The sequence below is a fragment of the Pectobacterium brasiliense genome, from assembly GCF_013449685.1.
Lineage (GTDB): Bacteria > Pseudomonadota > Gammaproteobacteria > Enterobacterales > Enterobacteriaceae > Pectobacterium > Pectobacterium brasiliense_A.
The window spans coordinates 1-56744 of the sequence record NZ_JACDSF010000009.1 but is presented as its reverse complement, the minus strand read 5'-3'; the positions used below and the strand labels follow the sequence as shown (position 1 = coordinate 56744).

Sequence of the window (56744 nt, the reverse complement as noted above, 5' to 3'; positions counted from 1 at the left end):
TCAGCAACTGCTCAATACGGATAGCCAGAAACACTTCCTTGATCTTACGAATCAGGGTGCGTTCCGGGCTCAGGAAGAAGTTCCTGGCGAGCTGCTGCGTAATGGTACTCGCCCCTTGAGAGGCGTGACCCGATGTGAGCGCGATAGACGCGGCGCGGATGATCCCGACGGGATCGACACCGTGGTGATCATAGAAGCGGCTGTCTTCGGTCGCGATAAAAGCGTGTACCAACTCAGGGGGAACCTGATCCAGCTTGAGTGGGATACGGCGTTTTTCACCAAACTGAGCGATCAGTTCGCCATCGGCGCTGTAAACCTGCATAGGCGTTTGCAGCCGAACGTCTTTCAGCGTGGCGACATCGGGCAGTTGGGGTTCGATATAACGGTACAAACCGTATATCGAGGCAGCTCCCAGCAGAATGCAAGAGACTGCAAGGATGAGTAGATACTTTACGAACTTCACCTGGGATTTTCCATTCAGTAGCGTTTGGACAGTTTATAAACAACCGGGCGCTAGTATAAAGGTAAGCCAGCACTGTGGATATGTTTATTGGATAAGGAAATCGGGTTGAACATGGGTTATCACATCTGGCGGGTTGGCGTTGATATACAAAACGGCTTCATGCGTGCGCTGGCGGTTCAGCGCCGCCGCGATGGCTGGCAGCTTCGTCACTGGTGGCAATATCCGCTACCAGACGACACCTTGCGCACGGGTAGTCTACACCATACTGAGGCACTTTGTGAGGCCTTGCGAACATGGCGTCGTTTACTGCCTGGACACATTTCGCTACGGGTAGGGTTCCCTGCTCAGTTGATTTTACAGCAGCATTTACCGATGCCCGACCCGCGTTTACAGGAGCCGGAGCGTAGCCTCTACATCGAAACTATGGCGGCGCGTAAGCTACCGATCAGCAGCGAATCGCTGGCGATAGACTATCGGGAAGATCCGCAGATGCGGGGTTCGCTGCTGGTGACGGCCGCGCGCCGACAGGAGGTCGATAACTGGCTGGCATGCCTGAATAGCGCGGGGCTACACCCCGATGTGCTTGAGGTTTCAACCTGTGCGCTTCGGGTGATGGCGCAGCGGGCCGGGCTTGAAACTCACCGTCTGTTGCTGCATCGCTTGTTGGATGGCTGGCTGTGGGTTTCCCCGTTGAACCGTGCTTTTCACTCGGGCGTGATACACCTTGATGAGCTGAATGACGAGGCCGATATCTTATCGGTTGTAAGCACTCGCTATCAGCATGATGTCGATGATATAGCCTATTACTCTAGCGTCTCGCCCGATTTACCCAGCCAGCAGACCGACGTATTGCAGCCGTGGTCGCCGTTAACGGTGTTTAACCATATGCAGCCGCCGCTGCCGAGTTTCCCCTCGGCTTTTGCGATTGCGGGTGGGTTAGCATTGCGTCCTGAGGATGCCTGACTATGTTGCTGATTAATCTTTTACCCTGGCGCAACACTCGGATGCGTCAGCGGGCACGCCGTTGGCTAGGGCTGCTGTGGCTACAGACGGGGTTGATGCTATGCCTTATTGCGGCGAGCTATCTGCTTTGGCAAAACAGGCAGCAACGCGCGCAGGATGACCTCAATGCGGTGCTGGCCCAACAGCAGCAACTGATGGTGCAGTATCAACAAACGCATCAGGCGCGAGAAGCGCTGCGTCGCTATCTGGAACAGGAACGCGGCGAGACGATAGTCCGGCACGACAATCGTCGTAACCTCCATCTGTTAGATCAGCTTGCTGGCATGGTGCCCGCGCGCCTGTGGCTGACGGAAATCGCTGACCGCGGATCGCATCTGCTGCTGTCCGGTGTAAGTGAAAACTATCACGATATCATTACGCTACAGCACGCGTTATCACGCCATGTTTCCGTCGAGCGTGTGCAGTTGCTGCATACGTCCCGAGAGCGTGGTGTGAATACCCCGCTGCACTTTTCCTTTCAGGCCAACTGGCGCGACACGGGTGTTTCCTTACCGGGGGAAGACCATGATTAATCAAGCGATCGTGACTGCCGTCGTACTGAACCGGCCTGGGCTAGTGAATAAACCGCTCTGGCAGCAGCTAGTGCTTCAATTGGCGTTCGTCGCCGCTGCTGGACTGTTAGCAGGCTGGTTCCTCATCGGTGAAGTACGGCAGGCGGTGATTGGCATAGAAGAGCAAACCGTTCAGGCGCGTCTGGATGTAGGGGAACTCCAGCAAAAACTAGGTTCGATGCCACTGCTCTCGGTGCTACGCACGCAATTAGCGGAGAAAACCGCGCAAGACGATCCCTTTCAGCCTGACAGACTGGCACAGCTTATCGTTGAACCTCTATCGCTGGCGGGGGCTTCGCTTCTATCCTGGCAGCCCGCTCCGCCTCATGCAGGGGCACCCCATCAGGAACGTTGGCAATTGGCATTTAGCGCGAATTACACGGGCGTATTGCAGGTGCTTCGTGCGCTGATGGCATTACCTTATGTGCTGCGAATAACGCAACTGACCGTAAAGCCTGATGCCGCTCCAGCGGCGGCGTCGGAAAAACCGCAGCTTCTGGTTGAGCTATCGCTAATCAGGCCGGAGGTATCGCCATGAGCCACATAACACGTTGTATCGCATTGATACTGCTCTTTGCGCCACATAGCGTACAGGCGGAAAAGCTCGCAGAACGTATCGACCCTTTTCAGCCTCTGGCTGCTTCACGCTGTCTGCCCCCAGCGACACTGCCAGCGTGGCAGCTAAAAGGCGTGATAGGTTCTGGCGACCGTTGGACTGGCTGGTTAGCGCAGCCGGAGGCTGGTTGGCTCAGGCTGACACGCGGCGAGACGATCCCTCCGGGGAATTGGGTGGTCAGTCAAATGGATAAATCAGGGGCCAAACTTGTCCCGACAGCGCATGAGGCAAGCTGTGACGGTCTGCCAGAGAATCTGCTGCTGATTTCTCCGTTTATCACTAAGCCAGCGAAATAGATGCAGTCTGCCTGACGCACGTATTTTGAACGCCGTCTTTGGACAACCGTTTTTTGAAAACAACGCTGGCAACAGCGTATCTCGATAACAAGGAAGGTTATGAATATGAGGATGTTATGTCGGGTGCTGGCGTGGAGTGGGTTACTTCTTCTCGCCGCGCCGTTTCAGGCCAGTGCGGAAAGTTCGGTATCGATGGCGTTTGAAGATTCACCGATACCTCGGGTGCTACAGGCGTTAGCCGATCACCAACAGCTCAATGTGGTGATCGCTCCGGGCGTGACGGGGAACCTTAGCCTGAGGCTGGCTGATATTCCCTGGCAGCAGGCATTGGATATTGTTTTACGCATGGGGAAGCTCAGCGTCGAGCGGAACGGCAATGTGCTGATGGTTTTCCCTGCCGGGCACCTTGAATCCTTACAGAAAGAACGAGACGAACAGGCGGCGGAGCAGGCGCAGAAATTGCCGCTGCATAATATCTCTGTTGCATTGCAATATGCTGATGCGACGGAAGTGGCGGCCAGCGTTCAGGCTCAGCGTGGAACGCTACTCTCTACGCGTGGCAGCGTAACCGTGGATAAGCGGACGAACACTTTATTGATTCGCGATACGGAAGAGGCTCTGGCACAGCTCGAACCGTGGGTGAAAGAGCTCGATCTGCCGCTAGCGCAGGTACAGCTGGCGGCACATATCGTCACCATCAGTAGCGAGCACCTGCAGGCGCTGGGCGTTAATTGGGGGCTGGGTGAAGGGGACGCGGCGAACAAGGCGCTCAGGCTGAATAATTTTAACGTTGGCCTGCCAGTCGATACGCCCGCGATCAATGCCGGATTCCATTTGGCGCGCTTGAATGGTCGTCTGCTGGACCTGGAATTAATGGCGCTGGAACAGGAAAGTCAGGTCGAGATTATCGCCAGCCCTCGCTTGTTTACCGCGCACCAGCAGACCGCCAGTATTAAACAAGGCACGGAAATTCCGTATCAGGTCTCCAGCGGTGCCAGCGGATCGACGTCTATCGAGTTCAAAGAGGCGGTGTTAGGGATGGAAGTTACACCCGACATTCTGCGTGCCGGACGGATTACGCTGAACCTGAAAATCAGCCAAAACATGCCGGGGCAGACGATTAAGCAGGGCGATAATGGCGAAGCGTTAGCGATCGATAAACAGGAAATCCAAACTCAGGTGACGGTTGCTGATGGAGAAACCATCGTTTTAGGCGGTATTTTCCAGCAGCAAAAAAAGAACAGCGACAGACAGGTACCCATATTGGGCGAGGTTCCCGTATTTGGTCATCTGTTCAGAAACCATACTCAGCAGCATACGCGACGAGAATTGGTCATTTTCATTACGCCGACGCTGATACCCGCATCATCGTGAGCAAACTCAGGCGGGCTCTGATGTCATACGGTGTTTTTCTTTCGGATTGGGCGCAATATTTTGTCACGTTCGTCGCTTATGAGTTTGACGCTGCGGCGGATTTAGCTTACAAGGGTTAGCGAATTGAGCACTGAAGTGTTGTTCCACCGAAAATGTCGATAAAACATACTACATTGACCCCCTGTGGTCGGTGTGACATTTTATTCGGTTGCCAAACTACCCTGAGTCTTGAGATAATTTTTTGTCTGATTCTCGCACTATCGCTCATGAGGTTTCAGTTTAGGTCCCGCCGCTGGGTTGATTGGCGGGGCGGGTTATCATTAACGAATTGTCTTAGTAATACCAAAAAACATGGCAGAGAAACGCAATATCTTTCTGGTTGGGCCTATGGGTGCCGGCAAAAGCACTATTGGCCGTCAGTTAGCTCAGCAACTCAATATGGAGTTTTTCGACTCCGATCAAGAAATTGAGCGACGCACTGGGGCTGATGTGGGCTGGGTATTCGATGTGGAAGGCGAAGAAGGCTTCCGCGATCGTGAAGAGAAAGTCATTAATGAATTGACGGAAAAGCAAGGCATCGTACTGGCGACAGGCGGTGGCTCAGTCAAATCACGTGAGACGCGCAATCGTCTTTCCGCGCGCGGCGTTGTCGTTTATTTGGAAACGACAATCGAGAAACAGCTTGCCCGCACGCAGCGTGACAAGAAGCGTCCGTTACTTCAGGTTGAAACCCCTCCACGTGAAGTATTGGAAGCGTTGGCGAAAGAGCGGAACCCGCTTTATGAAGAAATCGCTGACGTTACCATTCGGACTGACGAGCAAAGTGCCAAGGTTGTTGCTAACCAGATTATCAATATGCTGGAAAGTAACTAAGAGCATACCTTATCCGCATTGAGCGGATCCTGAACGGGTTGTTTAACGCGCATGGAAAGAATTACCGTAACACTAGGGGAACGTAGTTATCCCATTACGATAGCCGCTGGATTATTTGATGATTCGGCTTCTTTTATGCCGTTGAAAGCGGGGGAGCAGGCCATGCTGGTGACGAACCAGACGTTGGCTCCTCTGTACCTCGACCGCGTTCGTGGTGTGTTGGAAAACAGTGGCGTGCATGTCGATCAGGTTATCTTACCTGACGGCGAGCAGCACAAATCGCTGACCGTATTGGATCAGGTTTTTACCGCACTGTTGGCGAAACCACATGGTCGTGATACGACGATTGTTGCCTTGGGTGGCGGTGTCATCGGCGATTTAGCCGGTTTTGCCGCGGCCAGTTATCAGCGTGGCGTCCGATTTATTCAGGTGCCGACAACGCTGCTATCGCAGGTAGATTCTTCTGTCGGGGGTAAAACCGCCGTCAATCACCCGTTGGGTAAAAACATGATCGGGGCGTTCTACCAGCCCGTATCGGTTGTGATCGATCTGGACTGCCTGAAATCTTTACCGGCACGGGAATTGTCATCCGGGCTGGCGGAAGTCATCAAGTACGGCATTATTCTGGATCGTGATTTCTTTCTTTGGCTCGAAGAAAACATTGAAGCCGTGCGTGCGCTACAGCATGACGCGCTGGCTTACTGCATTCGACGCTGCTGTGAAATCAAAGCGGCGGTGGTGGCAGCAGATGAACGCGAAAGCGGTATGCGTGCGCTACTCAACTTGGGCCATACTTACGGGCATGCCATTGAAGCTGAAATGGGCTACGGTAACTGGCTTCACGGCGAAGCGGTTGCGGCAGGCATGGTGATGGCTGCACATACGGCACGTCGCCTTGGGCAGTTCTCCGTTGAGGATGTCGAGCGAGTCAAGTCTCTGCTGATTCGCGCTGGCTTACCTGTAAACGGCCCAACGCAAATGACACCTGAATCCTATCTTCCTCATATGATGCGCGACAAGAAAGTGCTGGCGGGCGAGTTACGTCTGGTGCTGCCAACGGCAATCGGTCAATCTGAAGTTCGTGGCGGCGTTGCGCATGACATGGTGTTGGCTTCGATAGCTGATTGTCTTGCCTGATGCGGTAACGCTATCGGGTGATGAAAGACTGGCGGTTATGAAAGATAAGTATTAACGACAGACACGCCCTGATGGGTTATGGTTAATAAAATACAATGCGTTACGATTCAATGATTCGCCTTGGCGACCACGTGGCGAATTCGAGCTTTATTAGTGGGGAGATGTTAAATGGATGAGTTCAAGCCGGAAGATGAGCTGAAGCCTGATACCAGTGACCGTCGACCTACTCGTCAGCAGAAAAGCAGCAACTTCGCGGTACCTAAAATCGCGCTTTCCAGACAGCACCTGATGATTGGCATCGGGATTGTGGTGCTGGTGTTGCTGATCGTGGGTATTGGATCGGCCTTGCAGGCACCTTCTCAGCCACAAACCTCACAGACGCAGAATCAAGCGAGTGGCGAGCGAAATATCGATCTCTCTTCCTCGTCCTCCATGACCCAGAGCACGCAGCCTTCCTCTCCGGGTGAAAGCCCTGCGGCCGTTTCTGGCGAGGCTAGTCATGGTCAAATGTCAGGGCAGGCGTCTTCTCAAACGCCGACGTCGCCTCAGATATTGAGTGCTCCTCCGATTTCCGGTACGCCGACGGATGCACAGATTCAACCGCCGGTGGCAGGCCAGCAGCGTATTGAGCTGCCGGGCAATATCACCGATGCGCTGTCGCAACAGCAAGGGCGCGTGAGCGAATTCTCTCAGGGTGCGGCAGGAAACTCGACGCTGCCAACGGCACCTGCGACGGTTGCTTCGGCGGGTAAAACGCCTGCGGCCTCATCCGCTAAAAATACGCACAACACGACGCCTGTACATGCTAGCAACGCTAAGCCTGCTGCGAACAGCGCGCCAAAAGTGCCAGTAGCAAGTAAACCCGCAGCTAACGCAAAAGCGGCTCCTGCAACGGCTGGGCAGAACGTTTCCGTACAGAATGCGCCCGCCAGCAGTTTTACGTTGCAACTGAGCAGCGCATCACGCTCGGATACGCTGAAAGCCTACGCAAAACAACATAATCTCGCCCATTCTTGGGTGTATGAAACGAAACGAGACGGAAAATCCTGGTATGTGTTAGTGACCGGAGTCTATGCTTCTTCTGCGGAAGCGAAACAGGCAATTGCCGCGTTGCCCGCAGAGGTACAAGCGAAAAAACCATGGGTTAAGCCGATCCGTCAGGTGAAGCAGGACTTGAATAAGTAACACCAATTTTAGCCCTGATGTGCTGTCTGACACAGAGTACAATCCGCGGCTCTGAAACGTATGAGTAACTAACGACGGCATGAAGAAGAACCGCGCTTTTTTAAAATGGGCTGGTGGTAAATATCCGCTGGTAGAAGAAATTCGTCGCTATTTACCCGCAGGAGACTGTCTCATTGAGCCCTTTGTTGGCGCGGGTTCCGTGTTTCTGAATACGGAATACGATCGCTACATACTGGCTGATATTAATAGCGACCTGATTAATCTCTACAATATCGTTAAATCGAATGCAGATGAGTTTGTTACCGACGCCCGTAAACTTTTTACGGATGAGGTCAACACGTCAGAGACGTTTTATCTGCTGCGTGACGAATTTAACCTTTGCAGCGATGCCTATCGGCGCGCGCTGCTGTTTCTCTATTTGAATCGCCACTGCTATAACGGCCTGTGCCGTTACAACATGCGCGGTGAATTCAATGTTCCTTTCGGGCGCTACAAGAAGCCCTATTTTCCTGAAGAAGAAATTCGCTGGTTCGCCTTCAAAGCGCAAAATGCCACTTTCGTCTGTGAGCATTATCAGGACACGCTGGAAAAAGCAGAGAAGGGATCGGTCATTTATTGCGATCCGCCTTATGCGCCGCTGTCTGCGACCGCGAATTTTACGGCCTATCACACCAATAATTTCAGTCGTGCCGACCAGCAGAGCTTGGCGCAATTGGCGCGCCGTTTATCAGCAGAAAGCCAGATTCCGGTACTGATTTCCAATCATGACACGTTACTGACTCGTGAGTGGTATCAGGAAGCGGTGCTTTATGTTGTTAAAGCACGCAGAACGATTAGCCGTAATATTTTAGGGCGTAGTAAAGTAAACGAGTTATTAGCCCTATATCGGTAATACCGTTTGGGGTAAACAGAGCGCGGTGAATCGGTTAATGCCGTCTGAGAGGCGTCATTAGCCGGGAATAGGTTACCCGCAGGCATTCAGACTTTACCGTTTGGAGAAATGAATGAAACCGTTTTTAATCGCGCCGTCCATTCTGTCGGCTGATTTTGCCCGTCTTGGTGAAGATACCGCTAACGTATTGGCTGCCGGGGCGGATGTGGTCCATTTTGATGTCATGGATAACCACTATGTGCCAAATTTGACGATTGGCCCGCTGGTCCTGAAATCCCTGCGCGATTACGGCATTACCGCGCCGATTGACGTCCACCTGATGGTGAAACCGGTCGATCGTATCATCCCGGATTTCGCCAATGCGGGAGCCAGTTTCATTACCTTTCATCCCGAAGCCACGGATCATCTCGATCGTTCACTGCAACTGATCAAAGATCACGGCTGCAAGGCTGGGCTGGTGTTTAACCCAGCGACGCCGCTGAGTTATCTCGATTACGTCATGGATAAGCTGGATATCATTCTGCTGATGTCGGTTAACCCTGGATTTGGCGGCCAGTCCTTTATTCCCAGCACGCTGGATAAACTGCGTCAGGTTCGTCGCTTGATCGACGACAGCGGTTACGACATTCGACTGGAAGTCGATGGCGGCGTAAAAGTAGAAAATATCGGCGCAATTGCTGAAGCGGGCGCGGATATGTTTGTGGCGGGATCGGCGATTTTTGGTCATCCAGATTACCGTGCCGTCATTGCTCAAATGCGTAGTGAAATTTCAAGGACGACACATGACTGAATTAACCGCAGTTCGCGGATTAGCTTTTGATTTGGATGGGACGCTTATTCACAGCGCACCGGGTCTGGCGGCGGCGATCGATCAGGCCTTAGTGGCGCAGTCGTTGCCTGCTGCGGGCGAAGCTCGTGTCGCAACCTGGATTGGTAACGGTGCGGACGTGATGGTTGAACGGGCGCTGCGCTGGGCTGGCGTTGAGCCTACAGGTGCACGCTTGCAAGAAACCCGTGAGCGGTTCGATGTCTATTATGCGCAGACGGTGGATAGCGGTAGCACGCTGTTTCCACAGGTAAAAGAGACGCTGGCGCAGTTGGCGCAGCAGGGCGTTCCGATGGCGGTGGTGACCAATAAACCCACGCCGTTCGTTGCCCCGCTCTTGGCAGGCCTGGGGATTGGCGAATATTTTTCGCTGATCATCGGTGGCGATGATGTCATTGTGAAAAAGCCGCATCCTGCGCCGCTCTATCTGGTACTCGGTAAGCTGGGGCTGCGTGCCAGCGAGCTTCTGTTCGTCGGCGATTCCCGCAATGATATTCAGGCGGCACAGGCGGCGGGCTGCCGCAGTGTCGGCATGACGTATGGTTATAACTATGGTGAAGCGATCGAGCTGAGTCAGCCGGATGTCGTTCTGGATCGTTTTGCCGATATTTTGCCCCTGATCGGGCAGTCTTCTTCACACAATCAGGAACCCTTAGTATGAGCAAGCCCATTGTATTTAGCGGTGCGCAGCCGTCTGGTGAATTGACCATTGGTAACTACATGGGGGCGTTACGTCAGTGGGTCAACATGCAGGACGATTACGACTGCATCTATTGCATTGTGGATTTGCATGCCATCACGGTACGTCAGGATCCGCAGGCGCTGAGAAAAGCGACGCTGGATACGCTGGCGCTGTATCTGGCCTGCGGCATCGATCCGAAAAAGAGCACCATTTTTGTTCAGTCGCACGTGCCTGAGCACAGCCAACTGAGCTGGATACTAAACTGCTACGCGTATTTCGGCGAACTGAGCCGCATGACGCAGTTCAAGGATAAATCCGCGCGTTATGAAGAGAACATCAACGCCGGTCTGTTTAGTTATCCGGTGCTGATGGCGGCGGATATCCTGCTGTACCAAACGAATCAGGTGCCAGTGGGTGAAGATCAGAAACAGCATCTGGAACTGAGCCGTGACGTCGGGCAGCGTTTCAACAGCCTGTATGGCGACATTTTCAAAGTGCCAGAGCCGTTCATTCCGAAATCGGGTGCCCGCGTGATGTCGCTGCTGGAACCGACCAAGAAGATGTCCAAGTCCGACGATAACCGCAATAACGTTATCGGGCTGCTGGAAGATCCGAAAGCGGTGGTGAAGAAGATCAAACGCGCGATGACGGATTCCGATGAGCCGCCAGTCATTCGCTATGATGTGAAGAATAAAGCCGGGGTATCCAACCTGTTGGATATTCTGTCTGGCGTGACGGGAAAACCCATCCCTGAGCTGGAGCAGGAATTTGATGGCCAGATGTATGGTCACCTGAAAGGTGCGGTGGCGGATGCCGTATCCGGTATGCTGTCTGAGCTGCAAGAACGTTATCATCGCTACCGTAACGATGAGGCTTTCCTGCAACAGATCATGCGTGAAGGGGCTGATAAAGCGAGTGCTCGCGCACAGGAAACGCTGAAGAAAGTCTACGACGCTATCGGTTTTGTTGCCCGTCCGTAAGTCTTAATTACCGTCAGGAGGCTCTCTCCTGACGGTTTCCTGCTACTGCTTATCTATCCCTTTGAATCCGCTATCTTATCCTTGTGGGATAGGCGGAAACACGTCGTCTGGAATCGGGTTCTCAAACGGTGTCTGCTGCAATCTTTCCTGATGGTCGGCTTTTGCTTGTGCAACGTGCTGCGTCCCAGATGTGGCTTGCGGTAAGCATTAAAGTGACCTTTTGTAAGAGAGCATGTTCAAAATAGTGAATTGTTATGCTGTCTGGTCAGAGAACCAGCTCAATTTTTCCCGCAGCCCGACAACGTTGCCGATGATGATCAAACTCGGGCTGCTGGCTTGTTGTGCTAATTCGCGCAGTTGGGAGAGCTGTCCAGTCAGAACGCGCTGTTTGGTTGAGGTGCCGTTTTCGATAATCGCGACAGGCACGGTTTCCGGTAACCGCTGTTCGATGAGCTTACTTTGAATGTGCTCAGCCTGCTGAAGCCCCATGTAAAACACCAGCGTTTGTTTTTCTGCTGCAAGGCTGGACCAGTCCAGATCGGTGTCGTGCTTGACGTGTCCGGTGATCAGCCTGACGCCCTGCGAGTGATCGCGATGGGTGAGCGGGATACCGCTGTAGGCTGAACAGCCCGACGCGGCCGTAATACCGGGGACGACGGAGAACGGTACGCCGGCCTGTTGCAGGTGCTCCAGCTCTTCGGCACCACGGCCGAAGATAAAGGGATCACCGCCTTTCAGCCTGACGACCCGATGACCGGCGCGTGCCTTTTCTTCCAGCAACTGATTGATTTGATCCTGAGGAACGCTGTGATAGCCAGAGGCTTTGCCGACAAAGATTCGCTCGGCGTCGCGGCGTGACAGGTTGAGAATCTCGTTCGATACCAGTCGATCGTAAACGACAATATCAGCCTGCTGGAGATGCTGTAGGCCTTTCAACGTCAGTAATCCCGCATCGCCCGGCCCTGCGCCGACCAGCGTGACTTCACCCCGGTCATCGAGCGGCGCGGAGAAAAGCAGTTCCGTCAGTTGTTGAACGCTCTGGCTATTGTCATTGGCCAGCGCCTGCGCCAGCCTGTCGTGTACGAAGAGCTTTTCCCAGAAGCGGCGGCGTGCGCTCATATTGCGGAACCGGCTTTTGACCCGACTGCGCAATTCACCTGCGTAGGTCGCCAGCTTACCGAGATTTTGCGGCAGAATACTTTCCAGCTTTTCCCGCAGTAGCCGAGCCAATACCGGAGCAGCGCCGCCAGAAGACACCGCGACCATCAGCGGTGAACGGTCGATGATCGACGGCATAATGAAGCTGGCGCGTTCTGGTGAGTCCACCACGTTACAGAAAATCCGGCGCTCGCTGGCGCTGGCATAGACATGGTTATTGACGTCCTGATCGTCGGTAGCGGCAATCACCAGCCACACCGCGTCCAGTAACGTGGGATCGAAGGTGCCGTGTACCAGCGTTAATTGAGCATCTTGCTCCCACGCCCGAAATTGATCGTTAAAATCGAGCGCATTGACGGTAATCACTGCGCCAGCATCCAGCAATAGCCGGGCTTTACGCTCGGCTATTTCACCCCCTCCTACCAATAGACAAGGTTTATCGTGCAACTGACAGAATATTGGCAGGTAATCCATGTAACGCCTCTTGAAAGCTCAGGTTATTAGGGTAATGGTTGGCTATTATCAACCGCGATGTCACGGTCTGCGATGGATATTTGCACATTACCGTTTGTTACCTGAGTATCATAAGCTGCAACAGAATAGGCTCCATCCTCCAGACAGAAGCCATCATAAAGGCGGAAATGCTGTTTTTTCAATGGGCTTGCGACCCAAAGATCGTCCTGATGCTCTCCCACTATCCCACGACTTAATACGCTCGCCTGCGCGAACGGGTCGATATTGCTGATGGCGTAAACCTGCTCATCGTTACGTGGGCGGAACACGGCAATCTGTTGCTGCTCGACGAGTGCGCAAACGCCAGTGCCGGGCAGGATGTCGTCTAACTTACATACGGTCGTCCACTGGCTCATGCGTTTTCCTCCGCTAGTTCGCTATTTTTTATCTGATCAATGTGTTTCACCGGAATACGCTCGGCAGGGCGTGCCGGACGGTGTTGTTGACGTTCACTCACCATTTGCACATTCGGATCACGTTCTGGGCTGTTAATGAAGTGGGCAAAGCGCTTCTGTGCTTCAGGATCTTCCAGCGTCGCCTGCCATTCGCAGACGTAGCCTTCTCGCAGACGTGCAATATCCGCTTCAAGCTGATCGTTAATGCCCAGTTTGTCTTTCACAATCACATTACGCAGATAGTCGATGCCGCCTTCGAGATTATCCAGCCAGACGGACGTACGCTGAAGCTTATCGGCCGTGCGAATGTAGAACATCATGAAGCGGTCCAGATAGCGGACTACCGTTTCGCGGTCTAAGTCGGCTGCCAGCAGGTCGGCGTGGCGCGGCTTCATCCCGCCGTTGCCGCATACATAGAGGTTCCAGCCTTTTTCGGTGGCGATAATCCCCACGTCTTTACCCTGTGCTTCCGCACATTCCCGCGTACAGCCGGAGACGCCAAATTTCATTTTGTGCGGCGTGCGGATGCCTTTGTAGCGGTTTTCCAGCTCGACGCCAAAGCCCACGCTGTCGCCGACGCCAAAGCGGCACCAGGTGCTGCCGACGCAGGTTTTTGCCATACGTAATGCCTTGGCGTAAGCGTGGCCGGTTTCAAACCCAGCTTCGATGAGCTGAGCCCACACGTCAGGCAGATCGTCTTTCTGTACGCCGAATAGCGCCATGCGCTGAGAGCCGGTCATTTTGGTGTACAGGTTATATTGCTTCGCGATGCGACCAATGGCGATCAGGCCATCCGGCGTGATTTCCCCGCCTGCGGAACGTGGGATCACAGAGTAGGTGCCGTCTTTCTGGATATTGCCGAGGAAGTTATCGTTGGAATCCTGCAACGGCGTGTGCTGCGGTTTGAGCACGTACTCGTTCCAGCAGGAAGCCAGCAGGGATGCCACGGTCGGTTTACAGACCTCACAGCCGTAGCCTGAACCGTGTTTCTCCAGCAGTTGATCGAACGTTTTGATTTTTTCGATTTGGATCAGGTGGTACAGCTCCTGACGCGAATAGGCGAAGTGTTCACACAGGTGATTATTGACTTCGATCCCCTGTTTGCTGAGTTCCGCGTTCAACACCTGCGTAAGCAGCGGGATACAGCCGCCGCAGCCCGTACCGGCTTTGGTGGTTTCCTTAAGCGCCGCGACGGTATGACAGCCGCCGTTAATCGCTTTGATGATGTCGCCTTTGGACACATCGAAGCAGGAGCAGATTTGCGCACTTTCTGGCAGTGCATCGACACCCAGCGTCGGTTTGGCACTGCCAGCGGACGCAGGAAGAATCAGCGCTTCAGGAGAGTCCGGCAGCGGGATTTTGTTCAGCATGAATTGCAGCAGGTTGCCGTAATCCCGCGTGTCGCCGACCAGCACAGCACCGAGCAGCGTTTTATTGTCGGCGCTGACGATCAGTCGTTTGTAGGTTTCTTTATTTTCATCCAGCCACATGTAGCTACGAGAACCCGGCGTATGGCCGTGCGCATCACCAATCCCGCCGACATCGACGCCCATCAGCTTGAGCTTGGCGCTCATATCGGCACCCTGAAATCGGTTTTCATGTCCTAACAGGTGGTCGACGGCAACCTGCGCCATCTTGTAGCCGGGTGCGACCAGACCAAATGGTCGGCCATGCCAGGCGGCACATTCGCCGATAGCGTAGACGTCCGGGTCGGAGGTTTGGCACCAGTCGTTAATCGCGATACCGCCGCGTGGGCCGATTTCCAGTGCGCACTGACGCGCCAGTTTGTCCTGTGCGCGGATGCCGGTTGAAAACACGATGAAGTCGACTTCCAGCGTGCTGCCGTCGGCAAAGACCATCGTCTTGCGGTTTTCCAGACCGGAATGCTGAATGGCCTGCGTATTCTTGCTGGTGTGCACTCGCACACCCATGTTTTCAATCTTGCGCTGCAGCAGGGCGCCGCCCTGTGCATCCAACTGTTCGGCCATGAGCACGGGGGCAAACTCGATGACGTGTGTTTCCACGCCAAGGTGTTTCAGTGCGCCGGCGGCCTCCAGACCTAAAAGCCCCCCGCCGATCACCGCGCCGCGTTTGCTACGGCGTGCGCAGTTTTCGATGGCGTTGAGATCTTCGATGGTGCGGTAGACGAAACAGTCTTGCCCGTTTGATCCTTTGATTGACGGGATCCACGGATAAGAGCCGGTGGCCATGATGAGCTTGTCGTAATACACGGTACGGCCGGAATTGGAGTGGATAGCTTTTTCACTGCGGTTAATAGTGATGGCGCGTTCACCGAGCAGGACTTTAACGCCATTTTTTTCGTAGTAGCCTTCGCGTACTAAAGAGAGCTCTTCTACCGTGTGGTGCGCGAAGTAAGAAGAGAGGTGGACACGGTCGTAGGCGACGCGGGGTTCTTCACAAAAAACGGTAATCTCGTAGGTGGACGTTGGGGCCTTATCCAGCAACTCTTCGATAAAACGGTGGCCAACCATCCCGTTACCGATAACAGCGAGTCTGACTTTGTTCATTTTTGCCTCAAAATTGCTTCTTCTGAGGTTACCTTATCGCTCCACACTGGACGCTTATTGATGTACATCAAATTGTCTTTTATATACTACTTTATGAGTATCTTGATGATTTTACTTATTTTTTCTTAAGTCTTGGTTTTTGCTGGAGTTTTAGCTGCGGGCAAAAATGAGATCTATAGCACGCTTTTGGTCAGAAGCCGACTGGTTAGCGGGCAATCCGCTATCAGAGTAATCGTCCCCCTCGTCAATCATTCACGTTTCTGAGCGCTTAAAAATAAAACTAAGGGATTATCCATTTGTTTAATAAGGATATGAAATGTTCTGGTGATAATGCTCACAAGGTTGTGTGCAATTGCACAATTATCGGTGACATAATTTCATCATATGGAAGAAATTGCCTAATGACTAACGGCGTAACAACCTTAATAATTGAAAATAAAACAGCATTTTTTTTTAATTAGCACACTATTTCTTTTCTGTGACATTGATCGACTTATAAGGTCGTACCAGAAAAATAGCGGTGTTTTTTAGCGACAAGGCCAACACAGTCAGTGGAGTTACTCTTTAATTATTTATACGGCTTACATTCGTCAATCTTGTACATGAGTTGTGTTAAACATCAAGGCAGGTAACAACGTGAAAATAGAATCAATTGATGTCACCGTCTTCACTTATCCCACACGCCGGGTTTCCGACAGTGCGGGTCATTCACACCCAGGACCTGAAAATCAGGCCAAGATGGCGCTGTTAACCATCACGGCAGATGACGGCCAAAAAGGCTACGCTTTCGCGCCACCGGAAGTGATTCGTCCTCATATCGTTAATGCTTTCTTCCGCAAAGTGCTGATTGGGCAAAACCCGTTCGACCGTGAGCGCCTGTGGCAGGATCTGGTGCACTGGCAGCGCGGTAGCGCCAACCAACTGACCGACCGCGCGTTGTCGATTGTGGAATCCGCACTGTGGGATCTGCAAGGTCGCGTGCTGAACATGCCAGTGCATAAGCTGCTCGGCGGCTATCGTGAGAAAGTCCCTGCTTACGGCAGCACCATGTGTGGTGATGAGCTGGAAGGTGGTTTGTCTACGCCAGAGGAATATGGCCAGTTCGCAGAAAAGCTGGTGCAGCGTGGCTATAAAGCCATCAAGTTGCATACTTGGATGCCGCCTGTGTCATTCGCGCCTAGCCCGAAGATTGACGTACAAGCCTGTGCGGCAGTACGTGAAGCGGTCGGCCCAGATATCTGCCTGATGCTGGATGGTTACCACTGGTACAGCCGTAGCGATGCACTGTACATCGGCCGTGAACTGCAAAAGCTTGATTTCACCTGGTTTGAAGAGCCGATGGAAGAACAGAGTATGGCGTCTTACAGCTGGCTGACCAAGAGTCTGGATATCGATGTTATCGGGCCAGAAAGTCTGTCAGGCAAATACTTCAGCCGTGCTGACTGGGTTAAAGAAGGCGCATGCGACATTCTACGCGCGGGCGTGCAAGGCGTGGGCGGTCTCTGGCCGTGTATGAAAGTCGCGAGCTTGGCAGAATCCTTCGGTATGGACTGTGAAGTTCACGGTAACGGCGCGCCAAACCTCAACGTCGTGGGCGCTATCAAAAACTGCCGCTGGTATGAGCGCGGGCTGCTACATCCTTTCCTCGATTACGACGAACCTGCTGCGTATCTGAATTCGATTGTCGATCCAATGGACAACGAGGGCTTTGTGCATCTGCCGCAACGTCCAGGGCTGGGAGAAGATATTAATTTTGACTGGATTGAGGAGCATACCCTAAGTAAAGAATAACGTTTTGTTCTAATCGTTTTTTGTTCGACCTGAAAGATAGCCTTACCTAAAAAATAAAAAGTTGTCGTCTTCCATGCTCCCACACCTTGGAGAATAATGATGAAAGCACGCGCAATACTCCGTACCCTGCTGTTAGGTTCACTCTGTATGGCCGCTACGCCGGCCATTCTATCGGCAAAAACCCCTGACGATCAGCTGATCGTGGGGATGAACATGAACAACATGCTCTCACTCGATCCGGCCGCTATGACCGGTAACGAAGTGGTGGGCATTATCGTCAACCTCTATGACTCGCTGGTGGTGCTGGATCCCGCCAACCTGAGTAACATCCAGCCTTCTCTGGCGAAAAGCTGGAGCGTCAGTGATGATGGTAAGGTCATTACCTTCGATCTGGTGGATAACGCCAAATTCCATTCCGGCAACCCCGTAACGGCGCAAGACTTCGCCTGGTCGATGAAGCGTCTGCTTAACCTCAACATGGCACAGGCCACGACGTGGAAATCCTACGGCTTCACCGCGGAAAACGTGGAGAAAATGATACGTGCCAAAGACGCGCACACCGTCGAAATCGAACTGCCAAAACCGAACGATCCAAAACTGGTGATCTACTCGCTGGCGACGCTGGGTAGCGGCTCGGTGCTGGATAGCAAAACGGTCATGCAGCATGAGAAAAACGGTGACTGGGGTAACGGCTGGCTGACCACGAACGAAGCCGGTTCCGGCCCGTTCAAGCTGGACGTGTGGCAGGCGAAAGACGTGCTGCGCATCAGTAAAGTTGAGAACAACTGGCAGGGCGATGCGAAAATGCGTCGCGTGATTTTCCGTCACATGACTGAATCGCAGGCGCTGCGCCTGATGATTGAAAAAGGCGATATTGACGTGGCCTCTGGCATGTCGGTGCCGGATATCAATGCATTGAAACAAGATAAAGACGTTGTGGTTGATGAGGTGCAAAAAGGCACGCTGTACTACGTTGCCATGAGCCTGAAGAACGAATACTTCGCCAAACCGAAAGTACGTGAAGCGGTTCGTTACCTGATTGATTACGACGGCGTGAATAAGACGGTGATGCCTGGCTATGGTTTCTATCATCAGCGCCCTATCCAGAAAGGGATGGATGCGACGTTGCCGGATCCTGGCTACAAGCTGGACGTGCCACGCGCCAAGGCACTGCTGGCTGAAGCGGGCTACCCGAATGGGTTTGAAACCACGCTGCGTGTTTTGTCCGATCAGCCGTTCCTGAATCTGGCGACCTCGGTACAGTCCACGCTGGCGCAGGCGGGCATCAAAGCCAAAATCATCTCCGGCACCGGTAATCAGATTTACGGCGCAATGCGTGACCGTAACTTCGATATGCTGGTTGGCCGCGGCGGTGGCGGTGTCGATCCGCATCCTCACTCCAGCCTGCGTTCTGTTGTCTATAACCCGGATAACAGCGACGAAGCCAAACTGACCAACTTCCAGGGCTGGCGCACGTCTTTCTACGATAAGCCTCTGAACGACATGATCGATCAGGCGCTGTTGGAGAAAGATGCTCAGAAACAGAAGCAGATGTATATCAACGTACAGAATCGCTATGAAGAACTGTTCCCGGCCATCATTCCGGTGTCACAGATGATCGATTCTGTGGTGTTGCGTAAGGACGTGAAAGGCTATGTGCCGCATCCGTCTTCTACGACGCATCTGCGTGAGGTGTATAAGCAGCGCTAGTGTCCACACGTTAAACCGGATGATTAGCCGATACGTTCCCGGCTAATCATCCCGATCAGATACGTTAAAAAGAGATGACCGCGTGAGTGGTGATTTGCTGTCGCCGCTCATCGGGATATCAGGAGAAAGAACATGGTTTTCTCTGATTGGATCAAGCCGGGTGGAGTACTGCGTCGTTTGGCAAAACGTCTGTTTCAGGTCGTCGTCACGCTGTTCGGGTTATTAATCCTGACTTTCGTGATCGGCCGCGTGATGCCAATCGATCCCGTCCTGGCTATTGTCGGACAGGACGCCGACCAAAGTACCTATCAACAGGTTTACCAACAACTGGGGTTGGATAAGCCGCTGTATGTGCAGTTTTTTATTTACTTCAATTCGCTGATACATGGGGATCTGGGCAATGCCCTCCTGACTGGGCGACCGGTAATAGATGATATTATCCGCGTTTTCCCAGCAACCGTTGAACTGGCAACGATGGCGATTATCGTCGGTGCCGGTCTGGGCGTGCCATTAGGCGTGTTGGCTGCGGCGCGACGCGGCAAGTGGGCGGATTATGTGGTGCGCTTTATCAGTCTTGCCGGTTATTCCACGCCAATATTCTGGGTCGGGATGATGGGACTGCTGGTGTTCTATGCTTGGCTGAACTGGGTGGGCGGTGCTGGACGGGTTGATATGGCCTACGACGGCCTGGTGGAGAACCGTACCGGTCTGCTGCTGGTGGATTCGCTACTGGCGGGCGAGTGGGATGTGTTCCGCAGCGCGCTGAACCATCTGGTGTTGCCAGCCACGATTCTCGGTTTCCACTCGCTGGCCTATATCAGCCGTATGACGCGTAGCTTCATGCTGGCTCAGCTTTCGCAGGAATACATTATTACCGCGCGAGTGAAAGGGCTGTCTGAGTTCCGCGTTGTCTGGGCGCACGCGTTTCGCAATATTCTGGTTCAACTTCTGACGGTGGTAGCGCTGGCGTATGGCTCGCTGCTGGAAGGGGCGGTACTGATCGAAACGGTCTTCTCATGGCCTGGATTTGGTTCCTATCTGACAGGCAGCCTGCTGCTGGGGGATATGAACGCGGTTATGGGATGTGTGCTGCTAGTCGGGTTGATCTTCGTGACGCTTAACCTGCTGTCGGACATGTTGTATCAAATCTTTGATCCGAGGACGAACGCATGAATATTTCCTCTGAGCCGCCAGTCAGCCGTGAATCGGTAATGCGGACACCGCCGGAAAAACGTGTGAGCCGCCTGCGGTTACGCGGTGCGCGAATCGGCGGGTTTCTCTTGACGATGATGCGCAATCCACTAACCGCGATTGGTTCCGCGATTGTGCTGATGTTGGTGCTGGTTGCCATCTTCGCCCCGTGGATTGCCACGCATGATCCGCTGGTACAGGATCTGGCTAACGCGCTACAGGCCCCGAGTGCAGCGCATTACTTTGGCACCGATGAGTTTGGGCGCGATGTGTTTAGTCGTCTGGTCTATGGTTCACGCATCACGCTGTATATCGTTGCGCTGGTGTCGGTCACCGTGGGGCCTATTGGGCTGGCGCTGGGCGTGATCTCTGGGTATTACGGCGGGATCGTTGATACCATTCTGATGCGTATTACCGATATCTTCATCTCTTTCCCCAGCCTGGTATTGGCGCTGGCGTTCGTTGCGGCGCTTGGCCCAGGTCTGGATCATGTAGTGATTGCGATTACGCTGACGGCCTGGCCGCCGATTGCCCGTCTGGCAAGGGCAGAAACGCTGTCACTGCGTCACGCGGACTTTGTGTCTGCGGTGAAGCTGCAAGGCGCATCCTCTATCCGCATCCTGCTGCACCACATTGTGCCGCTGTGTCTGCCATCGGTGATTATTCGTATCACCATGAATATGGCGGGCATCATTCTGACCGCGGCGGGTCTGGGCTTTCTGGGATTGGGGGCACAGCCGCCCGATCCTGAATGGGGCGCGATGATCTCTGCGGGTCGTCGTTACATGATGGAGTGCTGGTGGTTAGTAACTATTCCGGGGCTGGCGATTTTGATTAACAGCCTGGCGTTCAACTTCCTTGGAGACGGCCTACGTGACATCCTCGATCCCAGAACTGAATAAGTCTTCTCAACGTGCGTCGGGAAGCTCGCCCCTGATGGAAGTGGAAAATCTGCGGGTAAGCTTTGTGAACCGTGGAGCCGTGACGGATGCCGTGCGCGGCGTCTCCTTCCAGCTTGGCTGTGAAAAGCTGGCTATTGTCGGCGAATCTGGCTCCGGTAAATCGACGGTCGGTCGTGCGCTGCTGCAACTGCATCCACACAGCGCGCGGATTACGGCAGACAAACTGCGCTTCGGCGATACCGACCTGCTGAAAGCGGATGAGGCGCGGATGCGTCAGATTCGCGGCAAGCGCATCTCCATGATTATGCAGGACCCTAAATATTCTCTGAACCCAGTGGTGTGCGTCGGCGATCAGATTGCCGAAGCCTATCTGGCGCACCATAAGGTGTCGCATCGCAAGGCGAAGGAAAAGGTCATGGCGATGCTGGATGTGGTGCGCATTCGCCAGCCAGAGCGCGTCTACAATCTTTACCCTCATGAAATTTCGGGCGGGCAGGGGCAGCGCATCATGATTGCGATGATGTTGATTACCGAACCTGAAATCGTGATTGCCGATGAACCGACCTCCGCACTGGATGTGTCCGTGCGTTTGCAGGTGCTGGCAATGCTGGATGATCTGGTCAGCGAGCGCGGTCTGGGGCTGATTTTCATCAGTCACGATATCAATCTGGTACGCAGCTTCTGCGATCGGGTGCTGGTGATGTATGCCGGACGCGTCGTGGAGTCCATTGCTGCCGCCGATCTGGACAACGCGCAGCATCCTTATACGCGTGGGTTGCTGAATTCGCTGCCGGATATCGACCATCGACGCCCGCGTTTGCCGGTGATGAATCGCGATCCTGCCTGGATCAATGGATAAAGGGGATAATCATGGCAACTGAAGCAATGGGTCAGCGCAAGCCGATGATCGAAGTGAGTAACCTGAATCTCTCTTTTGGACAGGGCAGTACGGCGAATCAGGTATTGTACGATGTGAACCTTACCGTCAACGACGGTGATATCTTTGGTCTGGTAGGGGAATCGGGTTCCGGTAAAACCACGGTGCTGAAGTGTCTGGCCGGGCTTTTTAATCATTGGGAAGGCACGCTGCATATTGACGGGAAGAAACTGGCACACCGAATCGATCAGGCGCGCTGTCGTCGGGTGCAGATGGTGTTTCAGGATCCGTATGGATCGCTGCATCCCCGTCATACCGTAGAGTCGATTCTGGAAGAGCCGCTGTCGATCCACCGCTTTGACGATCGTGACGATCGTATCGATACCTTGCTGGAGAAAGTGGGGCTGGGAACGCATTTCCGTCGCCGCTATCCGCATCAGCTTTCGGGCGGACAGCGTCAGCGTGTGGCGATTGCTCGAGCGTTGATTCTGGAACCGAGAGTGCTGCTGTTGGATGAGCCAACGTCGGCGTTGGATGTATCGGTGCAGGCGGAAATTCTTAACCTGCTGACGGAGTTGCAGCAGCAGGAAAAGCTGACCTACCTGATGGTGACGCACGACTTGGGCGTGATTTCCCACCTGTGCCATAAAGTGGCGGTGATGCAATACGGTAAAATACTGGAAACGTTGGAAACCGACGACCTGACTAGCGATGTACCGAAGAACGCATATACCTCTATGCTGGTGGATGCTAGCCGTCAGTACAGCCGCGATCTGGCGGTACGTTCGGAGCGTATGGGCTAGGTATTTATAGACTAAGTACGTATGGACTCGGCGCGCTGCGCGATAATCATCATCATGAGGGCCGAGCAATCGGCCCTTTTTTTATCTTACGTACAGGTTTTCGCTCACAGTTGGTTACGAACAGACTTTTATACGTAAAAAAAGGTAAATGGGTAGCGTTGAAGGGTGTGGATACTTACAATCATTACGCTTTCTGTAGTCGGCCTCTTCAAAAAGGAATTCTCATGTTCAAACGTACTCTGGTTGCTGCGGCAGCCCTTATTTCACTGATGGCATTTTCTCCCGCCTTTGCGGCTTCCGGCACCACCACGCGTGTGCTGTTGACGACGTCCGCGGGCAATATCGAACTGTCTTTAGATAATCAAAAGGCACCGGTTTCGGTAAAAAATTTCGTCGAGTACGTTAACAACGGTTTTTATAACGGGACAACATTTCACCGTGTGATCCCTGGCTTTATGGTGCAGGGCGGCGGCTTTTCTGGCGAAATGAACCAAAAAGCGACGAACGCGCCGATCAAGAATGAAGCCGATAACGGTTTACGTAACCAGCGCGGCACGATCGCGATGGCGCGCACATCTGACAAAGACAGTGCGACCAGCCAGTTCTTTATCAACGTCGCGGACAATGCGTTTCTCGATCACGGCCAGCGTGATTTTGGCTACGCCGTGTTCGGTAAAGTCGTGAAGGGCATGGACGTCGTGGATAAGATCTCTCAGGTTCCAACGAAAAACGTCGGGCCTTATCAGAACGTACCGACTACGCCAGTGGTGATTCAGTCTGCGAAAGTGCTGCCCTGATTGGCAAGATAGATAAGCAAAGAACCGAGAATATGCAAAAGGCCACTAATGTGGCCTTTTGCGATCTTAACGTCTCGACTACTGTGTTATTCCAGCGCTTTTGCCATCTGCTGTAGCCAGGCATCCACGCCAGTGCTTGGCACGTTCAACTGACGGTAGGTTGCGGTGGCAACAGGATAGCCGCCGACGTCTTCCTGGCTATTCACGAAGCCACCTTTCCGCTGTTTGAAATTCTCCACGATACGTTTATCAACAGCATCACGATCTTTAGGGCGTGCGCCTGCGCTTTGCAGTACCTGATTGGTGACTGCGCTGGCTGGTGATGCTGTTAAGCCCGCAGGCCAAATAGGGGACACTTTGAGTAAATTAATCCCGCTGCCTGATGTTTGCGGTGCGGCTTTACCATTGGCATCGTATGCGAGGTTATCTGACATCCAGACATCGCCGGAGCTGTTGCTTCCTACGAGCCCTAAACCTGCTTTGGTATTCGCGCCGTAGTGCATTACGTTACCCGCCACGGAGACGCGTGGGCTGGCAGGCATGGTTTTCCCTTCCCACTCGCCTTTGACTCCACCGACGCGAACACCCCAAATACCGGGGTTGTAGATCAGGTTATTGACCATGACGCCCGTAGAGCCAGCTTTGAACCAAGCATTGCGTTCGTTGTTGTGGGCATACAGGCTGCCCACGATCGATACGTCAGTCACGCTATCGTGAACCAGCGTTCCCATCGAGTGAATACCTTTGGTGTGAGCTGAATCGTATAGGCCTTCAGCAACGATATTATTCGAGAGTGTGATGCGGTGCGCCGTACCTTGCGGCCCGTCATAGCGTGGGCCGGAAATAGACAGATTTTCGTCCGTACCCCAGGCGAAGCTAGAATGGTCGATCACGACGTTGTAGGCATCTTTGCCGTTGATGGAAACATCGCGTTCAAAACCGCTTTTTTTACCCATACCAGCATCGCCGATGCGAAAACGAATATGCTGCATGAGCACATCATGGGTGCTGATCCCCATTCCGCCGCGAATGATAGTGATACCGGGAGAAGGGGCGGTTTGGCCGGCAATGGTCACAAACGGCTCGGTTAAGCGGAGGTCACTTTTATTCAGGTCGATAATACCGCCAACCTCAAAAACGATAATGCGTGGCCCTTTAGCGGCCAGCGCCTCCCTGAGTGAACCTGCTCCGGAAGAGGCCAGCGTTGTGACGCGAATAATGCGTCCACCGCTGCCTGCAACTGTATCCGTTCCGAATCCTTTCAACTCTGGTGCTGCCGGTGTGGCGGCGCTCGCCATCGGTATGCCGATACTGAATACTAAGCCAGTGCTGAACAGTGCGGCGAACAGAAGAGAACGTTTCATTTCATTTCCTTGAATATTAACGATAAAAATGAGCGAGCCCTTGGGACTCGCTCAAGTGCGGTTCGAACGATAAACCGACGGGCGTTAAGCGCGTTTGCAGGCTCCGGTTAGCACAGGGCAATGAGGGGCGGAGCCTGCAGTTTGCTTATTGACCCTTCACGCATTACACATCGTAATTAGTTGCAATTTGCTGCTGTCAGCACAGCAAGGTTTTTGTTCACGCCAGCATAGTTCGCCAGTTTGTCCTTCACGCACTGTGCCGAAACCGGAGAGTAGCTGTAAGGAAGAGAAGGGAACGTGCCTGTGCTTTTCCAGTCCTCGGCATTCACGTAGGGTTTGGTATCTTTATCCCAGGTGATGTTGTATTTCGCGAAGTCAGCCGGACTCATCACGTTGTTATTACGCAGATCCCAGGTACCGAAGTTGGAACCGTCGTAACGCGAAGTCACTGGGTTTTTCGCATTCTCGAACCAGTTACGTTCGATCAGCGCAATCCCATTCTGGCGCACGTTCAGGCCAGAACTGGTGATACCGGTATACAGGTTGTTGTAGGCGTGAACTTTACCGCCACGTTGTAGTGGGAGGCGAGCGTTAACGTCGTCGTAAATATTGTGATGGTAAGTCAGATCACGGCCTGTATCGCTGCTGCTGAAGCCGCTCAAACCCACTTTTTTGATGCCATGAATGTAGTTGTACGACACCGTCACGTTGGTTGAGGCTTTTTTGATATCAATCGCGGATTCGAATGTGGTGTCACCGTCTTTTGTGCCTGCGCATTCAAAGTTTTTCGCGAAGATCTCATTGTGGTCAATCCAGACGTTCGGCGTGTTATCGATACGAATGGCATCACCATCCTGTGCGCCGCCCGGCATGTAACCAAAACGCATGTTACGGATGACGATATCGGACGATTTTGTCAGCCAGATCCCGAAGTTGGCGGACGATCCATTGGTTCCGATGATGGTAATGCCTTTGGTGAACTCTTTGATTTCCACACCACGGGCGTCTTTCTTCCACTGACCGCAGATATCGTTCTCTGCGGCTTTGATCAGCGCATCTTCATTACCGTTATAGGTGATGACGAGCGGGTAAGCACCACCTTTAACTTTCTTACCATTGGAATCCAGCTTCGCGGCTTCGATGATATCAATAATATCTTGCATGGAGCGTGCAGTTTTGTTCACTGCACCAGCAACGTTACCACCATCGGTGGTAGCATAACCCCCCGTATTTGCCGCCATCGTCGGTTGGGCCGCAAGCAATAACAGCCCAGCGGCTGCAGAAGGCAGTAGGTATTTCATTAAGGTACTCTCCTTGGAATTGAATTTTTGTTTGGGCATTTATGATCCACATAGCCCAGATTATATTATTCGGGCGTTTCAATAAAAATGAAATCAAGGTTTATTGAAATCCCAATTAAGTCTTACCATAAAAGTAAAAGAATTCAATATTTCGATATTAAATATATAGGATGAATAACGATGTAAATACGCATGGATAATAAGTGACTATTTTAAAAGGTAATATTTTTTTCATTTTTTCTAAAATCAATCCGATGTGAATTTTTATGAAAAATAAAATTATATTTCGTTTTATTACTCGTTGCTGGGTGCGATTTGATAGAAGTGATAAATGTGAGCGACATCAATAAATAAGTAAAATTTTCTCATTGAGATGATGGCGTAAGAAATATTTGATGCCGATCAAATTATTAATTAATCACGTGTTGATTGAAGGCTGTTATTTTTATCGATTAATCCTTAATTAAAGAATGGTTTCTTCATTAATAAATTAAGCTATTAATTTAATATATAAATAATTAGCACGGTATTTAATTTGTGCGTACTTTTTAGGAATGGCTACCCAGTCCCATGCGTAGGTTCCATAAAAAACGAGCGAGCTCTTAGAGCTCGCTCGGATAGAACCATGTCTTAAGCGTGAAGAGTCATGGCGCGGAACATTCAGGCTTATTGCTTCCTGTTTTGATTCGACAGAGAAAGCCTGACCGCGTTTATTTGCAGTTAGCTGCTGTCAGCACTGCCAGGTTTTTACCTACGCCAGCATAGTTTGCCAGTTTATCCTTCACACACTGCGCAGAAACTGGAGTGTACTTATAGGAGACGGTAGGGAATTTTCCTGTGGTCTTCCAGTCATCCGCATTGATGTGAGGGGAGGACGGTTTGCCCCAGGTGATTTTGTATTTCGCGAAGTCGGCTGGGCTCATGACGTTGTTATTACGCAGCTCCCAGGTACCGAAGTTGGAGCTGTCGTTACGTGCCGTCACTGGGTTCAGCGCATTTTCGAACCAGTTGCTTTCGATGAGGGCTTTCCCTTTCTGACGGACGTTAAAGCCTGAACCAGTGATGCCGTCATACAGGTTGTTGTACGCGTGAACCAGACCACCACGTTGCAGCGGCAGGCGTGAGTTAACATCGCGGTAGATATTGTGATGGTAAGTCAGGTTACGAGCCGTCGTATCCGAACTACTTGAACCGCTCAGGCCGACTTTCTTGATGCCGTGGATATAGTTGTAGGACACCGTGACGTTTGTTGACCCTTTCTTGATATCAACCGCTGATTCAAAGGTGGTGTCATTGTCTGGCGTACCGGCGCATTCGAAGTTCTTGGCGAAGATCTCGTTGTGGTCGATCCAGACGTTCGGTGAGTTATCGATACGAATGGCATCGCCGTCTTGCGCGCCGCCCGGCATATAGCCAAAGCGCATATTACGTACCACGACGTTAGAAGAATTCACGATCCAAACACCGAAATTGGCGGATGAGCCATTGGTGCCCTGGATAGTAATGCCTTTGGTGAACTCTTTGATTTGTACGCCGCGGGCGTCCTTACTCCACTGGCCGCAGATATTCTTTTCAGCCGCTTTGATTAATGAATCTTCATTGCCGTTATAGGTGATGAAGAGCGGGTAAGCACCGCCTTTGACTTTCTTGCCTTTTGAATCCACTTGCGCGGCTTCAATAATATCCACAATTTCTTTCATAGAACGTGCCGTTTTTTTCACGGCACCAGATACGTCTCCACCATCCGTAGTGGCATAGCCGCCCGTATTTGCGGCCATCGCGGGTTGAGCTGCGAGTAATAACAATCCCGCGGCTGCCGTAGGCAATAGGTATTTCATTATGATTGTCTCCTTGGAATAGAATTTTCATGGGCATTTATCGATCCCTATGCCCGATGTAACAGGTACAAATTTTTCAACAAAAATGAAACTCAGTTTTGGTGAAAAACCAAGGGGAGTGTGGTCAAAAAATAAGATCAGTTCAAGGGTGAAATGTTAAATGTATTACGGTTGAAACATTTTGTAATACTGATGATTGGATAATTTGGATTTTATAAGAAACGATTTTCTTTTAAAGTAACAGAAAATCATAAAGTTATTTTTTTTGGCAGGAAATGAATGTACTCGGGTTTCTTTATTGGTCGGGTTTCAAATGCTTATTTTGGTTGTGGCAATGACTGCCGCTAGCGTAAGGAAATCATCTTAAGTCAAAATATACTATCACAGGCATATTCAATATTGTTTACGTGATGCGTCAATTTTATTGTGAATTTTAGTTTGTTAAAAAATAATTATTATTAGTCGCTATATGGCGTTTCTTTAGTGATAAGCCCAAAATAGACCTCATTACTCATCGCGGTTTATTGGCTAAATTATCATTGGCATGACGTCTATTTTCATAAAAGTCACGCTGACAATCTTGCGCAGGTCTCTTAAAAATGAGCGAGGCCGAAGCACTCGCTCAGTAAGAACCCGACGCAGAATGCATGCGTCGGGCTTAACGCGTTTATTTACAGTTCGCCGCTGTCAGGACTGCCTGGTTTTTACCTACGCCAGCATAGTTTGCCAGTTTATCCTTCACGCACTGTGCGGAAACTGGTGAGTAGCTATACGGGACGGCTGGGAATTTACCGGTGCTTTTCCAGTCATCCGCATTGATGTGTGGAGTGGATGGTTTGCCCCAAGTGATGTTGTATTTAGCAAAATCAGATGGGCTGGCAATGTTGTTGTTACGGAGTTCCCAGGTACCGAAGTTGGAATCGTCGTTACGTGCAGTCACTGGGTTGAGTGCATTTTCGAACCAGTTACTTTCGATCAGTGCGATCCCTTTCTGACGGACGTTAAAGCCTGAACTTTTGATACCGTCATACAGGTTGTTATAAGCATGCACTTGACCACCACGTTGCAGCGGCAGACGTGAGTTAACATCGCTGTAAATATTGTGATGGTAAGTCAGGTTACGACCGGTATCCGTGTTGCTTGAGCCGCTCAACCCTACCTTTTTCACGCCATGGATATAGTTGTACGACACGGTGACGTTGGTTGAGGCTTTCTTGATATCAACCGCTGATTCAAAGGTGGTGTCGTTGTCTGGTGTACCAGCACATTCGAAGTTCTTGGCGAAGATCTCGTTGTGGTCGATCCAAACGTTCGGTGTGTTATCAATGCGGATGGCATCGCCATCTTTTGCACCGCCCGGCATATAGCCGAAGCGCATGTTACGCACGACAACGTTGGAAGAGTTAACCATCCAGATACCGAAGTTAGCAGAAGAGCCGTTGGTACCGAGGATGGTGATCCCTTTGGTGAACTCTTTGATTTCTACACCGCGTGGATCTTTGCTCCACTGGCCGCAGATGTTAGCTTCAGCAGCTTTGATTAGCGCATCTTCATTACCGTTATAGGTAATGACGAGCGGGTAGGCGCCACCTTTGACTGCTTTACCGCTTGAGTCCTTTTTCGCGGCCTCAATGATATCGACGATCTCTTGCAGAGAGCGTGCGGTTTTTTTCACAGCACCAGAAACGTCGCCGCCATCAGTGGTGGCATAACCTCCCGTATTTGCCGCCATTGTCGGTTGGGCAGCGATCAGCAACAGCCCAGCGGCTGCAGAAGGCAGTAGGTATTTCATGTATGTACTCTCCTTGACATAGAATTTTTTGGGTATTTATCACTACACACCCTGTGTAATAAAAAAGGCTGTTTCAACAAAAATGAAATTGAAGTTTGTCTATAAAGCCAAGCTAAGTGTTAACAGAAAAAATAAACAATACAAGATGCGTCGTTAAATATATTAATTAAATAACAGAGGATAGCTGATAGGGTTTGTGTTTATTACTTTTAAATAGAAACTAATTTCCATTTAAATCATTTAAATTCATTAGGTTATGTTTTTTTAATATGTGTTTTTTCAATCTGGATTCTTTATTTTTATCCATCTAACATGCATGATTTATTCGTTTTTTTAGCAATTGTGATCGTTATCAAAAATTAAAAATAAATATCGATGAAACGGTTTATTTACCTTATATACCTCTTCCTTTTTTAAAAAAATAATTAATTCATGGATTTTTGTGGTTATTTTTTTGTTAAAAATGATTTCAGGGTGATCGTTTACTGTAGTGGATATAATAAATAAATCCTATTAATAAAGATAGTTATTACGGAAATAAATGATTTGTGATCTATATAATTATTATCGTGCTAACTTTATAGTTAGATATGGTGTAAACACATAGCCCCGATTTTCCTCTGTTTGCAGAGGCGTTGTGCCGCTGAAGATTGCCGCTCACTGTTGCGGAGTGCTAAAAAAACGAAAAAGAGGGAAGATGGCCATGTGTTGCAACCGTTTATCTGTATAAATATTTTTGCCACATATTTTTTGTTGACAAGATTGGGTTTTCTTGACTGTTAAATGTGTGAGAGGTAGCGTGATTGGAATACAGGGAAGCCATTTTCAAACACATCACCAGGATCGTAAGATGTTCATTTCAGATAAAAAAATCGCAGCAAGTTTAATTGATAAATCAATCATTCTTATCGAAAAAATCAAAACAGAATTAGCGGTGCTGAACACTGAATTACCTCAGGAAGAGTATGAAAAGTGCCTGCATGTTGCCGGGCACTTAATTTATACCTTAACCGGTAAAGTGATAAATGATATTTCGATTGATCATCCCGATTTAAAACCAGACGGCTTCACGGTTTACGTGAATAAGGATGTGAGTGAGGCATAACGGTTAGGTTTTTCTAATGGGAAATGAAGTGCATTATCGGGTTTCAGTCATCGTTAGCCTTGTATACCGGATGACGTGTAACGATCATACTTGTCGCTTAATCAAACCAAACCAGAGATTCCTCATTGTTCTCCAATTTCATTCGAAATCTCTGTCTCCTATCATCCACTCGCCTCTGGATGCAGCTAACGTCAACGTCGTGTCATCCTTCTAACATATTGAAGGGCGGGGATGGTTGCTTTGCTGGTCAGGCAATGGTCATTTGCGATATTTCGTTACGCCGGCCTAAAGTTGAACATCATAAACCTTGTCGCGTACCGAAATTGCGGATTTTATGCAGGCACTGAATCGTTATGGTGGCTATCGAACCACAGTGATCGCCTTAGAATTGATGTTACTGACGTTTGTCAGAACCGTAGAGCTTCGCAAAGCAGAATGGCGGGAATTTGATCTGGATGGTGCAGAGTGGCGAATCCCTTCCGGAAGCGGCTGGCTGTTTCCAAATTATCGGAACCCACAGGGTTGTATGATTGCGACCACTCTTAACCGTGCGCTTGAGCGTATGATGATGCAGGTGTGGGCGGATTTTGTTTGTATGTCTGAAGATCTCTAAAAGTGAATGGTTCGGTCTGTTTCAAAGGCTGAACATGCACATAGGCTCAGACTGACCCCAACTGTAACCTGATTGACCTGCTCCATATTGATTGTAGTAGTGTCCGCTTTGGCACATAACTGACCGTCAATCTATCTCCCAAAACACCCAGTCCAATCAATCAAACCAGCACTTTCAACCCATGCTTCTGCACCACGGTAAGCAGTTTCAGCGATAACCCGCTGGGGCGTTTTACGCCGCTTTCCCATTTTTGTACCGTTGAAACACTGGTGTTCAGGTAGCGGGCGAAAACTGGCTGGCTGACGTTCAGCTTCTCACGTAGCGCCTTAATCTCAAGAGGTTGAAGATCGTCCACATTGTTGAGGCACGCTTTATCAAAGTTGCGCATGGTTTCTTGTGGAATAGCGTCGACGCTGAATAATCCAGAAGCCGCGCTATGGATAGCCTCAAATGCAGGACTCTTGAATTTACTTTTTGCGGTCATGGCAAATCTCCACCAGTTCTTTGCTCTTAATCAGTGCCGTAATCTTTTCATCGGCAAGGGTTGCGTAGTGCTTCGCCAACTCGCGGAATCCGGCCAGTTCGCGATTATCAATGTTCGCCATATCCTGCTTGGCATACAGGAACGTGTAAAACCAGTGCTGTCCACCTTTCGCCAATATGATGGCGCGATCGCGATTCTGGTTCAGCCGCTTTTTATAAACGCCGCCGCCGAGATCGTCAGCTTTACCCTGCATCACCGTCCCAATAGCTTCACACAACTCGCTATCCTTGATGGCGTGGGATTTAGCTGCCTTAGTAAACCATTTGGTTTTGAATACACGCATCAGGCCGACATCTTGTAACCTTAACTATAGCACTGGGTGCTAGGTTACTCGCTTTTTATGCAGAGTCAAAGTGCTTGGAACCTGCAAAAAATTTGTAGTATTTTTGACCGTAAAACCCTGCTGTCGATGACAGCCACCAATGCTTCCAGTATCGGGATGATACTAGTGACCTGTGAGAAACGCCTTCGGGCGACCACAAACACTTCCGTAGCCTGCAAGGAAAAACACGCTCAGTTGCGTGTGGTAAATCTGCCAGCCTTTGAAAGCAGATATCACCGAGTAGTTTGAACGTCGTTGCGAGCGTGGTGATGAAGGTTCGTTTTGACTACTTTACTTCAAGCCCAACATTGCCGTGGGCTTACTATACCCAGTCAGAGAGCGGCTTCCATACCGCAGCCGAAGACCCCATTATCGCCTGAGACATGCACCTCAACTGCTGTGTCATGCATCTGACACGTCCCTTTCATGCCGGAGACGGGTACAATGGTTTTTCCGTTTTAGCCCAAATAAGAAGGTATTGAAAAAAATTGTGGGTATTACAGCGGGTATCAAAAGGGTGTTTAAATTATAAATTCATTATTTATAAATAACTTAAGTAAAATATGCTGCTAATTATCGATAACTATGACTCCTTTACCTACAACCTTTACCAATACTTTTGTGAGCTTGGTGCACTGGTTGTGGTGAAGCGTAATGATGAACTGACGCTGCGTGAGATTGAACAGCTTGCGCCTGAGCGGTTGGTTATTTCACCGGGCCCTTGTACGCCGGACGAGGCGGGCATTTCATTGGCGGCCATTCGTCACTTTGCCGATAAGTTGCCTATTTTGGGCGTGTGTCTTGGCCATCAGGCGATGGGACAGGCGTTCGGCGCGCGCGTGGTGCGGGCACGGCAGGTCATGCACGGAAAAACCTCAGCGATTGCGCATAGCGATACGGGGGTTTTCACGGGGTTGGCGCAGCCGTTGACGGTCACCCGTTATCATTCACTCATTATTGATTCCGCCTCGCTACCCGATTGCTTTGAAGTTACGGCCTGGAGCGAACATGAAGGAAAGCGTGATGAGATTATGGGGATTCGCCATCGCGCATTGCCGCTGGAAGGGGTGCAGTTTCACCCAGAGAGCATTCTTAGCCAGCAAGGGCATCAGCTTTTGGATAATTTCCTTAAAATTTAGCGATATAGAAAGTTATTCTCCTCAGTAGCCGATTTAATATTGCCTGTGATTGATTTTTTATGCATATTTATTGACTATATTTTCATTCCGATATGATGGACAGCAGAGTGAGGCAGCAAATGGCAGCAGAGCAGAAAGCAGTGACACGGGATACTCATGATAAAGTGATTTTGCCAGTTTATGCACCCGCGAAGTTTGTACCCGTGAAAGGTAAAGGGAGCCGCGTCTGGGATCAGGACGGCCGCGAGTATATCGATTTCTCCGGTGGTATTGCGGTTACGGCGCTGGGTCACTGTCATCCTGCATTGGTGAACGCGTTGCAGCAGCAGGGTGAAAAGCTGTGGCACACCAGCAACATTTTCACTAATGAGCCTGCGTTACGCCTCGCCAGCAAATTGATTGATGCGACTTTTGCCGACCGTGTATTCTTTGTTAACTCCGGTGCTGAAGCCAACGAAGCTGCCTTTAAGCTGGCGCGTCACTATGCGGTTAAGCGCCATAGTCCGTATAAAACCAAGATCATCGCCTTCTACAATGCATTCCATGGTCGGACGCTGTTCACCGTTTCGGTCGGCGGACAGCCTAAATATGCTGATGGTTTCGGGCCTAAGCCTGCGGATATTGTTCATGTTCCCTTCAACGATCTGGCTGCGGTTAAAGCGGTGATGGACGATCACACCTGTGCAGTCGTGCTGGAACCGATTCAGGGTGAAGGGGGGATTACGCCTGCTACGCCTGAGTTTTTACAAGGCGTTCGCGATCTGTGCGATCAGCATAAGGCGCTGCTGGTGTTTGATGAAGTGCAGAGCGGAATGGGGCGTACTGGCAAACTATTTAGCTACATGCACTACGGTATTACGCCGGATATTCTCACAACGGCTAAAGCATTGGGCGGTGGTTTCCCAATTAGCGCGATGCTGACGACGGAAGAGATCGCATCGGTCATGACGGTTGGGGTGCACGGCACCACCTATGGCGGCAACCCGCTGGCCTGTGCGGTGGCGGAAGCCGCGCTGGATATTATCAATACGCCAGAAGTGCTGTCAGGCGTGGCGGATCGCCACGATCGCTTTGTCAGTGAGCTTGAGAAAATCAATCAGCAGTTCGGCGTATTCGAACAGGTTCGCGGTATGGGGTTGCTGCTGGGCGCAGAACTGAAACCGCAATGGCATGGTCGTGCGGGCGAGTTTCTGGCTGCGGCAACGTCTCAGGGGCTTATGGTGCTGATGGCTGGGCCGAATGTGATCCGCTTTGTTCCGTCGTTGATCATTGATGAAGACGATATTGCGCAGGGGATGGCGAAATTCGCTAAAGCCGTCGCGCAGGTCGTTAACGCAGCAAACTGATTACGTTACGCCATAAAAAAACGTAGGGAACGTTTTTCAACGTTGCGTCAGCAACGGCCCGTAAGGGTGGCGGCCAGGGATGGCACGCCATAAAAAAACGTAGGGAACGTTTTTCAGCGTTGCGTTAGCAACGACCCGTAGGGTGGTGAGCAGGAAGCTCGCCATAAAAAAAGCGTGAGGCCGAGGCTTCACGCTTTTTTATTGGTAGGGTACAGCGACAGGGGCTTAGCGAGTGCCGTAAACGACAATCGTTTTACCGTGTGCAGAGATCAGGTTCTGGTCTTCTAACATTTTCAGAATGCGGCCCACAGTTTCACGCGAGCAGCCAACGATTTGCCCAATTTCCTGACGGGTAATTTTTATTTGCATGCCATCTGGATGCGTCATGGCATCAGGTTGTTTGGCCAGGTTGAGTAGGGTTTGGGCAATACGGCCGGTCACATCAAGGAAGGCGAGGTTGCCGACTTTCTCAGAGGTAACCTGAAGTCTGCTTGCCATTTGCGCAGACAGACGCATGAGGATATCCGGGTTAACCTGGATGAGCTGGCGGAATTTTTTATAGGAAATTTCAGCCACTTCACAGGCGGTTTTTGCCCGAACCCAGGCACTACGTTCCTGACCTTCTTCAAACAGGCCGAGCTCGCCGATAAAATCGCCCTGATTGAGGTAGGAGAGGATCATTTCCTTGCCTTCTTCATCTTTGATTAGCACTGCGACAGAGCCTTTCACGATGTAGTAAAGCGTTTCAGCTTTTTCACCTTGGTGAATCAGCGTGCTCTTCGATGGATACTTGTGAATATGACAATGGGAAAGGAACCATTCGAGAGTTGGATCTGTTTGCGGTTTGCCGAGAACCATTCGCTATCATCCTCTGTTGTAATTCACTGCGCAAATTACAGGGGTCAGAGTTCCCTGTACGGCGTGTTTTACTGCTAAAAAAATAAAATTCAGTCTAGGCAGAATGACGTCAGGGAATATACTGAAACCACTGTACCCTTTATTTTCCGGTTGCTGCCTTGCCGCACCGTAAACGTGGCTGGAGTATGTCTGGCCAGGCCATCATCTTCTTCGTTTCTGGGTTTGTCCAGAAAAGGTCTATTCTGTTTTCGTTTTAACACAGCTTGAAGGACGTGTCTTGTGTTGTCTCGCTTCAGCATGACAAAGCGCTGATTAACGCTGGTTTTTGTACAGTAACGGTATAAATTTTCAAAAAATTTTTAGTGGAGAGGCATCATGCAGGCACGGGTAAAATGGGTTGAAGGCTTAACATTTTTGGGCGAATCCGCATCAGGGCATCAGATATTGATGGACGGCAATTCCGGTGATAAAGCGCCCAGTCCGATGGAAATGGTGTTGATGTCCGTAGGGGGATGCAGCGCGATTGATGTGGTATCGATTCTGCAAAAAGGCCGCAACGATGTAGCGGATTGTGAAGTGAAATTAACGTCAGAGCGTCGGTCTGACGCGCCGCGTTTATTTACCCACATCAATCTGCATTTTATCGTGACGGGAAAAGGGTTGACCGACAAAGTTGTCGAGCGAGCCGTCGTACTGTCGGCGGAAAAATACTGCTCTGTGGCACTGATGCTGGGTAAAGCCGTTGAGGTGACGCACAGCCACGAAATCAGAGTGCTGGAATAATCCCTTTCTCTGGGCACTCATTCTGGTCACTTAAGCCTGTTATTAGTGGAAACACCGGGGGAGGTTCCCGTCGGGAGGCCTCACCCCTGTGGTCGCCCCGTGTATCTCGATGCTTATTCGATGGTTTTCCCTTCAATTAACCGCTGCACCAGCGGCGCCATGATCAATTCCATCGCCAGCCCCATCTTCCCGCCGGGAACGACCAGCGTGTTGATGTGGGAGATAAAGGACCCCTGCAACATGGCGAGCAGATAGGGGTAATCAATATTGTCCAATCCCTGAAAATGAATCACGACGAAGCTTTCGTCCAGTGACGGAATCGATTTGGCAGCGAACGGGTTGGAGGTGTCCACGGTAGGCACACGCTGGAAGTTGATGTGTGTGCGAGAGAACTGTGGCGTGATATAGGTGATGTAGTCTTCCATTGAGCGGACGACGGAATCCATCACCGCTTCACGCGAGTGACCGCGCTCATTAACGTCACGAATCAGCTTTTGAATCCATTCCAGGTTGACGATCGGCACTACGCCGACGAGTAAATCCACATGCTGTGCCACGTCGTTTTGCTCAGTGACCACGCCGCCGTGTAGCCCTTCATAGAACAGGATGTCGGTGGGTTCCGGCATTGGTTCCCACGGCGTGAATGTTCCGGGAACCTGATTATAGGGAATCGCTTCATCGTAGGTATGCAGGTATTTACGCGTCTGGCCGCGCCCGTGCAGGCCATATTCGATAAACGACTGTTCCAGCAGGCTGAAATCATTCGCTTCCGGGCCGAAATAGCTGATGTGGCGTCCTGAATCACGTGCTTTACGAATCGCCATATCCATTTCCGGGCGGGTATAGCGGTGAAAGCTATCGCCTTCTAACTGGGCGGCACGCAGATCAAACTGCTGGAAAATCTTACGGAAGGCCAGACTGGTTGTTGTGGTTCCCGCTCCGCTGGAGCCGGTAACCGCAATAATCGGATGCTGATGTGACATAAGGTGCGTGACTCCGTGATCGCGATGCCCGCGTAGACCGAAGGCCTGCGCGCATCCTCAAAAAAGACGTAATTGTCATCATTGTTAGCATGTTTGGCGCGTTCTTTCACGACTTTCGGCGTGCTCAATAAGGAGCATGTCCTCCAGAATTGAGCTGATTACGCGGCATGATATTGAGGGTTTCATGCAACTCAGACCACACCAACACCACCTCGCCAGACTGGAGTTGGCCGCGGATATCTTCCACTTTCTGCGCCAGTGAACGCTCCTGTTCGCCATAATCGGTGCCTTCCCGCAGGACGAAAGATTCGATGATGTTATCCAGCGTTTCTGGATCGAGCTGTTGCCAGGGAATAATCACGCTATGTTTCCTGATTCAAAGGGTTCCTGAGTAAAAACGGTTCCTGAAGGAAAAGAGTCGCTGGCCTGGTCCAAAAATGGGCTAAGCCAGTTGGGAATGCGCTGTTCCAGCCACATTTCCGGTTTCAGCAATGTTCCGCCGACGAAGCCAACATGCCCGCCATGTTCCGTTAGCTGATACTCAATATTAGACGGTAGCTGCGACAGATCGGGAATCACCTCTGACGTCATGAAAGGATCGTCCTTCGCATGGATGATGAGTAGCGGTTTACGTATCTGAGGCAATAGTGGCAGAGCGCTACAGCGTCGGTAGTAGTCGGCTGCATCGCGGAAGCCGTGGATACGTGAAGTAATGACGTCATCAAACTCGCGTAGCTGGCGGATTCGCTTCAACTGCGGTAGCTGAATTGGCAATGTATCTGGATAAGCCGCCAGCTTGCGGCCGGCGTTTTGTTTCAACAGGCGCAGCAGGTAGTGCTGGTAGACGCGGGAGAAGCCTTGTTCCATCCGACGGCTACAGGGTTCGAGCATCAGTGGTGCGGAAACAATAACGGCCGCGGAAAGGGAACAGGCTTCGCCTTGCTGCGCGAGCAGGTAGGCCAGCATGTTGCCGCCGAGAGACACGCCGATGGCGGCGGTAGGGGCATCGCCCAGCGTTTCTTGCATCCAGCGCAGGAAATAGCTGGCATCGCTGGTTTCGCCGGAATGATAAATGCGCTTCATCCGGTTGGGCTTCCCGCTGCATCCGCGAAAATGCATGATGACGGCCAGCCAGCCGCGCTGCTTACAGGCATGTAGCAGGCCGTGGGCATAGGGGCTATGAAAACTGCCTTCTAACCCGTGGAACAGCACCACGCGCGGTTTGTGGCGTGCCTGTTCGGGCGCTTCGCTCCAGGCCAGATCGACGAAATCACCGTCCGGCAATTCAAGCGGCTGCCAGACTGGCGAGAATTGCGCATGACGGCGGATTAGACGCGGTAATAGCGTTTGCAGATGCGGGTTATGCGCGCCGCTCAGCGGACGAAAATGGTCATACATAAAGGATATAGAAATCTTGTTGTCGGCTCTTGTACGATCAATATCACACTGTTAGCTTCGATGCTGCCAGTTGGTACGACATTTGGGTCAGGAGCGCCCACAAATAATGGAACTGAGTTTATTTCTTTCGATGTTGGGGTTTTTGTGGGTAGCGGCCATCACACCAGGGCCGAATAATATGCTGTTGACCACCTCGGGCGCGAATTTTGGCTTTATGCGTTCACTGTGGCTGATGGTCGGCATCATGCTGGGCATGCAGAGCATTTTGCTGCTGGTGGCATTCGGTGTCGGTGGTTTGATTCTGATTTACCCTTCGCTGCATTTTATTCTGAAAGTCCTCGGCAGTGCCTATCTCCTCTGGCTAGCGTGGAAAATCGCCACGGCGGCTTACGAACGGCTGGAAACGTCCATTGCGCCGCCCAAACCGATCCGGCTTTATCAGGGGTGGTTGCTGCAATTCCTGAACCCGAAAGCGTGGCTCATGGCTCTGGGCGCGGTGGCCAGCTTTAGTCTGGCGGGGGAACGCTATAACCAGTCTGTGCTCGCGATAAGCATCGGGATTGTGCTGGTCAATCTGGTGTCCGGCGTCATTTGGCTTGGGTTTGGCACGATGATTGGGCGACTGCTGCGCAGTAAGAAAGCGTGGATTATCTTTAATGTGTCAATGGGGCTGCTGACCGCCGCCTGCGTGCTGTTGATTTGGCATTAAGGCTTCGTTCACGAGTATAGCGAGCGGCTTTCCGCTCGCTATGCCTTTCAGGACACAAATCTTAAAGCGAATCGTTCTGCATCATCTGCTCTAGCTGTTCCTGTGCGTCCAGCCAGGACAGTTCTGTTTCTTCCAGCTCGATTTTGACTTTGGTTTGCTGTTGCAGGCAGTCGGTGAGTTCGGCTTTGCGGCTGATGTCATAGATGGCGCTGTCCGCCAGTCGAGCTTCCAGTGCTGCGAGCGTTTCCCCCAGCTTTTCCATCTGCTGTTCAAGCTTGGTTATCTGTTTGCGCAGCGGCTGCGTTTGCGTTCTCAACTCGGCGTCGCGGCGTTTTTGATCTTTTCTACCTTGCGCGCTGTTGGCGGCATTTTCTTTTGGCATTTCATCAGCCGCATTTTCCTGACGTTGCAGGCCGACCAGCCACTGCTGGTAGTCTTCCAAATCACCGTCGAACGGTTCTACTTTCTGGTCGTGTACCAGATAGAGATCGTCCGTAGTAGAACGGATCAGGTGTCGATCGTGCGAGACGACAACCAGCGCACCTTCAAAATCGATTAACGCTTCGGTCAACGCCTGACGCATATCCAGATCGAGGTGGTTGGTCGGTTCATCCAGCAATAGCAGATCTGAACGGCAGATTAACGCCTGTGCCAGATTCAGACGCATCCGCCAGCCGCCGGAAAAGGCGCTGACGGGCTGTTGTAGCTGTGACTGAGAAAATCCTAGCCCATTGAGCAGGCTTGATGCTCTGGCCTGAATCGTCCAAGCCTGAATCGCATCCAACTTACCGTGCAGCGTGGCAATTGCGTTACCGTCGTTCTCTTCGTTGGCGGTCTGCAACGCGGCTTCCAGTTGGCGAAACTCGCGGTCGCCGTCAATCACGTAGTCCAGCGCGGGTTTGTCCAACGCAGGCGTTTCCTGATTGACCCACGCCAATGACCAGTTTTGCGGAAATGTTGCGCTGCCACCGTCGGCGCTGATTTCGCCTTTCAGTAATGACAGCAGCGTAGATTTACCACAGCCGTTTTTGCCAACCAGACCGACTTTCTGGCCGGGATTAACCGTTGCTGTCGCGTTGTCGATCAGAACGCGTACACCACGTCGAATTTGCAGCGAAGAGAAAACAATCATAAAGCGCCGTATGTTCAGAGTATGTTAAATTATGGACATCTCAGGACACGCGGTGTCCTGTTTTTAGTCGTTGCGCTGCATGGTAACGGAAAACGATTATTATGACGACGCTTTGGAGGGGAATGATGTCGCAGCCACCGAAGATTTTGCTGCTGTATGCCCATCCGGAACCACAGGACTCGGTAGCAAACCGGGTCTTATTGCAACCGGCGCAGCAGTTGGCGAATGTAACCGTGCACGATCTTTACGCACTCTATCCTGATTTTTTTATCGATATTCATCACGAACAACAGTTGCTGCGTGAGCATCAGGTCATTGTTTTCCAACATCCGTTTTACACCTATAGCTGTCCGGCGCTGCTGAAAGAGTGGCTCGATAGGGTGTTATCGCGCGGATTCGCGAATGGGATCGGCGGGAATGCGCTGGCGGGGAAATACTGGCGCTCGGTGATTACAACCGGTGAACCGGAAGATGCCTATCATGCTGATGGTAACAATCGCTATCCCATGGATGATTTGCTCCGCCCGTTTGAGCTGACGGCCGCCCTGTGCCGTATGCATTGGATGCGCCCCATGATTGTTTACTGGGCACGTCGTTTACAGCCCGATGTGTTATCGAGTCAAGCCAGAGCTTACGGTGAATGGCTATCCTCCCCTTTACCTGAAGAGGAGCGCTAGTATGGAAAGTTCTGCGCTACTGACCGCCAGCGTCTTATTTTTGTTTGTGGCGGTAGTCGCCGTACCGATCGCTGCCCGATTAGGGATTGGTGCCGTACTGGGCTATTTGATCGCTGGGATCGCCATTGGCCCGTGGGGGCTTGGCTTTATCCGTGACGTGGAAGCCATCCTGCATTTCTCGGAGCTGGGTGTCGTTTTCCTGATGTTTATCATTGGTCTGGAACTGAATCCGTCCAAGCTCTGGACGCTGCGCCGCTCGATCTTTGGCGTGGGGGCGGCTCAGGTCGCACTGAGTGCGCTGATTTTAGGCGGCGCCCTGTATCTGACGGATTTCTCGTGGCAGTCCGCGCTGATTGGTGGCGTGGGGTTGGCGATGTCGTCAACGGCCATGGCGCTGCAACTGATGCGCGAAAAGGGCATGAACCGCAATGAATCGGGGCAATTAGGTTTCTCCGTTCTGCTGTTTCAGGATTTGGCGGTTATCCCTGCGTTAGCGCTGATTCCGATTCTGGCTGGTGTGCAGGGTGATTTTGGCGATTGGGAGCGGATTGGTCTGAAAGTCGCTGCGTTTCTCGGGATGTTAATCGGCGGCCGCTATCTGGTGCGTCCGCTGTTCCGTTTTATTGCGGCATCCGGCGTGCGCGAGGTGTTCACCGCCGCCGCGTTGTTGCTGGTGCTCGGCTCTGCGCTGTTTATGGAAGCATTAGGGCTTTCCATGGCGTTAGGCACCTTTATCGCCGGTATTCTGCTGGCGGAAAGTGAGTATCGGCATGAACTGGAAATCGCGATTGAGCCGTTCAAAGGTTTGCTGCTTGGCCTGTTTTTTATCTCTGTAGGAATGGCGCTGAATCTCGGCATCCTCTACACCCACATCGTGAAGATTATGGTTGCGGTATTGGTGCTGGTGGCGGTGAAAGCGGCCGTACTGTATGTCCTTGCGCGGATTAATCGTATGCGCCGCTCCGAGCGCTTGCAGTTTGCTGGGGTACTGAGTCAGGGCGGCGAGTTCGCTTTCGTCCTGTTTTCCGCGGCGGCTTCATTCAACGTATTGAAAGGTGAGCAACTGCCGCTGTTGCTGGTGACAGTGACGCTATCAATGATGACGACGCCGCTGCTGATGCAGTTGATCGACCGCATTCTGGTGCGTCGTTACAACGTGCAGGATGTGCCGGATGAGAAACCGTATGTCGAGGATGACGAACCGCAGGTGATCGTGGTGGGCTTCGGGCGTTTCGGACAGGTGATTGGTCGCTTATTAATGGCGAACAAAATGCGGATTACCGTTCTGGAACGCGATATCAGTGCCGTGAGCCTGATGCGCAGCTATGGTTATAAGGTTTATTATGGCGATGCCACGGAGCTGGAACTACTGCGCTCGGCGGGGGCGGATAAAGCGCGCTCAATCGTGATCACCTGTAATGCACCAGAAGATACGATGGAGATTGTGCATCTATGCCAGCAACACTTTCCAAATCTGGAGATTCTGGCGCGGGCACGCGGGCGTGTTGAAGCCCATGAGTTGTTACAGACAGGTGTAAAACATTTCTCGCGCGAAACCTTTTCCAGCGCGCTGGAGCTAGGGCGGAAAACGCTGGTGACGGTCGGCATGCACCCCCATCAGGCGATGCGTGCGCAACAGCATTTCCGCCGTCTGGATATGCGCATGCTGCGTGAATTGATGCCGCAACTGACGGGGGATGTCGCTCAAATCTCCCGTGTGAAAGAGGCACGCCGTGAGCTAGAGGATATTTTCCAGCGGGAAATGCTGCGCGAGCGCCGTCGGCCTAGTGTGTGGGATGAAGACGACGAGTAAGAACCTATTCTCTAGGCTATTTTACTTGCCATTTTGAACCTGGGCAGTGCTCGCACAAACGCAATTGCGTTTGAACGCCTCTTGGGGCGGCCCGTAGGGTGAGCGAAGCGAATAAATCCTCACGTACTACGTGTACGCTCCGGTTTCTGCGCGCTGTCCGAGTCCAAACTGTCTGCGCCAATAACGCCTAGTAGAATAGGTTCTAGGTTTTAGAACGGCGATAAATTGGAGTTATCATGCGTAAACGCTTTATTGCAGGGGCCGTGTGCCCGACGTGTCAGGCTCAGGACACGCTGGCAGTTGGACGAGAGGATGATGTCGAGGTTGTGGTGTGTGTGAAGTGCGGATATCGCCAAAGTCAGGCAGATGAGCCCACGACGGCATCCGTCCCACAGGCTAACGAGATTATCGGGATCTTCCGGCCAGAATGAGGGATGAGTGTCGTGGTGGCATTGTCACCAACCGTTGACGTTTTTTGATTCCAGACGGTACATAGGGATATTTTTCAGCTACAATTTGCGCCAGTTTGATTTCCAACGGTAGGAGATATCATGAAAGTAGCAAAAGATCTGGTGGTCAGCTTGGCCTATCAGGTACGTACAGAAGACGGTGTGTTGGTTGATGAGTCTCCGGTGAGCGCGCCGTTGGACTATCTGCATGGTCACGGTTCCCTGATTTCTGGTCTGGAAAACGCGTTGGAAGGCCGTGAAGCAGGTGAGAAGTTTGATGTGAACATCGGTTCAAACGACGCTTACGGCAACTATGATGAGAATCTGGTTCAGCGCGTACCGAAAGATGTCTTTATGGGCGTTGACGAGCTGCAGGTTGGCATGCGTTTCCTGGCTGAGACCGATCAGGGCCCAGTGCCAGTTGAAATCACCGAAGTTGAAGACGACCATGTTGTTGTCGACGGCAACCACATGCTGGCAGGCCAAAACCTGAGCTTCAACGTTGAAGTTGTGGCTATCCGCGAAGCGACGGAAGAAGAGCTGGCGCACGGTCACGTTCACGGTGAGCACGATCATGAACATGACCATGGTGACGGCTGCTGTGGCGGTCACGGCCATGATCACGACCACGGTCACCAGCACGGTAAAGGCGGCTGCGGCGGCAACGGTGGATGCGGCTGCCACTAATGAGTCGTAGCGCATACGCATAAAAGAAACCTCAGGTTGATGAAGATCGCCTGAGGTTTTTTTATTTATTGTTATATCTGGACGATGGTGGGCATCGGCATAACGGGTCGCGAATCTCAGTAATGCGGTGGCGGCGTTTCTTCCGACTGGGGGGCAACGAGCGAGGTTTGCTGGCTGCGCAGCCGATCGGTGAGTAGACGGACATGTTCACGCAGGCGGCTAATTTCCCGCTCGTGTTGAATAACCGTTTGGTTAAGTTCTTCTATGGTTAATTCCTGAAAAGCCTGTCGGCTTTCCAACTGTTCGAGCCGTTCTTCAAGTGCTGATGGTGACATCGGTATTCCCCTTACTTCTTGTTACCCGCGAGTTTGTCAGAAAGCGGAAACTTCTGGTAGTAAAAACGGTCGCACTAGGGCGCAATGCACCATCCGGAATGGGGCAAATCGTTGTCAGAAGGCCTTAGGACGACACAAATGATGTCGGAAAAGCTTCCTGACGTTTTTTATCAAAGGATTGTCGCGTGCGTCGTTGTGTTGTCTTCGTCCGCACAGTTATAGTAGGCGCGAATGTATTTTAATGATGGCTGGAGCGCGTCGCTCCAGATGCTGGAGAAATGGATGAAATCACTGTTTAAAGTAACGCTGTTAGCAACAACGATGGCTCTGGCTCTGAACGCAGGCCAGGCTCTGGCGGCAGACAAAGCGCAGGCATCTGACACCACTGCGGCAGCCAAATTCAAGAACGATGAGCAGGCAGCGGCTTATGCGTTAGGTGCATCTTTAGGGCGTTATATGGATAACTCTCTGAAAGAGCAAGAAAAATTAGGTATCAAACTGGATAAGGATCAGCTGATTGCTGGTGTTCAGGATGCCTTTGCTGATAAGAGCAAGCTGACTGACGAAGAAATCGAGAAAACGCTGCAAGGCTTTGAAGGTAAAGTGAAAGCCGCAGCTGAAGCCAAGATGAAGCAAGATGCGAAAGATAACGCGGATAAAGGCGCCAAGTATCTTGAGTCCTTCGCCAAAGAAAAAGGCGTGAAGAAAACGGAATCTGGCCTTCTGTATCAGGTTGAGAAAGAAGGTAGCGGCAATGCGCCGAAAGACAGCGATACCGTAGTGGTTAACTACAAAGGTACGTTGGTTGACGGTAGCGAGTTCGACAACTCCTACAAACGCGGTGAGCCACTTTCTTTCCGTCTGGACGGCGTGATCCCAGGCTGGACTGAAGGTCTGAAGCACGTTAAGAAAGGCGGTAAAATCAAGCTGGCTATCCCACCGGCACTGGCCTATGGCGAAAATGGCGTGCCTGGCATTCCAGCTAACTCCACGCTGGTGTTTGACGTTGAACTGCTGGACATTAAATCTGAAGCTGACCTGAAAGCAGCGGATGATGCGAAAGCTGAAAAACCAGCAGCCGAAGAGAAAGCCGCTAAGTAAGCATCTCGATAGTCGCAATATGACCGCAGGCACTGGCCTGCGGTTTTTTTTGTTTGTTTCACCATCACTTCCCTGCAATTGAATCCCTTTCCCGTTAACCGTGACGGCACCTATCTGTCATCCACTACCCGCGACCCATCGTCAGCACAGCGTGCGAGTACCTTCGCCAACGTCTTGACCGCCGTTTCCAGTTCATGCGGAGCGTGTGCGGCAAATCCCATGAGGAAGCCTGCTTTATGGTGGCCCGACGCATACATTGCTGTCAGCCCCAGCAGATCGATCCCAGCCCGGCGTGCAGATTCCACCGCGTCGTGTTCAGAGATGTCACGGATAAAGATACAGGGCATCTGCATGCCTCCGACCGGCACCCGTGGCTCTACGAAGTCAGCCAGATGCTGACGCACCAGCCGTGCCAGCACATTCCGACGTTCGGCATAAACGGTACGCATCGTGCGTACATAGGCACCGAAGTGGCCTCCTTCTATAAAACGCGCCAGCGTGAGCTGTGGAATGGGCGCGCTGTGTCCATCCATCAGCGTGCGTGCCACGGTCATGGGGGCAACCAGCTGCGGCGGCAGTACCATGTAGCCGATGCGCAGGCCGGGAAACAGAGATTTGGTGAAGGTGCCGATATAGATCGTTCTATCGTGTGGGTCGAGCCCCTGAACGCAGGCGGTAGGTTTGCCCGCGTAGTGAAACTCGCTGTCGTAATCATCTTCAATAATCCAGCTCTGGTGCTGCCATGCCCATTCAATCACGGCCAGACGCCGATCCAGCGCCAGCGTTGCGCCAGTGGGAAACTGGTGTGAGGGCGTCAGGAACACGGCTTTAGCGGGCACATTATGTTTGTTGCTTGCCTCAAGCAGGTGATCAATCTGCAAACCATCGGCATCTAACGGTATCGGTACGCACGCGAGCCCGGCCGCCTCGAACGCCTTGCGGGCGCCGTGGTATACGGGATCTTCAAGGCAGATCCGATCGCCAACATCCAGCAATACCGTCGCACACAAGGTGAGCGCTTGCTGGGAACTGGTCAGCACCAGTACGCGATCGGGCGTGGCACGAGCTCCCCGTTCGAGATTGACATAATCTGCGATGGCGCGCCTTAGCACTTCCATGCCCTGCGGTGGGCTGTGCAGCAGCGCCCGCGTGCCATATTCTTTTAGTACCTGCCGTTCCAGTCGTTCCCATGTCTGGAGGGGAAAACTGCGGGTTTCCGGCACGCCGGGCGCGAACGCACGCGGGATGATGAAGTCGCGCACCCCACCATTCTGGAACATAGCGCTGCCGCGTTGACTGAGGCGCAGTTCTGCTTTGCTATCTCCCGTTTTTCTGGCTTTGCCACGCCCCGGCAGACGCTTTGCCCGCTCCGACACGAAACTGCCGCTGCCGACGCGACGTTCGATAAACCCTTCTGCATGCAGCTGGCTGTAAGCCGACTCGACCGTATCACGTGATACTCCCAGTGATGTCGCCAGCGCACGTGATGCAGGTAAGGGCTTGCCCACATCAAGAACGCCATCGAGGATTAACTGGCGAATCGCTCGCTGGATACGGGCGTGCAGGGGTAAGGCACCGTGCGCGGGGTCGCCAATCCAGGCCTTGACCGATTCAAGCTGGGCGTGTTTGAACAATTGGTCTGCCTCTTATCGGGAAAATGGTGGGTAATATCCAGCTATTTTAAATCTATAAATACGTTTCACAATCCATTCATCTTCTTCGTCAGGAGTTAAGCTGATGCTGATACCTTCCGATACACCGACTCGCCACGACAGGCACGGCTGCTATCCTGCAACGGTGCGACTGCTGCCTGTCAGCAAGACCAAGCCTGAAAATCGCCTGCGTATGGCTCATACGGCAGGTTGCCGAGTATTGGGCGAGAACAAGGTGCAGGAGGCGTACCGCAAATGGGAAGCCATGCAGGACTTAGCCGACTTACAGTGGTCGGTCATTGGTCACCTACAAACCAACAAGGCTACTACTGGCCCAATAAAACCAGCACCGCAGAGTGATGAACCTGATGACGTCGACACACTAGAATCGCTATCCAGCGTACTGATAAGACATGTGGGTTTGCGCACAGGACCTGTATTATTTCGGCGCAGACCCGCTAGTTTTTTTCATCCAGGTATTCGTCAGGGGCGGTGAGTACCACGCGAGCGAGGGCGCCGGAACGTTGTGGCCGGTTGCAGAGGAAAAATTTTCCATCGTGCAACTGAGCAATGCGCGTCACGATACTTAGCCCGAGGCCGATACCGCCATAGCGGCTGTCCATGCGAACGAACGCCTTACTCAATTCACCGACTTTGCTTTCATCAATACCCGATCCTTCATCCTCAACCTGTAGTTCAATATGTGGCAGCTTGCTCAGGCTCACGGTGATCTGACTTGCTTGCGGGCTATAGCGATAGGCGTTTTCTACCAGATTGCGTAACAGTAACTGGAGTAGCGTGGCATCCCCACGGAGAGTGACATCTTCTTGTGGTAATACCCATTTCAACGTCTGCTGCCGCTTTTGCAGCATCTCGGCCAGTTCATCCTGCATGGGGAAAATGACGTCTTTCAGGAATGAGACATGCGGGTGGTGACCCGCAGAAAAATCTTGCCCGACACGCGCAAGCAGCAAAAGCTGCTCCACCGTTTTCACCATTTTATCAATGCGTTTGATGAGCGAACTGCAATCAATCTGATGTTGCTGCTGGTGTAATTCAAGGTGTAGACGAATTCCAGCTAGCGGGGTACGTAATTCATGAGCGACATCTGCAGTAAATTGCCTGTCGCGTTTCAACGTTTCGTCCAGACGTTGAAAAAGCTGGTTGATGGTATGGGTGACAGCAGCGATTTCTTTAATGTCACTCTGTTGTGGCAGTGGTTCCAGATTTTCCGCCGTGCGATCCTGTAATTCTTCCTGCAGGCGTGAAAGCGGACGCGTGATCCAACTGACCGCCTGAAAGCACATGAGCAATGTCAGAATGACCATCACCAGACTTGGGATACTGAGTGAGGCGATCGCCTCATTGATCTCTTGATCGATCTGTATGTTCTGGGCGCTGGCGCTCAGGGATTTATCAACCAGTAGGCCGATCTGTTCTTCGCTTTCGTGCCAAAGCCAGAATACGCTGATCATCTGACAGACGAGCAGGATGCCGCCCAGTGCTAGCACCAAACGACGACGCATGCTGGTGACGGTGTCGGCATCGCTCTTCATGGCTGTTCGCCTTTAGTCAGCAGATAGCCAAAACCACGCAGGGTTCGGATGCGTTCTTTCCCTATCTTGTGCCGCAGATTATGGATATGCACTTCTAGCGAGTTGGAGGACGGGTCGTCGTTCCAGGCGTAGATATCCTGATGCAGAACCTCGCGATGTACCTGGGAACCTGCTTTCAACACCAGACGGGATAGTATCGCAAACTCTTTCGGCGTCAGTACCACCGGTTTGTCGTCCAGTAACACCTGTTGATTGTTTAAATCCAAGGTAATGTTGTCGACCTGTATCAAGCTGTTGCTTGAACCCTGATGGCGGCGAATCAGCGCGCGTACGCGTGCCTGTAATTCCGTTAGAGCGAAAGGCTTGGCAAGGTAATCGTCTGCGCCGACATCCAGCCCGCTGACGCGATCGTTTACCTTATCCCGCGCCGTTAAGATGAGTACGGGATGCTGGTAATGATGCTTACGCCAGCGTGAGAGCAGAGCGAGCCCATCTTCATCCGGTAAGCCAAGATCGAGAATGACCAGACTGTAGTGTGCGCTGCTGATGAGCGCGTCTGCTTCTTTGGCTGTGCCTGCACAATCGCAGGCATAACCTTCATGACTCAACGCTAATAATAATCCTTCCTGCAACAGCTTATCGTCTTCAACAATCAATAATTTCATGTTGCCTTATCCCTGCACGGCTGAAGGATATCGAGCTGAGGCTGATATTCTTTCGTGGTGATAGTAAACATTCCCAGTATGGTATGGAAAAGATTATCTTGCGAGTAATCCAGCTGCTTCGCGTTCTGGCGCAGGCAGGAGTCCTGAATGACCTGTTGTTGCTGATAACCCGTTGATAACCAAATAAACATCGGGACGTGCGTTTGCTGCTTCGGTGCAATAGAGTAGGGCATGCTATGCAGGTAGATGCCGTTTTCCCCTAACGATTCGCCGTGGTCAGACAGGTAAACCAATGACGTATTAAATTTATCCTGATGCTGTTTCAGTAAATCGATCGCTTTATCCAGAAAAAAATCGACGTACAGGATCGTATTGTCATACGTATTGGCCAGCGCTTCCTGCGTACAGGTCTGAATCTGATTGGTATCACACGTTGGCGTAAATTTCTTAAAGGCGTCAGGATAGCGTTGGTAATAACTCGGGCCGTGGCTGCCTATCGTATGTAATACGATGATGCCGTCGTTATCGAGTTTATTAATATAGTCTTCGACGCCGTGGAATAACGCTTCATCGTGGCATTCTCCGTTGGTGCATAGTCCCGGTAGTTTCAGCGATGTCACATCAACCGTTGGCACACGTGTACAGGTATCTTTACAGCCGCCATCATTTTCCTGCCAGAGCACGTTAACTTTTGCCCGCTGTAATATATCCAGCAACCCTTCCTGATGGCTGGCTACGTCACCATTAAAGCGTTGGCGCGGCATGTTGGAAAACATGCAGGGAACGGAAACGCCTGTTGATGTGCCACACGATGAGGTGTTTTCAAAGTAGATAACGTTATCTTTTGCCAGCAGCGGATTGGTCTCTTTCCCGTAGCCACCCAGCGAAAAATTTTGTGCCCGGGATGTCTCGCCAACTACCAGAATAACCAGATTCTTTTTTGCCGTCGGAGATGGCGGAGCCGCTTTGTGGGCATCCAGACCAATCTGCTCCAGAGGCAAATTAGCCAGCACACTATGTTTATGGTAGGACAAGCTGGCCGCCACAATATTGCTGGGCGTAATTGCTTTTACCAACTCTTTGTTATTACGCATGAACGAGGCGTAATCTTTATAAAAGAATGCCGCGATAGATAAAATAGCGAATAACGAAATAATGACGCTAAGAAAGCGCATGCCAATATAGAGCGTTGTCGGCTTGGCGGGTTTTATTTTTATCCAGACGGCGAGTGCCGCAGGAATGACGCCAATAAAGAATACCCAGGCGACAAGCTGTGGCGTAAGCAGTGAAAAGGATTCGCCAGCGGTTGTCTCTAGGATATTCTGGATCATGGTTCGGTCAATGATAATGCCGTAGTTCAGCATAAAGTATTGTGCTGCGGCACCGGTCAGCAGGAAAAGAACAATGATGGCCTTACGCAGATAAGGTACTGCCAGAAGTGTGAAAATGATATTCAGCACCGCGAAAATCACAACGGGCATGCTGAGAAAGAAAGGGATAGTAACCCAGTCTGTCATATCCAGCAGTTGCAGCGTCTGACGGTAGTAGGCAATGTTCTGGACCAGGGTAATAAAGGCAGAAAAGATCAGCACGAACGTGATGCTGCTCAGGTGTGGTCTGCCCATCGGTATTCGTTTTCTCATACACGTCTCTCGTGATTTCCATGATGGAGAGGAAAGAAGACGCTGACTCTAGCGGGATTAAATTAATGCAACCTTAAGAGGTAGCCCGTTAAATTCAGGGACGCGAGTGTGGACATTTGCTAGACTGTGTCCCCTGTCAATACAAAATAAATAGATGACGTTGAGGGTGGTGTCTGCCATGTCTAATTCGCTTGTATCTGGCGAATCTTATGAGCTTGATTTGCTGGATGAACGTCCTTTTAGTCAAACGGACTATGAGATCCTGAAATCGTATGAAGCGGTGGTTGATGGCTTGGCCATGTTAATTGGCGAGCATTGTGAGATTGTATTGCACTCGCTTGAGGATCTTAAATGTTCCGCCGTGCGTATTGCGAATGGGGAACATACCGGCAGGAAGATTGGCTCGCCGATTACGGATCTTGCATTGCGCATGCTGCATGACATGGCAGGTGAAGATAGCAGCGTGTCGAAAGCCTATTTTACCCGCGCAAAAAGCGGTGTGTTGATGAAGTCAGTGACGATTGCCATTCGCAATCGCGATCAGCGCGTGATTGGGCTGCTGTGTATCAACATGAATTTGGATGTGCCTTTCTCCCAGATTGTGCAGACCTTTATTCCACCTGAAACGCATGATGCCGCCTCTTCCGTCAACTTTGCGTCATCCGTTGATGATCTCGTGGCACAAACGCTGGAATTTTCGATTGAGGAAGTCAACGCGGATCGCAACGTCTCCAATAATGCGAAAAATCGCCAAATCGTACTGAGCCTGTATGAGAAAGGCATCTTTGATATTAAAGACGCCATCAACCAGGTCGCCGAACGTCTCAATATCTCCAAACACACGGTCTACCTTTATATCCGTCAATTCAAAAGCGGCGACTTCAGCGGGCACGAACGTTAATGCTGAGTTACTGTTTGCTGGTGACTGGCCCGGCTTATGGCACACAGCAAGCGAGCAGCGCGTTGCAGTTTGCACAGGCGCTGTTGGCTGAAGGGCACAGACTGAAAAGCGTGTTCTTCTATCTCGAGGGCGTGCTAAATGCCAACCAGCTAACGTCACCCGCTAATGATGAGTTTGATCTTGTTCGCGCTTGGAAGCAGTTGGGCGAAATGCATCAGGTGGCGCTGAATGTCTGTGTCGCCGCGGCATTACGCAGAGGTGTGACCGATGCACAGCAAGCGACTCAGCTCAACCTTGCTGGCGCGAATCTGCAACCTGGTTTTGTTCTGAGCGGGTTGGGTGAACTGGCGCAATCGGTGCTGACCTGCGATCGGGTTATTCAGTTTTAAGGTAGCGTTATGAAGCGAGTCGCATTTGTTTTTACGCATTCTCCACATGGGAGTGCTGCTGGGCGAGAGGGGCTGGATGCACTATTGGCGATGTCAGCACTGACGCAAGAGATTGGCGTATTTTTTGTTGGCGATGGCGTACTTCAACTGCTGCCGCATCAACAGCCGGAAAAGATTTTGATGCGTAATTACATCGCAACGTTTGGTGTACTGCCGTTGTACGATATCGAAGCTTGTTATCTGTGCGAGACTTCTGTGCGCCAGCGTGGGTTGAGTATAGAAACAGACTGGGTTTTGGATGTGGAGCTATTAGCGCCGCAAGCATGGCGTAGTAAGTTGGCCGATTATCATTCTATCCTTTCATTCTAGCGACGGATTTCGCCTTTTATATGCTGCATACGCTCTCACGTTCTCCTTATCACATTGACCTAGATGCACTTCTGCTCAGTTTGGGTCAGGGGGATGCGTTGGTCTTATTGCAAGACGGTGTTATCGCTGCGCTAGCTGGTGGAGATATTATTCAGCGCCTTCTTGATTCAGCGGTTCTTCTCTACGCGCTCCAGCCTGATACAGCGGCAAGAGGAATGGATGAACAAATTTCAAACAATGTGACACTCATTGACTATAATCAGTTTGTTCAACTGACAGTGGAGCACCCGCAGCAACTCGCGTGGTAACGCCGAATTTTTGTATATTTCTTGACTCCTTCCACTGCCAGCCCTAAAATTCTGCGTCCTCATACTTTGCCTTGCGCAAACATGAGGCGATTTATTACGTGTTTACGAAGCAAAACCCAGGAGCTTTTTGAATGGCAACGATTAACCAGCTGGTACGCAAACCACGCTCCCTGAAGGCTGCTAAAAGCAACGTTCCGGCGCTGGAAGCATGCCCGCAGAAACGTGGCGTATGTACCCGTGTATATACGACCACCCCTAAAAAACCGAACTCCGCACTGCGTAAAGTATGCCGTGTTCGTTTAACCAACGGTTTTGAAGTTACCTCCTATATCGGTGGTGAAGGTCATAACCTGCAGGAGCACTCCGTGATCCTGATCCGTGGCGGTCGTGTTAAAGACCTGCCAGGTGTGCGTTACCACACCGTTCGTGGCGCGCTGGACTGCTCAGGTGTTAAAGACCGTAAGCAATCCCGTTCCAAATACGGCGTGAAGAAGCCAAAGGCTTAATGGTTCTCCGTTAAGTAAGGCCAAACGTTTTAACTTAAATGTCAAACTAAACTCGTAGAGTTTTGGACAATCCTGAATTAACAACGGAGTATTTCCATGCCACGTCGTCGCGTCATTGGTCAACGTAAAATTCTGCCGGATCCTAAGTTCGGATCAGAACTGCTGGCCAAATTTGTAAACATCCTGATGGTAGATGGTAAAAAATCTACTGCTGAAGCAATCGTCTATACCGCGCTGGAGACCCTGGCTCAGCGCTCTGGTAAAGATCATCTGGAAGCTTTTGAAGTAGCTCTGGACAACGTTCGCCCGACTGTCGAAGTTAAGTCGCGCCGCGTTGGTGGTTCTACTTATCAGGTACCAGTAGAAGTCCGTCCGGTTCGTCGTAATGCGTTGGCAATGCGTTGGATCGTAGAAGCTGCTCGTAAACGCGGTGATAAATCTATGGCTCTGCGCCTGGCGAACGAACTTTCTGATGCAGCAGAGAACAAAGGTACTGCTGTTAAGAAACGTGAAGACGTTCACCGTATGGCCGAAGCTAACAAGGCGTTCGCTCACTACCGTTGGTAATCCCTTCGTTGTAGTCATGCTAACCAAGCGGGCGCTAAAAATAGCCAACCCGCTTGGGTTAACTAAATTGAACGCCCTAGTAAACAGAGGATACAAATGGCTCGTACAACACCCATCGCACGCTACCGTAACATTGGTATCAGTGCGCACATCGACGCCGGTAAAACCACTACTACCGAACGTATTCTGTTCTACACTGGTGTAAACCATAAAATCGGTGAAGTTCATGACGGCGCAGCTACCATGGACTGGATGGAGCAGGAGCAGGAGCGTGGTATTACTATCACTTCCGCAGCGACTACTGCATTCTGGTCTGGTATGGCTAAGCAGTATGAACCGCATCGTGTAAACATCATCGACACCCCAGGGCACGTTGACTTCACTATCGAAGTAGAACGTTCCATGCGTGTATTGGATGGTGCGGTAATGGTTTACTGCGCAGTTGGTGGTGTTCAGCCGCAGTCTGAAACCGTATGGCGTCAGGCAAACAAATATAAAGTTCCACGCATTGCGTTCGTTAACAAAATGGACCGCATGGGTGCGAATTTCCTGAAAGTTGTTGGTCAGATCAAATCCCGTCTGGGCGCGAACCCTGTTCCGCTGCAGCTGGCAATTGGTGCTGAAGAAGGTTTCACCGGTGTTGTTGACCTGGTGAAAATGAAAGCCATCAACTGGAACGATGCCGATCAGGGCGTGACCTTCGAATACGAAGAGATCCCAGCTGATATGCAGGATCTGGCTGATGAATGGCACCAGAACCTGATCGAATCTGCAGCAGAAGCTTCAGAAGACCTGATGGAGAAATACCTGGGTGGTGAAGAACTGACTGAAGAAGAGATCAAAAAAGCTCTGCGTCAGCGTGTTCTGAACAACGAAATCATCCTGGTAACCTGTGGTTCTGCATTTAAGAACAAAGGTGTTCAGGCGATGCTGGATGCGGTAGTTGACTACCTGCCATCCCCAGTTGACGTACCTGCGATCAATGGTCTTTTGGATGACGGTAAAGACACGCCGGCTGAGCGTCACGCAAGTGATGAAGAGCCGTTTGCTGCACTGGCGTTCAAAATTGCTACCGACCCGTTTGTTGGTAACCTGACGTTCTTCCGCGTGTACTCTGGTGTAGTTAACTCCGGCGACACCGTACTGAACCCAGTTAAATCAGCACGTGAGCGTTTTGGTCGTATCGTTCAGATGCACGCTAACAAGCGTGAAGAGATCAAAGAAGTTCGTGCGGGCGATATCGCTGCGGCTATCGGTCTGAAAGATGTAACGACGGGTGACACTCTGTGTGATCCAGATAACGTCATCATTTTGGAACGTATGGAATTCCCTGAGCCGGTAATCTCCATCGCGGTAGAACCGAAAACCAAAGCTGACCAAGAAAAAATGGGTCTGGCATTGGGCCGTCTGGCTAAAGAAGACCCGTCTTTCCGCGTATGGACAGACGAAGAATCTAACCAGACTATCATCGCTGGTATGGGTGAATTGCACCTCGATATCATCGTTGACCGTATGAAGCGTGAATTCAACGTTGAAGCGAACGTGGGTAAACCACAGGTTGCTTATCGTGAAGCGATTCGTGCGAAAGTTACCGATATCGAAGGTAAACACGCCAAGCAGTCTGGTGGTCGTGGTCAGTATGGTCATGTTGTTATCGACATGTATCCGCTGGAGCCGGGCTCAAATCCGAAAGGCTACGAGTTCGTCAACGACATCAAAGGTGGTGTAATTCCTGGCGAATACATCCCTGCCGTTGATAAAGGTATTCAGGAACAGCTGAAAGCGGGTCCGTTGGCTGGTTACCCAGTGGTTGATCTCGGCGTGCGTCTGCACTTCGGTTCTTTCCATGACGTTGACTCCTCTGAATTGGCGTTTAAACTGGCTGCTTCTATCGCCTTCAAAGACGGCTTTAAGAAAGCAAAACCTGTTCTGCTTGAGCCTATCATGAAGGTTGAAGTTGAAACGCCGGAAGAGAACACTGGTGACGTCATCGGTGACCTTAGCCGTCGTCGTGGTATGCTGCGTGGTCAGGAATCTAACGTTACTGGCGTTGTGATTCACGCTGAAGTTCCGTTGTCTGAAATGTTCGGATACGCAACTCAACTGCGTTCTCTGACCAAAGGCCGTGCTTCTTACTCCATGGAGTTCCTGAAGTACGATGATGCGCCTAACAACGTTGCTCAGGCCGTAATTGAAGCCCGTGGTAAATAAGCCTCAGGGTTAAAAAAAATCCCGTGCTCTCTCCATAGGGGGAGAGCATTTGAGTAAGGAATATCGCCGTGTCTAAAGAAAAATTTGAACGTACAAAACCCCACGTTAACGTCGGTACTATCGGC

General features: G+C 51.4%; 57 protein-coding genes and 1 pseudogene (1 of these 58 running past the window's edge). 38 read left to right on the top strand and 20 right to left on the bottom strand.

Annotated features, from left to right (window positions below; all coding sequences use genetic code 11):
- Positions 1–463 carry the 5' end (the start) of a peptidoglycan glycosyltransferase/peptidoglycan DD-transpeptidase MrcA gene (gene mrcA, locus H0248_RS04085; protein WP_039288645.1) on the bottom strand. It extends 2093 nt beyond the left edge of the window, so only the first 463 of its 2556 coding nucleotides appear in the window; the start codon lies at positions 461–463; its stop codon lies off the left edge, out of view.
- Positions 464–574: 111 nt separating this feature from the next.
- On the opposite strand from mrcA, the gene pilM reads away from it, so the two are divergent.
- From pilM to trpS, 12 genes are all read left to right on the top strand, one after another.
- Complete coding sequence (gene pilM, locus H0248_RS04080; protein ID WP_180784900.1) at positions 575–1426, top strand: type IV pilus biogenesis protein PilM; 852 nt, start codon at positions 575–577, stop codon at positions 1424–1426.
- 2 nt (positions 1427–1428) lie between these two features.
- Positions 1429–1998 carry a PilN domain-containing protein gene (locus tag H0248_RS04075; RefSeq protein WP_180784875.1) on the top strand — a complete coding sequence of 190 codons (570 nt, stop codon included), beginning with the start codon at positions 1429–1431 and terminating at the stop codon, positions 1996–1998.
- Entirely contained in the window at positions 1991–2575 is a 585-nt protein-coding gene (locus tag H0248_RS04070) for a hypothetical protein (protein ID WP_180784874.1), read from the top strand. The genes H0248_RS04075 and H0248_RS04070 overlap by 8 nt, the downstream gene beginning before the upstream one ends.
- Entirely contained in the window at positions 2572–2949 is a 378-nt protein-coding gene (locus H0248_RS04065; protein ID WP_180784873.1) for a HofP DNA utilization family protein, read from the top strand. The genes H0248_RS04070 and H0248_RS04065 overlap by 4 nt, the downstream gene beginning before the upstream one ends.
- Positions 2950–3048: 99 nt before the next feature.
- Positions 3049–4323 carry a DNA uptake porin HofQ gene (gene hofQ, locus H0248_RS04060; RefSeq protein ID WP_180784872.1) on the top strand — a complete coding sequence of 425 codons (1275 nt, stop codon included), beginning with the start codon at positions 3049–3051 and terminating at the stop codon, positions 4321–4323.
- A gap of 351 nt (positions 4324–4674) precedes the next feature.
- Positions 4675–5196 carry a shikimate kinase AroK gene (aroK, locus tag H0248_RS04055; RefSeq protein WP_005969451.1) on the top strand — a complete coding sequence of 174 codons (522 nt, stop codon included), beginning with the start codon at positions 4675–4677 and terminating at the stop codon, positions 5194–5196.
- Between the two features lie 51 nt (positions 5197–5247).
- Entirely contained in the window at positions 5248–6333 is a 1086-nt protein-coding gene (gene aroB, locus H0248_RS04050; protein ID WP_010277670.1) for a 3-dehydroquinate synthase, read from the top strand.
- Between the two features lie 168 nt (positions 6334–6501).
- Positions 6502–7518 (top strand): SPOR domain-containing protein, encoded by a 1017-nt coding sequence (locus H0248_RS04045; RefSeq protein WP_180784871.1) that lies wholly within the window; start codon positions 6502–6504, stop codon positions 7516–7518.
- Positions 7519–7597: 79 nt separating this feature from the next.
- Positions 7598–8410, top strand: a complete 813-nt coding sequence (gene dam / locus H0248_RS04040) for an adenine-specific DNA-methyltransferase (protein WP_014916855.1) — start codon at positions 7598–7600, stop codon at positions 8408–8410.
- A gap of 112 nt (positions 8411–8522) precedes the next feature.
- Positions 8523–9200, top strand: coding sequence for a ribulose-phosphate 3-epimerase (rpe, locus tag H0248_RS04035; protein WP_180784870.1), 678 nt, complete (start codon positions 8523–8525; stop codon positions 9198–9200).
- On the top strand, positions 9193–9897 hold the full coding sequence (locus H0248_RS04030; RefSeq protein WP_180784869.1) for a phosphoglycolate phosphatase: 705 nt from the start codon (positions 9193–9195) through the stop codon (positions 9895–9897). The genes rpe and H0248_RS04030 overlap by 8 nt, the downstream gene beginning before the upstream one ends.
- Entirely contained in the window at positions 9894–10898 is a 1005-nt protein-coding gene (gene trpS / locus H0248_RS04025) for a tryptophan--tRNA ligase (protein WP_119873304.1), read from the top strand. The genes H0248_RS04030 and trpS overlap by 4 nt, the downstream gene beginning before the upstream one ends.
- 252 nt (positions 10899–11150) lie before the next feature.
- Here trpS and cysG read toward each other — a convergent pair whose 3' ends face one another.
- From cysG to nirB, 3 genes are read right to left on the bottom strand one after another with little or no spacing between them, the layout of a single operon-like run.
- Positions 11151–12530, bottom strand: coding sequence for a siroheme synthase CysG (gene cysG, locus H0248_RS04020; protein WP_180784868.1), 1380 nt, complete (start codon positions 12528–12530; stop codon positions 11151–11153).
- A 26-nt stretch (positions 12531–12556) separates the two neighbouring features.
- On the bottom strand, positions 12557–12925 hold the full coding sequence (gene nirD, locus H0248_RS04015; protein WP_010277621.1) for a nitrite reductase small subunit NirD: 369 nt from the start codon (positions 12923–12925) through the stop codon (positions 12557–12559).
- Positions 12922–15492: a nitrite reductase large subunit NirB gene (nirB, locus tag H0248_RS04010; RefSeq protein ID WP_180784867.1), complete on the bottom strand. Its 2571-nt coding sequence runs from the start codon at positions 15490–15492 to the stop codon at positions 12922–12924. Before nirB ends, nirD begins: the two co-directional genes overlap by 4 nt.
- A gap of 636 nt (positions 15493–16128) precedes the next feature.
- On the opposite strand from nirB, the gene H0248_RS04005 reads away from it, so the two are divergent.
- From H0248_RS04005 to ppiA, 7 genes are all read left to right on the top strand, one after another.
- Positions 16129–17283, top strand: a complete 1155-nt coding sequence (locus tag H0248_RS04005; protein WP_010297089.1) for a mandelate racemase family protein — start codon at positions 16129–16131, stop codon at positions 17281–17283.
- Between the two features lie 99 nt (positions 17284–17382).
- Positions 17383–18993, top strand: coding sequence for an ABC transporter substrate-binding protein (locus tag H0248_RS04000; RefSeq protein ID WP_180784899.1), 1611 nt, complete (start codon positions 17383–17385; stop codon positions 18991–18993).
- 132 nt (positions 18994–19125) lie between these two features.
- Positions 19126–20166 carry an ABC transporter permease gene (locus H0248_RS03995; RefSeq protein WP_180784866.1) on the top strand — a complete coding sequence of 347 codons (1041 nt, stop codon included), beginning with the start codon at positions 19126–19128 and terminating at the stop codon, positions 20164–20166.
- 38 nt (positions 20167–20204) lie between these two features.
- Complete coding sequence (locus H0248_RS03990; RefSeq protein ID WP_148276445.1) at positions 20205–21086, top strand: ABC transporter permease; 882 nt, start codon at positions 20205–20207, stop codon at positions 21084–21086.
- The gene (locus tag H0248_RS03985; RefSeq protein ID WP_374705254.1) at positions 21058–21945 is read left to right on the top strand and encodes an ABC transporter ATP-binding protein; all 888 of its coding nucleotides are present in this window, start codon (positions 21058–21060) and stop codon (positions 21943–21945) included. The genes H0248_RS03990 and H0248_RS03985 overlap by 29 nt, the downstream gene beginning before the upstream one ends.
- 44 nt (positions 21946–21989) lie before the next feature.
- A complete protein-coding gene (locus tag H0248_RS03980) occupies positions 21990–22766 on the top strand; it encodes an ABC transporter ATP-binding protein (protein ID WP_180784897.1) in 777 nt (258 codons plus the stop codon).
- Positions 22767–22990: 224 nt separating this feature from the next.
- Entirely contained in the window at positions 22991–23563 is a 573-nt protein-coding gene (gene ppiA / locus H0248_RS03975; protein ID WP_180784865.1) for a peptidylprolyl isomerase A, read from the top strand.
- Positions 23564–23649: 86 nt separating this feature from the next.
- Here ppiA and pelZ read toward each other — a convergent pair whose 3' ends face one another.
- The 4 genes from pelZ to pelA all read right to left on the bottom strand — a co-directional run bounded on the left by pelZ (position 23650) and on the right by pelA (position 29858).
- Complete coding sequence (gene pelZ, locus H0248_RS03970; RefSeq protein WP_180784864.1) at positions 23650–24927, bottom strand: pectate lyase PelZ; 1278 nt, start codon at positions 24925–24927, stop codon at positions 23650–23652.
- Between the two features lie 176 nt (positions 24928–25103).
- Positions 25104–26228, bottom strand: coding sequence for a pectate lyase PelC (gene pelC / locus H0248_RS03965; RefSeq protein ID WP_110163332.1), 1125 nt, complete (start codon positions 26226–26228; stop codon positions 25104–25106).
- A gap of 710 nt (positions 26229–26938) precedes the next feature.
- On the bottom strand, positions 26939–28066 hold the full coding sequence (gene pelB / locus H0248_RS03960; RefSeq protein ID WP_014916841.1) for a pectate lyase PelB: 1128 nt from the start codon (positions 28064–28066) through the stop codon (positions 26939–26941).
- A gap of 667 nt (positions 28067–28733) precedes the next feature.
- On the bottom strand, positions 28734–29858 hold the full coding sequence (gene pelA / locus H0248_RS03955; protein WP_180784863.1) for a pectate lyase PelA: 1125 nt from the start codon (positions 29856–29858) through the stop codon (positions 28734–28736).
- An 850-nt stretch (positions 29859–30708) separates the two neighbouring features.
- Here pelA and H0248_RS03950 point away from each other — a divergent pair.
- Together H0248_RS03950 and H0248_RS03945 are read left to right on the top strand one after the other, a co-directional pair.
- Positions 30709–30963 carry a hypothetical protein gene (locus H0248_RS03950; protein ID WP_180784862.1) on the top strand — a complete coding sequence of 85 codons (255 nt, stop codon included), beginning with the start codon at positions 30709–30711 and terminating at the stop codon, positions 30961–30963.
- 334 nt (positions 30964–31297) lie between these two features.
- On the top strand, positions 31298–31576 hold the full coding sequence (locus H0248_RS03945; RefSeq protein WP_205558460.1) for a hypothetical protein: 279 nt from the start codon (positions 31298–31300) through the stop codon (positions 31574–31576).
- Between the two features lie 160 nt (positions 31577–31736).
- Here the strand turns inward: H0248_RS03945 and H0248_RS03940 are convergent, their stop codons facing one another.
- On the bottom strand, positions 31737–32060 hold the full coding sequence (locus H0248_RS03940) for a helix-turn-helix domain-containing protein (protein WP_039277278.1): 324 nt from the start codon (positions 32058–32060) through the stop codon (positions 31737–31739).
- Positions 32044–32403, bottom strand: coding sequence for a type II toxin-antitoxin system RelE/ParE family toxin (locus H0248_RS03935; RefSeq protein WP_100018061.1), 360 nt, complete (start codon positions 32401–32403; stop codon positions 32044–32046). The genes H0248_RS03940 and H0248_RS03935 overlap by 17 nt, the downstream gene beginning before the upstream one ends.
- A 602-nt stretch (positions 32404–33005) precedes the next feature.
- Here H0248_RS03935 and H0248_RS03930 point away from each other — a divergent pair.
- Entirely contained in the window at positions 33006–33581 is a 576-nt protein-coding gene (locus H0248_RS03930; RefSeq protein ID WP_180784861.1) for an aminodeoxychorismate synthase component II, read from the top strand.
- Positions 33582–33700: 119 nt separating this feature from the next.
- Positions 33701–34927 (top strand): bifunctional acetylornithine/succinyldiaminopimelate transaminase, encoded by a 1227-nt coding sequence (argD, locus tag H0248_RS03925; protein ID WP_180784896.1) that lies wholly within the window; start codon positions 33701–33703, stop codon positions 34925–34927.
- Between the two features lie 225 nt (positions 34928–35152).
- Here argD and crp read toward each other — a convergent pair whose 3' ends face one another.
- On the bottom strand, positions 35153–35785 hold the full coding sequence (gene crp / locus H0248_RS03920; RefSeq protein ID WP_004090925.1) for a cAMP-activated global transcriptional regulator CRP: 633 nt from the start codon (positions 35783–35785) through the stop codon (positions 35153–35155).
- Positions 35786–36160: 375 nt separating this feature from the next.
- Here crp and H0248_RS03915 point away from each other — a divergent pair, with 375 nt between their 5' ends.
- Entirely contained in the window at positions 36161–36568 is a 408-nt protein-coding gene (locus tag H0248_RS03915) for an OsmC family protein (protein ID WP_180784860.1), read from the top strand.
- A gap of 113 nt (positions 36569–36681) precedes the next feature.
- Here the strand turns inward: H0248_RS03915 and H0248_RS03910 are convergent, their stop codons facing one another.
- The 3 genes from H0248_RS03910 to H0248_RS03900 form a co-directional block, all read right to left on the bottom strand.
- Positions 36682–37551, bottom strand: a complete 870-nt coding sequence (locus H0248_RS03910; RefSeq protein WP_010297039.1) for a phosphoribulokinase — start codon at positions 37549–37551, stop codon at positions 36682–36684.
- Between the two features lie 124 nt (positions 37552–37675).
- The gene (locus H0248_RS03905; protein ID WP_010277524.1) at positions 37676–37912 is read right to left on the bottom strand and encodes a YheU family protein; all 237 of its coding nucleotides are present in this window, start codon (positions 37910–37912) and stop codon (positions 37676–37678) included.
- The gene (locus H0248_RS03900; RefSeq protein WP_014916834.1) at positions 37909–38949 is read right to left on the bottom strand and encodes a hydrolase; all 1041 of its coding nucleotides are present in this window, start codon (positions 38947–38949) and stop codon (positions 37909–37911) included. Before H0248_RS03900 ends, H0248_RS03905 begins: the two co-directional genes overlap by 4 nt.
- 106 nt (positions 38950–39055) lie before the next feature.
- Between H0248_RS03900 and H0248_RS03895 the strand changes: the two genes are divergently transcribed.
- Complete coding sequence (locus tag H0248_RS03895; protein ID WP_180784859.1) at positions 39056–39658, top strand: LysE family translocator; 603 nt, start codon at positions 39056–39058, stop codon at positions 39656–39658.
- 61 nt (positions 39659–39719) lie between these two features.
- Here the strand turns inward: H0248_RS03895 and H0248_RS03890 are convergent, their stop codons facing one another.
- Positions 39720–40790: an ATP-binding cassette domain-containing protein gene (locus tag H0248_RS03890; RefSeq protein WP_180784858.1), complete on the bottom strand. Its 1071-nt coding sequence runs from the start codon at positions 40788–40790 to the stop codon at positions 39720–39722.
- 125 nt (positions 40791–40915) lie between these two features.
- Between H0248_RS03890 and kefG the strand changes: the two genes are divergently transcribed.
- The 4 genes from kefG (at position 40916) to slyD (ending at position 44416) form a co-directional block, all read left to right on the top strand.
- A complete protein-coding gene (kefG, locus tag H0248_RS03885) occupies positions 40916–41467 on the top strand; it encodes a glutathione-regulated potassium-efflux system ancillary protein KefG (RefSeq protein ID WP_167469158.1) in 552 nt (183 codons plus the stop codon).
- Position 41468: 1 nt separating this feature from the next.
- Positions 41469–43280, top strand: coding sequence for a glutathione-regulated potassium-efflux system protein KefB (gene kefB / locus H0248_RS03880; protein WP_102116839.1), 1812 nt, complete (start codon positions 41469–41471; stop codon positions 43278–43280).
- 236 nt (positions 43281–43516) lie between these two features.
- Complete coding sequence (locus H0248_RS03875; protein WP_102116838.1) at positions 43517–43711, top strand: YheV family putative zinc ribbon protein; 195 nt, start codon at positions 43517–43519, stop codon at positions 43709–43711.
- A 120-nt stretch (positions 43712–43831) separates the two neighbouring features.
- Complete coding sequence (gene slyD, locus H0248_RS03870) at positions 43832–44416, top strand: peptidylprolyl isomerase (RefSeq protein ID WP_102116837.1); 585 nt, start codon at positions 43832–43834, stop codon at positions 44414–44416.
- Between the two features lie 116 nt (positions 44417–44532).
- On the opposite strand, the gene H0248_RS03865 is transcribed toward slyD, so the two are convergent.
- Complete coding sequence (locus H0248_RS03865) at positions 44533–44751, bottom strand: protein SlyX (protein ID WP_010277499.1); 219 nt, start codon at positions 44749–44751, stop codon at positions 44533–44535.
- Between the two features lie 282 nt (positions 44752–45033).
- Here H0248_RS03865 and fkpA point away from each other — a divergent pair, with 282 nt between their 5' ends.
- A complete protein-coding gene (gene fkpA, locus H0248_RS03860; RefSeq protein ID WP_102117061.1) occupies positions 45034–45852 on the top strand; it encodes an FKBP-type peptidyl-prolyl cis-trans isomerase in 819 nt (272 codons plus the stop codon).
- A 110-nt stretch (positions 45853–45962) separates the two neighbouring features.
- Here fkpA and pdxR read toward each other — a convergent pair whose 3' ends face one another.
- Complete coding sequence (pdxR, locus tag H0248_RS03855) at positions 45963–47486, bottom strand: MocR-like pyridoxine biosynthesis transcription factor PdxR (protein ID WP_116156468.1); 1524 nt, start codon at positions 47484–47486, stop codon at positions 45963–45965.
- 103 nt (positions 47487–47589) lie between these two features.
- Between pdxR and H0248_RS03850 the strand changes: the two are divergent.
- A pseudogene (locus tag H0248_RS03850) lies at positions 47590–47829 on the top strand (YggS family pyridoxal phosphate-dependent enzyme); the annotation flags it as partial.
- 133 nt (positions 47830–47962) lie between these two features.
- Here the strand turns inward: H0248_RS03850 and pmrB are convergent.
- The 3 genes from pmrB to eptA are packed head-to-tail and all read right to left on the bottom strand — an operon-like array spanning position 47963 to position 51368.
- On the bottom strand, positions 47963–49060 hold the full coding sequence (gene pmrB / locus H0248_RS03845; protein ID WP_102116835.1) for a two-component system sensor histidine kinase PmrB: 1098 nt from the start codon (positions 49058–49060) through the stop codon (positions 47963–47965).
- A complete protein-coding gene (gene pmrA / locus H0248_RS03840; protein WP_102116834.1) occupies positions 49057–49725 on the bottom strand; it encodes a two-component system response regulator PmrA in 669 nt (222 codons plus the stop codon). Before pmrA ends, pmrB begins: the two co-directional genes overlap by 4 nt.
- A complete protein-coding gene (eptA, locus tag H0248_RS03835; protein ID WP_116156467.1) occupies positions 49722–51368 on the bottom strand; it encodes a phosphoethanolamine transferase EptA in 1647 nt (548 codons plus the stop codon). The genes pmrA and eptA overlap by 4 nt, the downstream gene beginning before the upstream one ends.
- A 178-nt stretch (positions 51369–51546) precedes the next feature.
- Between eptA and H0248_RS03830 the strand changes: the two genes are divergently transcribed.
- The 7 genes from H0248_RS03830 (at position 51547) to fusA (ending at position 56619) form a co-directional block, all read left to right on the top strand.
- Positions 51547–52269 (top strand): helix-turn-helix transcriptional regulator, encoded by a 723-nt coding sequence (locus H0248_RS03830; protein WP_010296984.1) that lies wholly within the window; start codon positions 51547–51549, stop codon positions 52267–52269.
- On the top strand, positions 52269–52658 hold the full coding sequence (gene tusD, locus H0248_RS03825; RefSeq protein WP_180784857.1) for a sulfurtransferase complex subunit TusD: 390 nt from the start codon (positions 52269–52271) through the stop codon (positions 52656–52658). Before H0248_RS03830 ends, tusD begins: the two co-directional genes overlap by 1 nt.
- Before the next feature lie 9 nt (positions 52659–52667).
- On the top strand, positions 52668–53027 hold the full coding sequence (gene tusC / locus H0248_RS03820; RefSeq protein WP_102116831.1) for a sulfurtransferase complex subunit TusC: 360 nt from the start codon (positions 52668–52670) through the stop codon (positions 53025–53027).
- A gap of 20 nt (positions 53028–53047) precedes the next feature.
- Positions 53048–53335 carry a sulfurtransferase complex subunit TusB gene (gene tusB / locus H0248_RS03815; protein WP_102116830.1) on the top strand — a complete coding sequence of 96 codons (288 nt, stop codon included), beginning with the start codon at positions 53048–53050 and terminating at the stop codon, positions 53333–53335.
- A 131-nt stretch (positions 53336–53466) separates the two neighbouring features.
- Positions 53467–53841 (top strand): 30S ribosomal protein S12, encoded by a 375-nt coding sequence (gene rpsL / locus H0248_RS03810; protein ID WP_005969567.1) that lies wholly within the window; start codon positions 53467–53469, stop codon positions 53839–53841.
- 96 nt (positions 53842–53937) lie between these two features.
- Entirely contained in the window at positions 53938–54408 is a 471-nt protein-coding gene (rpsG, locus tag H0248_RS03805; RefSeq protein WP_009111198.1) for a 30S ribosomal protein S7, read from the top strand.
- 96 nt (positions 54409–54504) lie between these two features.
- Positions 54505–56619, top strand: coding sequence for an elongation factor G (gene fusA / locus H0248_RS03800; RefSeq protein WP_116156464.1), 2115 nt, complete (start codon positions 54505–54507; stop codon positions 56617–56619).
- The last annotated feature ends 125 nt before the right edge of the window (positions 56620–56744 follow it).

Bases quoted from the DNA above. Each gene is read 5' to 3' on its own strand.
- pelB (WP_014916841.1), bottom strand. From the start codon at position 28,066: ATGAAATACCTATTGCCTACGGCAGCCGCGGGATTGTTATTACTCGCA.
- H0248_RS04070 (WP_180784874.1), top strand. From the start codon at position 1,991: ATGATTAATCAAGCGATCGTGACTGCCGTCGTACTGAACCGGCCTGGG.
- H0248_RS03875 (WP_102116838.1), top strand. From the start codon at position 43,517: ATGCGTAAACGCTTTATTGCAGGGGCCGTGTGCCCGACGTGTCAGGCT.
- H0248_RS04045 (WP_180784871.1), top strand. From the start codon at position 6,502: ATGGATGAGTTCAAGCCGGAAGATGAGCTGAAGCCTGATACCAGTGAC.
- H0248_RS03830 (WP_010296984.1), top strand. From the start codon at position 51,547: ATGTCTAATTCGCTTGTATCTGGCGAATCTTATGAGCTTGATTTGCTG.
- H0248_RS03930 (WP_180784861.1), top strand. From the start codon at position 33,006: ATGCTGCTAATTATCGATAACTATGACTCCTTTACCTACAACCTTTAC.
- fkpA (WP_102117061.1), top strand. From the start codon at position 45,034: ATGAAATCACTGTTTAAAGTAACGCTGTTAGCAACAACGATGGCTCTG.
- H0248_RS03995 (WP_180784866.1), top strand. From the start codon at position 19,126: ATGGTTTTCTCTGATTGGATCAAGCCGGGTGGAGTACTGCGTCGTTTG.
- pmrB (WP_102116835.1), bottom strand. From the start codon at position 49,060: ATGAAGAGCGATGCCGACACCGTCACCAGCATGCGTCGTCGTTTGGTG.
- cysG (WP_180784868.1), bottom strand. From the start codon at position 12,530: ATGGATTACCTGCCAATATTCTGTCAGTTGCACGATAAACCTTGTCTA.
- rpe (WP_180784870.1), top strand. From the start codon at position 8,523: ATGAAACCGTTTTTAATCGCGCCGTCCATTCTGTCGGCTGATTTTGCC.
- H0248_RS04030 (WP_180784869.1), top strand. From the start codon at position 9,193: ATGACTGAATTAACCGCAGTTCGCGGATTAGCTTTTGATTTGGATGGG.
- H0248_RS03915 (WP_180784860.1), top strand. From the start codon at position 36,161: ATGCAGGCACGGGTAAAATGGGTTGAAGGCTTAACATTTTTGGGCGAA.
- nirB (WP_180784867.1), bottom strand. From the start codon at position 15,492: ATGAACAAAGTCAGACTCGCTGTTATCGGTAACGGGATGGTTGGCCAC.
- hofQ (WP_180784872.1), top strand. From the start codon at position 3,049: ATGAATATGAGGATGTTATGTCGGGTGCTGGCGTGGAGTGGGTTACTT.
- crp (WP_004090925.1), bottom strand. From the start codon at position 35,785: ATGGTTCTCGGCAAACCGCAAACAGATCCAACTCTCGAATGGTTCCTT.
- tusD (WP_180784857.1), top strand. From the start codon at position 52,269: ATGCTGAGTTACTGTTTGCTGGTGACTGGCCCGGCTTATGGCACACAG.
- fusA (WP_116156464.1), top strand. From the start codon at position 54,505: ATGGCTCGTACAACACCCATCGCACGCTACCGTAACATTGGTATCAGT.
- trpS (WP_119873304.1), top strand. From the start codon at position 9,894: ATGAGCAAGCCCATTGTATTTAGCGGTGCGCAGCCGTCTGGTGAATTG.
- H0248_RS03950 (WP_180784862.1), top strand. From the start codon at position 30,709: ATGTTCATTTCAGATAAAAAAATCGCAGCAAGTTTAATTGATAAATCA.
- rpsG (WP_009111198.1), top strand. From the start codon at position 53,938: ATGCCACGTCGTCGCGTCATTGGTCAACGTAAAATTCTGCCGGATCCT.
- nirD (WP_010277621.1), bottom strand. From the start codon at position 12,925: ATGAGCCAGTGGACGACCGTATGTAAGTTAGACGACATCCTGCCCGGC.
- pelC (WP_110163332.1), bottom strand. From the start codon at position 26,228: ATGAAATACCTACTGCCTTCTGCAGCCGCTGGGCTGTTATTGCTTGCG.
- slyD (WP_102116837.1), top strand. From the start codon at position 43,832: ATGAAAGTAGCAAAAGATCTGGTGGTCAGCTTGGCCTATCAGGTACGT.
- H0248_RS04075 (WP_180784875.1), top strand. From the start codon at position 1,429: ATGTTGCTGATTAATCTTTTACCCTGGCGCAACACTCGGATGCGTCAG.
- rpsL (WP_005969567.1), top strand. From the start codon at position 53,467: ATGGCAACGATTAACCAGCTGGTACGCAAACCACGCTCCCTGAAGGCT.
- pelA (WP_180784863.1), bottom strand. From the start codon at position 29,858: ATGAAATACCTACTGCCTTCTGCAGCCGCTGGGCTGTTGCTGATCGCT.
- aroB (WP_010277670.1), top strand. From the start codon at position 5,248: ATGGAAAGAATTACCGTAACACTAGGGGAACGTAGTTATCCCATTACG.
- H0248_RS03940 (WP_039277278.1), bottom strand. From the start codon at position 32,060: ATGACCGCAAAAAGTAAATTCAAGAGTCCTGCATTTGAGGCTATCCAT.
- dam (WP_014916855.1), top strand. From the start codon at position 7,598: ATGAAGAAGAACCGCGCTTTTTTAAAATGGGCTGGTGGTAAATATCCG.
- pelZ (WP_180784864.1), bottom strand. From the start codon at position 24,927: ATGAAACGTTCTCTTCTGTTCGCCGCACTGTTCAGCACTGGCTTAGTA.
- aroK (WP_005969451.1), top strand. From the start codon at position 4,675: ATGGCAGAGAAACGCAATATCTTTCTGGTTGGGCCTATGGGTGCCGGC.
- H0248_RS03990 (WP_148276445.1), top strand. From the start codon at position 20,205: ATGCGGACACCGCCGGAAAAACGTGTGAGCCGCCTGCGGTTACGCGGT.
- H0248_RS03945 (WP_205558460.1), top strand. From the start codon at position 31,298: ATGCAGGCACTGAATCGTTATGGTGGCTATCGAACCACAGTGATCGCC.
- tusB (WP_102116830.1), top strand. From the start codon at position 53,048: ATGCTGCATACGCTCTCACGTTCTCCTTATCACATTGACCTAGATGCA.
- H0248_RS04065 (WP_180784873.1), top strand. From the start codon at position 2,572: ATGAGCCACATAACACGTTGTATCGCATTGATACTGCTCTTTGCGCCA.
- kefB (WP_102116839.1), top strand. From the start codon at position 41,469: ATGGAAAGTTCTGCGCTACTGACCGCCAGCGTCTTATTTTTGTTTGTG.
- argD (WP_180784896.1), top strand. From the start codon at position 33,701: ATGGCAGCAGAGCAGAAAGCAGTGACACGGGATACTCATGATAAAGTG.
- ppiA (WP_180784865.1), top strand. From the start codon at position 22,991: ATGTTCAAACGTACTCTGGTTGCTGCGGCAGCCCTTATTTCACTGATG.
- pilM (WP_180784900.1), top strand. From the start codon at position 575: ATGGGTTATCACATCTGGCGGGTTGGCGTTGATATACAAAACGGCTTC.
- tusC (WP_102116831.1), top strand. From the start codon at position 52,668: ATGAAGCGAGTCGCATTTGTTTTTACGCATTCTCCACATGGGAGTGCT.
- H0248_RS03865 (WP_010277499.1), bottom strand. From the start codon at position 44,751: ATGTCACCATCAGCACTTGAAGAACGGCTCGAACAGTTGGAAAGCCGA.
- H0248_RS03895 (WP_180784859.1), top strand. From the start codon at position 39,056: ATGGAACTGAGTTTATTTCTTTCGATGTTGGGGTTTTTGTGGGTAGCG.
- H0248_RS03980 (WP_180784897.1), top strand. From the start codon at position 21,990: ATGATCGAAGTGAGTAACCTGAATCTCTCTTTTGGACAGGGCAGTACG.
- H0248_RS03900 (WP_014916834.1), bottom strand. From the start codon at position 38,949: ATGTATGACCATTTTCGTCCGCTGAGCGGCGCGCATAACCCGCATCTG.
- H0248_RS04000 (WP_180784899.1), top strand. From the start codon at position 17,383: ATGAAAGCACGCGCAATACTCCGTACCCTGCTGTTAGGTTCACTCTGT.
- pmrA (WP_102116834.1), bottom strand. From the start codon at position 49,725: ATGAAATTATTGATTGTTGAAGACGATAAGCTGTTGCAGGAAGGATTA.
- H0248_RS03935 (WP_100018061.1), bottom strand. From the start codon at position 32,403: ATGCGTGTATTCAAAACCAAATGGTTTACTAAGGCAGCTAAATCCCAC.
- H0248_RS03910 (WP_010297039.1), bottom strand. From the start codon at position 37,551: ATGTCACATCAGCATCCGATTATTGCGGTTACCGGCTCCAGCGGAGCG.
- H0248_RS03890 (WP_180784858.1), bottom strand. From the start codon at position 40,790: ATGATTGTTTTCTCTTCGCTGCAAATTCGACGTGGTGTACGCGTTCTG.
- kefG (WP_167469158.1), top strand. From the start codon at position 40,916: ATGTCGCAGCCACCGAAGATTTTGCTGCTGTATGCCCATCCGGAACCA.
- eptA (WP_116156467.1), bottom strand. From the start codon at position 51,368: ATGAGAAAACGAATACCGATGGGCAGACCACACCTGAGCAGCATCACG.